The 50076-nt window shown below is 46.3% G+C and carries 31 protein-coding genes and 2 pseudogenes; 15 read left to right on the top strand and 18 right to left on the bottom strand.

The window, feature by feature from the left end; genetic code table 11:
* Positions 1–448: 448 nt before the first annotated feature.
* From NG833_RS05150 to NG833_RS05130, 5 genes are all read left to right on the top strand, one after another.
* Positions 449–1009: a hypothetical protein gene (locus NG833_RS05150; protein ID WP_254564235.1), complete on the top strand. Its 561-nt coding sequence runs from the start codon at positions 449–451 to the stop codon at positions 1007–1009.
* Between the two features lie 110 nt (positions 1010–1119).
* A complete protein-coding gene (locus tag NG833_RS05145) occupies positions 1120–3237 on the top strand; it encodes a hypothetical protein (RefSeq protein WP_254564234.1) in 2118 nt (705 codons plus the stop codon).
* A 25-nt stretch (positions 3238–3262) separates the two neighbouring features.
* Complete coding sequence (locus NG833_RS05140) at positions 3263–4474, top strand: DUF1822 family protein (protein ID WP_254564233.1); 1212 nt, start codon at positions 3263–3265, stop codon at positions 4472–4474.
* Between the two features lie 39 nt (positions 4475–4513).
* The gene (locus tag NG833_RS05135; RefSeq protein WP_254564232.1) at positions 4514–6838 is read left to right on the top strand and encodes a CHASE2 domain-containing protein; all 2325 of its coding nucleotides are present in this window, start codon (positions 4514–4516) and stop codon (positions 6836–6838) included.
* Positions 6839–6954: 116 nt separating this feature from the next.
* Positions 6955–7692, top strand: a complete 738-nt coding sequence (locus NG833_RS05130; RefSeq protein ID WP_254564231.1) for a DUF928 domain-containing protein — start codon at positions 6955–6957, stop codon at positions 7690–7692.
* 384 nt (positions 7693–8076) lie between these two features.
* Here NG833_RS05130 and NG833_RS05125 read toward each other — a convergent pair whose 3' ends face one another.
* Genes NG833_RS05125 through NG833_RS05115 form a run of 3 tightly spaced genes read right to left on the bottom strand, consistent with a single transcriptional unit; the run spans position 8077 to position 14849 of the window.
* Positions 8077–10257 carry a CHAT domain-containing protein gene (locus NG833_RS05125; RefSeq protein ID WP_254564230.1) on the bottom strand — a complete coding sequence of 727 codons (2181 nt, stop codon included), beginning with the start codon at positions 10255–10257 and terminating at the stop codon, positions 8077–8079.
* 36 nt (positions 10258–10293) lie between these two features.
* Positions 10294–10932 (bottom strand): hypothetical protein, encoded by a 639-nt coding sequence (locus tag NG833_RS05120; protein ID WP_254564229.1) that lies wholly within the window; start codon positions 10930–10932, stop codon positions 10294–10296.
* Complete coding sequence (locus tag NG833_RS05115; protein ID WP_254564228.1) at positions 10884–14849, bottom strand: ShlB/FhaC/HecB family hemolysin secretion/activation protein; 3966 nt, start codon at positions 14847–14849, stop codon at positions 10884–10886. The genes NG833_RS05120 and NG833_RS05115 overlap by 49 nt, the downstream gene beginning before the upstream one ends.
* A 197-nt stretch (positions 14850–15046) precedes the next feature.
* Between NG833_RS05115 and NG833_RS05110 the strand changes: the two genes are divergently transcribed.
* Positions 15047–15196 (top strand): hypothetical protein, encoded by a 150-nt coding sequence (locus NG833_RS05110; RefSeq protein WP_254564227.1) that lies wholly within the window; start codon positions 15047–15049, stop codon positions 15194–15196.
* A 66-nt stretch (positions 15197–15262) separates the two neighbouring features.
* On the opposite strand, the pseudogene NG833_RS05105 reads toward NG833_RS05110, so the two are convergent.
* From NG833_RS05105 to NG833_RS05085, 5 genes and pseudogenes are all read right to left on the bottom strand, one after another.
* Positions 15263–15733: pseudogene (locus NG833_RS05105) on the bottom strand (hypothetical protein); the annotation flags it as partial.
* A 102-nt stretch (positions 15734–15835) separates the two neighbouring features.
* Positions 15836–16408, bottom strand: coding sequence for a hypothetical protein (locus tag NG833_RS05100; RefSeq protein ID WP_254564226.1), 573 nt, complete (start codon positions 16406–16408; stop codon positions 15836–15838).
* On the bottom strand, positions 16405–17331 hold the full coding sequence (locus tag NG833_RS05095) for a hypothetical protein (RefSeq protein ID WP_254564225.1): 927 nt from the start codon (positions 17329–17331) through the stop codon (positions 16405–16407). Before NG833_RS05095 ends, NG833_RS05100 begins: the two co-directional genes overlap by 4 nt.
* Positions 17332–17413: 82 nt before the next feature.
* Positions 17414–18172 carry a peptidylprolyl isomerase gene (locus NG833_RS05090; protein ID WP_254564224.1) on the bottom strand — a complete coding sequence of 253 codons (759 nt, stop codon included), beginning with the start codon at positions 18170–18172 and terminating at the stop codon, positions 17414–17416.
* A gap of 300 nt (positions 18173–18472) precedes the next feature.
* Positions 18473–29848: an SBBP repeat-containing protein gene (locus tag NG833_RS05085; RefSeq protein WP_254564223.1), complete on the bottom strand. Its 11376-nt coding sequence runs from the start codon at positions 29846–29848 to the stop codon at positions 18473–18475.
* Positions 29849–30520: 672 nt separating this feature from the next.
* Here NG833_RS05085 and NG833_RS05080 point away from each other — a divergent pair.
* Together NG833_RS05080 and NG833_RS05075 are read left to right on the top strand one after the other, a co-directional pair.
* The gene (locus NG833_RS05080) at positions 30521–31885 is read left to right on the top strand and encodes a CAP domain-containing protein (RefSeq protein ID WP_254564222.1); all 1365 of its coding nucleotides are present in this window, start codon (positions 30521–30523) and stop codon (positions 31883–31885) included.
* A 441-nt stretch (positions 31886–32326) separates the two neighbouring features.
* Positions 32327–32488 (top strand): hypothetical protein, encoded by a 162-nt coding sequence (locus tag NG833_RS05075; protein ID WP_254564221.1) that lies wholly within the window; start codon positions 32327–32329, stop codon positions 32486–32488.
* Positions 32489–32517: 29 nt separating this feature from the next.
* On the opposite strand, the gene NG833_RS05070 is transcribed toward NG833_RS05075, so the two are convergent.
* From NG833_RS05070 to NG833_RS05055, 4 genes are all read right to left on the bottom strand, one after another.
* Positions 32518–34341 (bottom strand): CHAT domain-containing protein, encoded by a 1824-nt coding sequence (locus tag NG833_RS05070; RefSeq protein WP_254564220.1) that lies wholly within the window; start codon positions 34339–34341, stop codon positions 32518–32520.
* A gap of 28 nt (positions 34342–34369) precedes the next feature.
* Entirely contained in the window at positions 34370–35272 is a 903-nt protein-coding gene (locus NG833_RS05065) for a DUF1822 family protein (protein ID WP_254564219.1), read from the bottom strand.
* Positions 35273–35301: 29 nt separating this feature from the next.
* Positions 35302–35940, bottom strand: coding sequence for a hypothetical protein (locus tag NG833_RS05060; protein ID WP_254564218.1), 639 nt, complete (start codon positions 35938–35940; stop codon positions 35302–35304).
* 96 nt (positions 35941–36036) lie between these two features.
* Positions 36037–36222: a hypothetical protein gene (locus tag NG833_RS05055; protein WP_254564217.1), complete on the bottom strand. Its 186-nt coding sequence runs from the start codon at positions 36220–36222 to the stop codon at positions 36037–36039.
* A 469-nt stretch (positions 36223–36691) separates the two neighbouring features.
* Here NG833_RS05055 and NG833_RS05050 point away from each other — a divergent pair.
* A pseudogene (locus NG833_RS05050) lies at positions 36692–37373 on the top strand (IS1 family transposase).
* Between the two features lie 189 nt (positions 37374–37562).
* Here NG833_RS05050 and NG833_RS05045 read toward each other — a convergent pair.
* Both NG833_RS05045 and NG833_RS05040 read right to left on the bottom strand, forming a co-directional pair.
* Complete coding sequence (locus NG833_RS05045; protein ID WP_254564216.1) at positions 37563–37808, bottom strand: hypothetical protein; 246 nt, start codon at positions 37806–37808, stop codon at positions 37563–37565.
* 384 nt (positions 37809–38192) lie between these two features.
* Positions 38193–38510: a P-II family nitrogen regulator gene (locus tag NG833_RS05040; RefSeq protein ID WP_254564215.1), complete on the bottom strand. Its 318-nt coding sequence runs from the start codon at positions 38508–38510 to the stop codon at positions 38193–38195.
* A gap of 335 nt (positions 38511–38845) precedes the next feature.
* On the opposite strand from NG833_RS05040, the gene NG833_RS05035 reads away from it, so the two are divergent.
* From NG833_RS05035 to NG833_RS05025, 3 genes are all read left to right on the top strand, one after another.
* The gene (locus NG833_RS05035; protein WP_254564214.1) at positions 38846–39031 is read left to right on the top strand and encodes a hypothetical protein; all 186 of its coding nucleotides are present in this window, start codon (positions 38846–38848) and stop codon (positions 39029–39031) included.
* Between the two features lie 391 nt (positions 39032–39422).
* Positions 39423–39566 (top strand): hypothetical protein, encoded by a 144-nt coding sequence (locus tag NG833_RS05030; RefSeq protein ID WP_254564213.1) that lies wholly within the window; start codon positions 39423–39425, stop codon positions 39564–39566.
* Between the two features lie 98 nt (positions 39567–39664).
* A complete protein-coding gene (locus NG833_RS05025) occupies positions 39665–40834 on the top strand; it encodes a sodium-dependent bicarbonate transport family permease (protein WP_254564212.1) in 1170 nt (389 codons plus the stop codon).
* Positions 40835–41364: 530 nt separating this feature from the next.
* Here NG833_RS05025 and NG833_RS05020 read toward each other — a convergent pair.
* The 4 genes from NG833_RS05020 to NG833_RS05005 all read right to left on the bottom strand — a co-directional run bounded on the left by NG833_RS05020 (position 41365) and on the right by NG833_RS05005 (position 46923).
* On the bottom strand, positions 41365–42570 hold the full coding sequence (locus tag NG833_RS05020) for a site-specific DNA-methyltransferase (protein WP_254564211.1): 1206 nt from the start codon (positions 42568–42570) through the stop codon (positions 41365–41367).
* Positions 42567–43193: an ApaLI family restriction endonuclease gene (locus NG833_RS05015; RefSeq protein WP_254564210.1), complete on the bottom strand. Its 627-nt coding sequence runs from the start codon at positions 43191–43193 to the stop codon at positions 42567–42569. The genes NG833_RS05020 and NG833_RS05015 overlap by 4 nt, the downstream gene beginning before the upstream one ends.
* Positions 43194–43458: 265 nt before the next feature.
* Positions 43459–43989, bottom strand: coding sequence for a single-stranded DNA-binding protein (locus tag NG833_RS05010; protein ID WP_254564209.1), 531 nt, complete (start codon positions 43987–43989; stop codon positions 43459–43461).
* Positions 43990–44382: 393 nt separating this feature from the next.
* A complete protein-coding gene (locus NG833_RS05005; protein WP_254564208.1) occupies positions 44383–46923 on the bottom strand; it encodes a mannose-1-phosphate guanyltransferase in 2541 nt (846 codons plus the stop codon).
* A gap of 725 nt (positions 46924–47648) precedes the next feature.
* On the opposite strand from NG833_RS05005, the gene NG833_RS05000 reads away from it, so the two are divergent.
* The 3 genes from NG833_RS05000 (at position 47649) to NG833_RS04990 (ending at position 49577) form a co-directional block, all read left to right on the top strand.
* Positions 47649–47831, top strand: a complete 183-nt coding sequence (locus NG833_RS05000) for a hypothetical protein (RefSeq protein WP_254564207.1) — start codon at positions 47649–47651, stop codon at positions 47829–47831.
* A 64-nt stretch (positions 47832–47895) separates the two neighbouring features.
* Entirely contained in the window at positions 47896–48618 is a 723-nt protein-coding gene (locus tag NG833_RS04995) for a class I SAM-dependent methyltransferase (protein ID WP_254564206.1), read from the top strand.
* 125 nt (positions 48619–48743) lie between these two features.
* Positions 48744–49577: a cobalt-precorrin-6A reductase gene (locus NG833_RS04990; protein ID WP_254564205.1), complete on the top strand. Its 834-nt coding sequence runs from the start codon at positions 48744–48746 to the stop codon at positions 49575–49577.
* Positions 49578–50076 lie beyond the last annotated feature (499 nt).

Genomic DNA, 50076 nt, shown 5'->3' with positions numbered 1-50076 from the left:
CGCAATGCTTGCGCCCTCCGGAGGGCGCAAGCATTGCGCCCCTACAGATACCTTCCTTTCAGTTGAGCGTTTGAAGGATTTATATTTTGCAATCCCCTTATGCTCTTACACCTGTGAGAAAAGATTTGGGCGACTGATTGAGTGTCAGTTTTAGTAAAAAGTAGGTGGAATCTTTTGATAGAGACTCAACGCTCCTAAATTCGTTAGTACCTTATCTAACCTGCGGAATGTGTAATGTAGGTTGAATTTGAGCTGATTTCCGGAGTTTGATCTGCCTGCGGGACCTCTCTTTTGTGTGAGTTGCAGCTTGGCAATTTGACTATTCCTAGGGATTGAATTGCCCCAAATCTTTGACCGGCAAGGAGTTGGGACGAATCTCCCCAAGGCGTGCATAACTTTTTGATTTTTTTCCCACTACACAGATGTAGGCGATTTAGGAAAGAATCAGATGGGAACCACCCTGGCCCGGATAGAGGCGTACCTTGACGCCTGGAACTGGAACTACATAGTCGATCGGGCGAATTTGCGAATTATTACAGCGGTTCGTTCAGAAGTTGTCAATCCCTTGCAGATTGTGATCGAGTTAAAGGAACAAGGCAGATTTTGCCGAATTTATGTGCCGCGTCTCCTCCATTTTTACCGGCATCCTTATCGAGAGTTGGTATTGAGTACCCTGCTTTCCCTGTCCTGGGAAACGAAAATGCTCAGGTGGGAGTACGATGCTCTGGGGGGAGAAGTTCGCGCTGGCATTGAATTACCTCTAGAAGATGCAGAACTCGAATCAGGACAGTTTTACCGCTGCATGAGTGGTTTAGTCCAACTGATTCAAGATGCCTTGCCGCGACTCAAATCGGTGATGGCGACGGGAGTTGACCCGGTGCAATGTCAACGGGGAGAGCAAGTCTTGCTGATGCTACAAGAAAAAATGCCAACGGGATTTTTGAATGAATTAGAGCAAGCGATCGCTACCCATCATTCCCATCCAAAAATCAAACAATCGATGGGTTAACTCCAGTGGTTCCTCTCTCTCCTCTATTTCTATATCGCTCACTTGTGCATTATACTGTTCGTCAGGGTCTCTACTCAAATTAATTTATGAGTTCAGGGAAAATCAAGACGATGCCTATTCTACCTCACGTCCGCTGCCGCACTTCTCTCGACGAGAAACTAACCACTAGCCTAGAAATTGGCTTTTACCATAACAAGTATCAGCCCCAATGGGTAGTCAAGACTGATGCTCATCGTGCTTTGGAATACATCAAAAAAACCGATGATTCTATCCCAAATCTCTATAAACCCGAGGGTGAACCGGAAGATTGGAATGGATTTGTTATTTATTTAGCTCAACTCTGGCAGGCAGAGCAATTAGCTGGGGTTTATTCGGGACAGCCGAGGCAAAGGGCAAAGGGCTTGAGCAAAAAATATGAACTCTACCCCCTACTCTGTGCTTATCTCGATGAACCCGCTTACCGAGCCGTGGAAAAAACAGCTAAAAGCTGGAAGCGGCTGAAAAATTATACCTGGGAACACTGGTTTTTTCAAGTTCAAGATATTATCAACAACCCCCATGAAATTATTAAGATTGTTGAAAACTTTCTCCGTGCCGCCCAAGAAAACCAGGGAAAAGTTTCTATCGAATTCTATTTTAAACGGGCTTTTGAGTACAAGATTTTAGAGGTACTGGAACAGTTTGGCATTTCCCGAGCATCAGATTGGAGGCTGCTCTGTATGGCTAAAGAAAGCGAATTAAGACAATCTTTACAAACCCAAGGAATTTCCGATGTACTGATTGAACGATATATTTTTGCTTGGGATTATTTTAAGTCGGTTTATAAAGAGAACCGAGTCAACCATCCCCGTCGCAAAAAAGGCGATCGATGGCCGAATCCTCACCGGGAAGATTTTGCCGAAGTTTCGCGGTACTACAATCAAGAAAAAGAATTAACGGGAGTCCCTTTGGCAGTATTTCAAGATACCACCAGAAGCCCAGAACAGATCGCCCAGTGGATGCAGGAATCAGTCCAAGCCTTGCGAAACAGTGCTCTGCTTGATGAAGTCAATATTAACAATCCCGATGTATTAGATCACCTCAGTCTTCAAAAGTCAGTTGTTTCGCCGACTTCTTCCTCAAATCCCTCAGATTTATTGGGAAATGTTCAGGAGATTTTGACTAACAACTTGGAGCAACTCAACTCCAGGTTTACCCAGGCGATCGCTCAGGGAGAAAAACCCGATTATATCGTCAAACTTTTACCCCTGCGCTATGGCATGGGACTCAGCCAACAAGATGTAGGGCAAATTTTTGGAGTTCATCAAAGCCAAATTTCCCGCCGAGAGTCTGACTATATCGAGAGCCTACTTTCCTTATTCTGCCAGTGGTTATCCGATAAAAAAGGCATCAGTTTAGAACAAATCAATCATGATTTAGAGCAGTGGTTATCGGGAGGATATTCTCATCCAAAATTTTCAAACAAAATCCAGAAATTTCTGATAGAGACTCTGGCTAAATCGCTATCCAAGCCCGAACGCACTCTGTTAGAAAAGCACTATCAGAAGCAGAAAAACTTTTTTCAAATAGCCTCGGAACATAAGCTCAAAACTGGGGAAGTAGAGCAGGCCATAGACCTAGCAAAACATCCCTTACGAAGAGTGCTTTGTATCGCCTTGTGGTTGGAGAGATCCACCGACAAACTTATCAGACAATCTTATCAAGATTCCATTCATTCCCCTAACCTACTTTCTGATAAAATATTAGAAGGGGTTGCCACTTTAACCGAGCAACAGCAAAAAATCATCCGATATGTCTATGGCACCCAATTATCTCAGGAAGAGGTCACTCAAAAGTTAAACTGTACTGCAAATGAGCTGACTTGTCAGCTTACGGCATCCCTGAAAGAATTGCAGATAATTTTGCACCTCAAACTCACAGAATTGCTCACCACCACGGTCAAAACTTGGTTAAAATCTCATTATCAAACCCAAGTTCTGCCCCGATTTCCCACCCGGTATCCCGAGGAGTATCAACTTTTGATACTGTATTATCAACAAGGGTTGAAACCTCGAAAAATCGCCAGTCGCCTGAGTGTTGGCTATCACGTTACCGTTGAGGAGGTGGTCAACCAACTCTCTCAAGCGGAAGGGCTATTTTTAGAGGCTATCCAGTATTGGTGCCAACAACAGTTAGCAGTCTCCCTCACCGAGGGGGATTTAGAGAAAGTTCTGAAAAAATGGTTTTAATCTTTTCAAATAAGGAAAAACTGACATGAATGCCAATGTGACCCATCCTATTCCCCCCATTGCTCCCGATGAACTGTATTTTAATCTATCGTTGGAAATGCAGGATCAAGCATGGCAAAAATCTCGATGCCATTCTAACCCCCTTGCTCGAAATCAAGCCTATCTCGGACACTTATGCTTCCAGGGATTTATGAGTTGGTTTTCGGAACGATTTGAGCAGAATTTTCAGTTCGTGGAACCCTATGTCAAACACTTAGAAAGTCTTTGGGAATTTATAGAGGGAGTGCCCCTTGCCTTGGGAAACAATCGACTGGTGTTGATTCCCAGTCAAACCTTGAATCCCGATGATTTAATCGTGCCTCGGGAGTGGATTGATATTCCTGAATTGCGGGCAGATTATTATCTGTCAATTCAAGTCAATTTGGATGAAGACGAAGAAAACTGCTGGATTTGTGTGCGAGGGTTTGTGACGGATGTAGAGTTGGAAAACCGGGCAACCTATACCCGCAGTAGTCGCCTTTATGCTTTATCACCAGAGGATTGGCATCAAGATTTAACTCTCCTCTGGGAAACTCTGGGGATTCATCAAGCTAAACCCGTTTCTCCGTTGCCCCCGATGTCCTATACTACGGTTAAAGATGCAGTGAGAGGGTTGTCCCCAGCAGCATTGCGATCGCCACGACTGCGACTGCAACTTCCCTTTGCCCAATGGGGGGGAATCATGGCAAACGAAACCTGGCGCAAAGAACTGTATCAGCAGCGAGTCAAACCTCCTGCTTTAACCCAATGGTTCCAGGTACAAGGGAGTGCGATCGCCACGGAACTGATTGCGATCGGTTGGCAACTTTATCAAGAGGTTTTTGGCGGGTCCCAATTAGCGGGAACATTCCGACGTGCCCCTGTAGAACCGAAAGCGATGGTGAGTCGGGTGAAACAATTGGAGTTAGGTGAGGAGGCGATCGCCCTGGTGATTGATTTAATGGAGGATACGGAAGGCAACTTGTGGATTTCACCCCAACTGCGGCCCTTTAATCCGGGCGATCGGACCAAATGCTTATCACCCAATTTAAAACTTGCCTTATTAGACGACGAGGGCACCACTCAAGTTGAAGTGCGATCGGAAACCGAGACCAATATTCTCCAATTCCCCCAACCCTTTTGTAGCTCACCTGGGACCGAGTTTGTTCTCAGCATCAGTCTAGGCAACCAGACAATTCTCGAATATTTTACCATTTAAGCATCTAACCGTTGAGGAAACATTAAGAGGACTAGAAGGATGGCAAAATTAGTCAAACTGTCATTAGAGGGAGAAATTTCCTCCGGCTATAAAGTCGAGTTAATTGAGATTTCCGAAGAACAACGGGATGGCAAAGTCCTCATCGAAGGCCTTTGGGGAAAACTCCCTCCAGCCGCCGAGATTTACGAATGTTATCAAACCTGGCAGGATAATTACGAACAACTCGAACAGATTTATCGAGGGAGAGAATTTCGGTTTTTAGACATAGAGAATAATTCAAATGTCTCTTTAGCCAAATGTCAACAACTCTCCCAAAACCTAGAACAGGAAATCAACCAATGGCTAGATGCTCCAGGATTCAGAAAAATTGAAGATAGAATTCGCACTCATTTAAGCCCCGAAGAAAACATAAGATTTCTAATTAAAACCACTGATTATAAACTCTGGCAAATTCCTTGGTCTGCCTGGGATTTTTTTGACACTTATTCTAATGCAGAAGTAGTTTTTAGCTCCTTCGATGCCAAATATGGTGAAAAACCGATTAAAGTCACTCCCAGAACAAATGTCAGAATTTTATCAATTTTTGGCAGCGATGAGAATATTAATACCAAACCGGATCGAGAACAAATCGAGCGCTTAAAATCTGTTGGGGCTCAACCCACTCTGATCCACAAACCCAGTGTGGACAATCTCAGAAATTTGTTATGGGACAAATCCTGGGATATTTTCTTTTTTGCCGGACATGGAGACCGAGATAAAAACTCCCAAAAAGGTAAAATTTATCTGAACTCAAGCGAATACTTAACTCCCTCTGAGTTTAAAAATACTTTAAAAACAGCCATTGTTGATCAGGGCTTAAAAATTGCCTTTTTAAATTCCTGTGTGGGATTAGAAGTCGCTTATGAACTGGTAACCGACTTTAGTATTCCCGTTGTCATCGCTATGCGTGAACCCATTCCTGATGGGGCTGCCCAAAAATTTCTGGAATACTTTTTACTAGAATATGCTGATCATGGGCGTCCGATGTATGTCGCAGTTCGTCGAGCAAAAGAGCGGATTGCCGAAGAGTTGCAGACTGAATATCCTTCTTTAAATTGGTTGCCCGTCGTTTGTCAAAATCCAGCATATATTCCCCCAACATGGCGTGACTTACATAATAAAATTTCATTAAAACAAGCGAGTATAAGCAGTTTATTTTGTACATTTATTGTTGTTATAGCTCGGATTTTGGGCCTATTCCACTCCTCAGAAGTTGCAGTTTATGACTTATTCTTGAGACAAAGACCTCCAGAAATCGTAGATTCGCGCATTTCAATTATTACAATTAATGATGAGGATCTGGACTACCAATATTATGAAAAAGAATTTACTCCGCGATATTCTTTGTCCGAAGAAGCATTTCAAAAAATTCTAAATAAAATTATTCCTTATCAACCCCAGTTAATTGCTCTGGATATTTATCAAGAACATCGATTTCAAAACTTGGAATTATCACAAGCTGTAGAAAATTTAGTGAAGGAAAAAAAAATGATAGGAGTCTGTAGGCTGGGTGATTCTGAGGTTAATAATCGCTCGCTGAGAATCAATGATAGTTTTATTCAGCCCGACAGTGTGGGATTCTCCGATATGCCTTTTGACCCAGATATGCGAATTCGTCGGCAACTCCTCGGTGCTCAATCAACCGATCGATGTTCAACCGGGTTTTCTCTAAGTCTCCGGGTTGCATTACAGTATTTACAAAAAATTCTCAATCAAAGTTCTTTGCTCACGACTTTTCCTGATAAACAACGAGCAGTAAATGGAGTCTTATTCCCGAGAATCCGGTATAATGCTGGCGGATACCAATTACCGTTGAATTCCGCAGAAGGAGGATATCAAATTTTATTAAATTATAGAAATGCAGAATTTGAACAAATTTCCCTAAAAAATTTGTTAGAAGGATTAGAAGAAGAGAGGTTAGAGAATTTGATTAAAGATAGAATTGTTTTGATTGGGGCTATTCATACGGATAAGCATTCCACTCCTTTCATAAATCACCGCACCCAAAATATGTCAGGGGTAGAAATTCAAGCCCATAAAATTAGTCATATTATCAGTGCAGTTTTAGATGGCAGACCACTATTTTGGTGGTGGTCTGATTGGACAGAAAGTTTATGGATTGGGTCTTGGTCTTTAATGGGAGGTTTGTTAGTCTGGAAATTGCGACATCCGTTAACCCTAGGATTGGCAACGATGACGATGATATTCATTTTAGGTGGTGTTTGCTGGGTCCTATTTCTACAAGGAGGCTGGATTCCTTTAATTCCTTCTGTATTTGTGTTAATCTTAACCTCTGGAACATTAATCCTGTACAAATTATCTTGATGAACCGGATTTTATTGAAGTGATTCCAGACCCGCAAATCTACTCTTTTGTCTCAGTCCAGACTTAGATGCAGTAATTTTTTCATACATCCTTGGTAACCTATGCTTGGAAAAATCATGAATATTAAATTAATTTTTAGCCTTAAACAAGGAATTGCCCGCAGTACAATGATTGCCATACTTATCATGCTAATCATCCCGTTACAGGTTTTATCCCTTCAAAAAAATGATGACAATCAAAACTTTGAAGATGAACAAAGACTGAATGATGTTGTTGGAGGAGGAAGTCGAGGCGCTTGTGTCCTAGACTCTAATAGCCCCCGGAGGCTCACGGCATTAGTCCCCGCTAAAATCCGGGGTGGTACTCTCCAGGAACAACCGAGTTTATGGTTTTATTCTCCCTATACTCAGAGTGAAGAAACTCAACTTTTCGCTACGTTTAATATCTTGACAGATGAGCGCAGACAATTTGGAGAGTTCATGCCCATTAAGTTACCGAAAGAACCCGGGTTTTTTAAAGTTTTGATTGCACAAGAATATCCTCTTGAATCCCAAAATTGGTACAACTGGCATTTATCGATAGAATGTAATCCTCAAGATAAAAGTCAGAATATTTCGATTCAAGGATGGATTGCACGACTTGAAGAAGAGAACTATTCAGGAGACTCTGATTTGATTTGGTATGATCGGGTAGATCGCCTTGCCCAACAACTCTGTAACAACCCTTTAGCGGATGAAACTCTCAAAATTGAATGGGAAAATCTGTTAAATTCAGTTGCTAATGACCTACAGGATAATCGCCGTAAATTTTGGGATATACTGATTCCTGAACCCCTAAATTGTCCTCTTTACTAAGCACGGGGGCAAAAATCATTGCATCTTTTGGGACACTCTGGGCAAGGGTTTCAAGGACAAAACTTAGGCATAAACTTCATATCCTATAAGGTTGATTCGCGAATCAACCCTACAGTATATAGCGTTTCTCATGAATATACAGGACAGCCCTCACCCCAAACCGACGGCGGCCCAAAGGGGGAGAGGGGCTTTATAGAATATATAATGAGTTCACCGAACCGCTATATGAGATTTTATATTAAATAATGCGTAAGTCATGACGAAATCAAAATTTGCAATTTATTGAAGGTCTATTTCCCTTATTGTTCAAATCTATTTAAATACTTTAATAGGAGGAAATTTCAAAAATCAATCGAAAATGAAATCCGATTGGATTAACTGGTTCTATAAAGAGTGTTGTAACAAAATAAACGGTGACCAATAATAGGGATGATGATGACGACCCTTCCGATTTTCTTCTGTAATCATGATTTTTTGAGCTTCCTGAAGTGCCTGAGAAAGATTATAAGTTGATTCGGGTAAAGTCGTGGAAAGTTCTGTCAATTTTTGATAAAAATTATTCATCAGAATAGTAGTCGATTCATCACTAACAGACCAAAGAGATGCAATGGTGTTATTAATTCTGCTAGTGACAGTGACTCCGGCAATTCCTAATGCTGATTTACGATCTCCTTTGGCCGTTTGACAAGCACTTAAAACTAATAATTCAATAGGATTTTTACTGGAATCGGAATTAACTTTGAATAAACTATTAAAATCGGCTATGTCAATAATTCCCTGTCCAGCCAAGACAAATGTTAAATAGCGTTGAGAACTAAAATTTCCATGAGTTGCTAAATGTAAAATAGAAAAATTACTCGTTTGAATAGAATTTTTGAGATTAGATGGTGTAAAAGTGTTTGCAAAAAATTTTTGAGAACGAGAAAAATACTGATTGACTTTTGTTATTTCTTCTTCAACATGATCTAAGTTGCTAAAAGAGATATTTCTTTCTGTACGACCTTCGGAAATTCCTGCGGTTAGTACCTGTCTTAATAATTCTTTTTTACCTGAATTAGTTTTTAGTAATTGTAAGCTGCTCACGATTGAAACTGGATTAGTTTCAATTAAGTATTGATGGCTTTCCTTGTCGTATAATGCACCCATTGGGATGGTTTGGAAGGGAATATCCAGAATGAAAATTAATGACTTGTTATTCAATTTAGATTTATAGGGTTTAATCAACCATTGATACATTTCATAGGAAATATCTTCCATTTTTTCATACAAAGTTCTTTGGATTAGTTCAGATTTTAGACTTTTGATGATATTTTTTGAGGTTGATTCAAGCTGGGTAATTGAGTAATGAGTTAAGGGTTGTCCAGCCAAAGCTAATACCACCTCTAATTTTTGAGGCAAAATCATGGGGTAGATCAGGGCATAGTTTGGATCTTTTTGAAAAATTAATTCTAATTTTTCAGCAACCTTCTGTTTAGCTTCGGAAACGCTACGAGCCAACTGAACTTGGGGTTCGGGTTGCAAGTCACATTGCAGAAAATTCTGTAATTCAGCAACTTGCAGGAGTTCGATGACGCCTAAAGCTGTTTGAATGTGATCTTGAGGGGTGACTTCATTCCCTTGGGGGTTTAACAGTAACTCCACTAACTCCCGGTAGACGGGTTCGACCCGATCGCGAAAATCAAACTGGAGGTCCGCATTCATCTCACCCATGCCAGCGGCGATCGCCACTAAATTTTGACGCACCCTTTGCAGCAAATCCACCGCTTCCGTATAATGCCGAATCGCTTCCTCCGTTCTCCCCTCTTCCGTGAGAATTTGTCCTAACTGCCACTCCCACTGATACCTGATATCGATCGCATCCGGTGGCGTCATTGCCACTGCTTGTCGGGTCCACTGTTCCGCTTCAGTCCAGTTCCCTTGCTGTTGTTTCATCCATCCCAACTCGCCGATCGCATAAGCTTCTGCACGTTTATCTGCTAACTCCTGTGCTTCGGCAATGGCAGTTTCTAACTGGTTCTGACTCAATTCTTCTAGGTTCAGTCGGGTTAAACTGCGTGCTAAATGAATGCGATCGTACACCTTCTCCCGATTCAAGAAGGGCAGAATTTCAATCAGTTGAAGAACTTGAGGGGCTAATTCATTCGCCTGTCTCTGTAACTGACTGGTTTCTTCTTTTAATTCTTCGGTATCTTTTAAATCCAATATCAGGCTTAAGTGGTTCACCATCGCTTGAACTTGAGTCTCAGGTTTGGCTGCCGGTGAATTCCAGGATTGTTGATAAAAGTCCTGGGCTGTTTCGTAAAAATTCAAAGCACTAATTTTGGGAAGGTCTTTAAACGGAATTTCGCAAGGTTTTACCACTTGTTCTGTCGTGAAAATGGGTTCGGATGTCTTATCCTTGACTGAATCCAATTGGTCTTTGATCCGCTTGCCGATCGCCTGGGCGGTATTTCCCAATTCCAGGTCAATCTCCGGAATTTCCTTTCCCGCTTCTAAAACACAGTAGGACTGATCCAACACTCCAATCGCCCGATAAGTTTTCCCCAAACTGAGGATGCCACTCAATCGAATTTCTGGTTCAGAATCATTAAGAATTGTGTTTTATAAGTTCTTTAAAGTTTTCAATGCTTCCCGATACATTCCCAATTGCTGCATCGCTTGGGCTTGATTAATCTGGCTGGCAATGACCCATTCTTGTTGGTTAAGTTTCTCATAAATTGTAGTCGCTTCAGCGAACTGTTCTAAGGCATGAGCAGCTAATTCCGGTTGATTTCGCGCTAAATTAACCTGGGCCTCTGTAGTCAAAATTCGAGCATGAATGATTTGATTTCGCTCGGATGTTCCTGGTATCGTCACCTGATTTAGCAGTCTGAGACTTTCCTGAATCGATATTTCGGCTTCATCTAATTTGCTTTGACGCAATTGAGCTAAAGCCAGATAACTAAACCCTAATGCTTTTTCCTCTCCAGATAATAACCCGACTGATGCCCACCAAGCGGTTTCGGCTTCAGCAAACTGGAGATTTTCGTAGAAGCGACTCCCTTCTTCTAAGCGCATTTCCCCGTCAGAACTCGGAGTTTGAGCAACGGTTTCACCCCAGGGTTGATAGGCCAACACTGGTGAACCCCCTTGGAGATTTAAGATAGTAATAGTTGCGAAAATACTGATGAGAATAAATTTCCAACCCCGGGTTAGAAAGGATTGTACTTTACTGAAAAATGGATGCCATTTTCTTGCCATGTTCTGTTTCGCGAATTAATATCAACCAGGGGTTTACCAAAATCTAAACGAGCACTCAATTGATTGCCTAACTCTAACTGGAGTCCCACACCCAGAGAGACGAGAGAAGTTGTATCTGGATTGGGTTGTCCCCCGCTATTCCAGCCGGTACCCACATCCAGAAAAGGAGCCAATTGCACCAACCCATTCCCGCCAGCAAAGCGGAAAACCGGCAAGCGGAGTTCGACAGAACCCAACACCCCATTATCGGTTAATAGGGTATCCTGACGATAACCGCGCACGGAATCCAGTCCACCGAGACCGATTTGTTCAAAGGATACCAGATTGTCGGGGGACAGTTGGACATCCCCACGCACAAACAGCAGGGTATCTCGTCCGAAACTCCGCACCCACTGTCCTTGTCCCCGCCAAGCGAAGAAGCGACTATCCGGGGCATTATTATTTACGGTGGCATCAAAGGCATCTACTCCTAAACTAAAGGTCGATCGCAGGGCCAAAACTTGCTCCGGTTGGCGTTGGGTCCATTCTTGGAAGAAGCGTAAGGCTGAGACGCGCAGTTCCCCATTATTGTTGGCACCGGCAGAGAGGGGGAAGCGATCGCCCAATAAAGAGGTCTCACTTGCTTGCCGGGAAGCGGTCAACCCCAGGGCAAATTCGCGGGTGTAGTTGTTGGTTGCTCTTTGGAAGGGTTGACGCAATGTGAGTTCATATAAACGGGAGTTGGCCTCGATATCCAGACGATCGAAGGGAGATTCGACAATTTGGCTGTTGCCGTTGCTATAGCGGAATCCGAGGGTGGTATTACGGGGAGTGATAGGAACTATATAACTGCCTTCCCAGGTATTGCTACCCTCAGTGCGGGCATAACTGAGGAAGAGGCGATCGCCCAGTCCCAGTAGGTTATTATAGTTACCCTGGACTTGCTGCCGAAAGGTACTCACTCCAGGCGATCGGCGGTTATCCAAAACCAATTGGGTCTCGGAAAAGGGGGACGCTTCAATGATGTTCACTTCTAGTATATTTTGTCCCGGGATAGGGACAGCGCGGAGTTCCCCTTGCACATCTTGGATTAATGGATCGAGTCTGAGTAAGCGTAACGCTTCCACAATTCGGTTCACATTCACGGGTTCATTCCCGATCGCAACCCAGAGGCGATCGCGCACATAATTATTCAGACGATTTGAATTCACCTCAATATCTTGTAACATCCCCGGAACCACGGCAATTTCCACCGTATTCTCCCGCACCGTTTGGGGTGGCAGATAGGCACCCGTCGTAATATATCCCGCTTCCACATAGAGATTGGTAATCGCCGAACGAGCCTCTCGCAGGTCCGCAAACGAGAGCGATCGATTCGTATAAGGCGCTAAAACTTGACTAACTTCCGCCTCAGAAAACACCGAATTGCCAACCACATTAAATCGCGCCACCGTAATCGATTCCGGGATACCCGATGCCTCAGTCCCCACATTTTTCAAACCGGGAGAAAGCGCCTCTCCATCACAACCAATCCCCGGTAAATCTGGTGAACTCTTCTCAACAGCAGCAATCAGAACCACCTCACCCTGCTCATTCAATTGCCAATTCGAGGCTTCTGAAATGCGTTGAACTAGGACAGATTCCCCAAGCGAAAAATTTCCGAAATTCTCCCCAGAACCCTCAGAATTTCGCCCAGGAAGCGGGTCTAAATTATCAATAAAATTACCACCCGAACGAGGTTCCCGAGGCGATGGCGGTAATCCTCCCCATCCCGAAACAATAAATCGACTGCTATTGTCACCACTCCCCACATCACATCCTCGGGGAACCAGCGCAACGGGATTAATCCGGTCCTCTTCCAATTCAACCAATGCAGCAGCCGGGTCAACTTCCGGGCGATTAATGGCCACCACCCCATCAATTCCCCGTTGAGAACTGGCATCAATATCACTATCAAAAGACCGAATATCCGCTGTAGTATTCAGTTGAATATTCCCTCCTCGTCCATCTTCTGCCTGAGCGGTAATATTACTATTTTCTCCCATAACTAGGGTTTGGGTATCAATGGTAATATTCCCCCCTGTGGCAAAATTCGACGCATTAGTTGTAATACTACCACCTCTGCGTAATTGTAAATTATTCGTGGTGATGGTAATATTAGCATCCTCTCCTGCTGCGGTTGTAGCTCGGATACTGCCTTGATTTTCTAAAAAAATATCAGCCGCATTAATTCTAATATTTCCTGCTTGACCTGGTTGGATTTGGCGAACATTTTCAAGGTCCAATACTTCTAAAATCAACCCTAAAATTTCAGCGGGTAGCTCGTCAAAACTCTCTATTTCAAAAAACTGTAATATTTCTCCAAGAGTATCTCCCCTGGCGGATACCCTTGCACCATCTCGGATAACCAGTTCGTTGGTTTCTATCGTTAAATTTCCGGCTTGACCCAAACCCATCGATGAAGCAAAAATTCCACTCGGGTCGCCCTCAGTTCCTGTTCCCGCCAATTTGATAGATTCTGATACCCGAATTATTAAATTTCCACCGGGACCCAATCCAACTGTTCCAACTGCAATTTGTCCTCCTTTATCTACAATGAGAGTTGGGGTTTCTAAAACAACATTGCCTCCACTCCCAGTTCCTAATGGATTATTTTGATTTGAAGAAATACTGCTCGCACGCGGATTTCCTCCTAGATCTTCTCCTTCTCCACTAACTGTAATTGATTCAGAGGCTCTAATATTAATGTCACCGGCTTGTCCTTCTTCAAAAAAGCTAGAGGCAGAAATTTGTCCCCCTTCTTCGAGAATTAACTCACGCACCTCGATATTCAAGGCATTTCCCGGTTGTCCTTCATTCACCCCCGTGGATATCGTTGCGCCATTTCCAACCCGTAACTGTCCCGCATTAATTGTTAAATCAGCCCCGATACCAAAACCATAAGTTTCAGCAAGAATCGCAGAAAATTCACTTAAATTGAGAGAATCAGCAGCATTGATTTCGACAGTTTTTCCAATTTCTTCTCCCTCTGTTATAGATAAAATAACCGATGAATTATTGAGGTTAATATTTTGTCCATGAACGCGGAGTTCTCCCCCACCGGGACCACTAGCATCAATTGAGGCTGCTTCCGTGAGTTGAATATCTTGAAATCCGGTGACATTTTGATAATCGAAGGAGAGATTTTGTGCCGTTGAGGTTAAACCGACAGTGCTACCTGCGCTCACACTTCCCACCTCAATGCGTCCAGATTCTGCAATTAAGTTGCCGCCATTGAGGGTAACCGATGACCCCAGAATTGCCAGGGTATTACCGGGATTCACTTGGAGTCCATCGGACCGATCGCTGCGATCGACTGCACCGAATTCATCGACTTCTAAATTATGACCGATTCCTAATACATTAATGGGTCCGGATGTGGTGCCAAATTGCAATCCAACCGGCGCATTTACGGTGAGGAGGGGTAGGGTTTGGGGATTGGTGGCGCTAAAGAATGAACCATCAGCAAAGACAAACCGATCGCCTGTTGTTGCCAGAAAAGACCCCCCGAGTTGTAGTCGCGCATTGGGACCAAAAACAATGCCGTTGGGGTTGAGGAAAAACAGGTTAGCGTTGCCCTTTGCTCTTAAAATCCCATCAATATTAGAGATAGAACCACCCGTGATCCGGGTGAGAATTTGGTTGATTTGATCCGTGTTGTTGAATAATGCTTCGGTATTTGTGGGGACAGAAAATTCTTCAAAACTGTGGAAGAGAGTCCCGCCGGTGGTGGAGGTCCCGCCTTCAATAATAAAGGTGTTGCCGTCTGGGGTGACGCGGGAATTTTCCGGTAACGTGCGATCGGGGACAATTTGCGCTGAAGTTCGAGTGGGTGCTATGGCAAACCAGCAGAGGGTTAAGCTGACGGAGAGGACGACGGGGAAAAGGTGTGGTTTCATCAATAGCGTCATGTAAACATCGGGTACTGATGTTATGGGAGAAAAATCGAAAAGTTATGCAGACTGAGAAAAGGCCCGGATCCGGATAGAAAGCAGACACCCAGGCGATCGCCTGATATCTAAGGGAAGATTAATCCTTTGATGCCACTTTTGCAACCCCTGCTCAACTCTAGTTTGGCGTACAGGACCCTGGCATCTTGAACCAGCAACCGGGTTGTGGCATTGATATCAAGGGAATTCACCGAAAAGTCACCGGAAAAAACCAGGTTCGGTGCATCGGTGATAATGTAATGGTTTCTGGATATTGGGGACCTCGTAGCAGCCAAAGGGCGATCGCGCTGGGTTGAGAGTCAAAAAAAGCGATCGCCTTGTAAAAAAGAGGGCGATCGCTTTTAAAATCCCTAACCTAATTCTCAATTATTGCGGAATCTAGTTAAAATTTCATCCCGCGACAATTGCATAATTAACTGAGTCCGTTCCAGAGGCGGCAGTTCAATTAATCCGTCAATAATTCTGGCTAATTCAGCATCAACTTCCCCAAACTTCACCTGAAGCATACTTTCTACCATCAACCGTTGTCCCTGTTGATTCCCCTGTTGGATCCCCCGTTGAGTAGCATCTTCCAGACGTTGCAAATACAGTGGCGATAGTTCCATAATTAACTCCTGGTCATCCGGTTCTAAGTCTTGGCGAACTTCTAAAATTGTCCGCAGATTATACAGTAATTCTAGCGCAGCTAACTTCCAAGGATTATCATCCGGTAACCCTTGGAGTTCGTTAACCGCTTGTTGTTGCACTCTTCCCTTTCCTAATAGTCTCAAAGACAGGGTTTCTGGGGTTACCGGCAGTTGGTGGATGGCAATTAGGCCCATTTTTAACCCCCTAGGGCGTCGGTACAGTAAAGGTTAGAAACCCGGTTTCTGTCCTAATCTGTTGCTAATCATCTACATTTTGGGTAAGAAACCGGGTTTCTTGTCCTCGCCTATTTAATACTGTACCGACGCCCTAGCCAAAGAATAAACTCCCTTGACTCCGATTATCGGGTCTTCTGTTGCACCAAAATAGTCTAAAAGGCTGGTGGAAGCGGTTGGCGTTAAAATCCACCCGGTGATGACTTCTTCTTCTGGTAGCGGGTTATTCTCTCGGTTGGCTTTGCGTTCTTCATTGGACTGAATGGCATAGAGTTTAGCGAGACAACTCCGGATTTGTTTGGGTTGAACTGCATTGCGAAAGGGTTCAAATATCGATTGGTTGCCTGCGATTTGTCCCAGGAGTCCTAGGGAACTCCGGTCTCGGTTTGATTCAGGGTTGGCGATAAACAAGACATCGACTTCTTGGACTTCGGCGGCAATGGTTTTGCCGGTTTCTACGGTTCCAAATGGACTGAGTAGTTCTTCTAAATATTGTTTGGCGAATTGGTCATGAATAAATCGGGTCATGGATTGAATGGCGGTTTGGACTGGCTTTATTTTACCAGAATTTTGCAGAGAATTAAAACAAGCGATCGCCCTCTTATTTCGAGAGGCGATCGCTTTTAAAATCCCTAACCTAATTCTCAATTATTTGCAAATCGAGCTAAAATTTCGTCCCGAGACAATTGCATAATTAACTGAGTCCGTTCCAAAGCAGGTAGTTCAATTAACCCATCAATAATTTGGGCTAATTCAGCATCAACTTCCCCAAACTTCACTTGAAGCATACTTTCTATCATCAACCGTTGTCCCTGCTGATTTCCCTGTTGCACTCCCTGTTCAAGGCCCTGTTGGATCCCTCGTTGAGTGGCATCTTCCAGACGTTGCAAATACAGTGGCGATAGTTCCATAATTAACTCCTGGTCATCCGGTTCTAAGTCTTGGCGGACTTCTAAAATTGTCCGCAGATTATACAGTAATTCTAGCGCAGCTAACTTCCAAGGATTATCATCCGGTAACCCTTGAATTTCGTTAACCGCTTGTTGTTGCACTCTTCCCTTTCCTAATAGTCTCAAAGACAGGGTTTCTGGGTTTACAGGCAGTTGGTGAATGGCAATCAGGCCCATTTTGAATCCCCTCGGGAAAGAATAAACTCCCTTGACTCCGATTATCGGGTCTTCAGTTGCGCCAAAATAGTCTAAGAGACTGGTGGAAGCGGTGGGAGTTAAAATCCACCCGGTGATGACTTCTTCTTCCGGTAACGGGGTATTCTCTCGGTTGGCTTTGCGTTCTTCATTGGATTGAATGGCATAGAGTTTAGCGAGACAACTGCGGATTTGTTTGGGTTGAACTGCATTGCGAAAGGGTTCAAATATCGATTGGTTGCCTGCGATTTGTCCCAGGAGTCCTAGGGAACTCCGGTCTCGGTTTGATTCCGGGTTGGCGATGAACAAGACATCGACTTCTTGGACTTCTGCGGCAATGGTTTTGCCGGTTTCTACGGTTCCAAATGGACTGAGTAGTTCTTCTAAATATTGTTTAGCGAATTGGTCATGAATAAATCTTGTCATTGATGATTGTGGAAATACACAAGATTTATTTTATCATTAAATATCAAAAAAACATAGGGTGGGCAATGCCCACCCTCGTTGATTATTCTAAGCGAAGAGTCGTTTCTTTAAGTCGTTTTTGCAACCATTCTTGAAACAATACTTCGCGAAGTTCTCGCTGGATGATGGGGTCATCTATAGAGGCAGGCAAGCGATCGCGTACCCAACACAAGCAATATCGTCCGTCTAAATCCACGGGTCCGATAATTTCGTCGGTTTTGGCATCTTTGAGCGCTTCTCGCAGGGGTACTGGCAGTTGACCGATTCGTACCGTACCCACCATACCGCCAACGGCTTTATCTTCATCGAGAAGGGTTTTTTCTTTGGCGATCGCCTCAAATTGACTACGATCGCTCTCCAATTGCGCTTTGAGTTCAATCGCGGTTTCTTTGTCTTTAACGAGGATTCGAGAAAGCACCACGCGATCGCATAATTCTTGCCGTTCCTCAAACCGTTTTTCGAGTTCCGGCTTGGCGATCGCTATTTTCAGCTTTTCCACCTTAATCCCAAAGGCCAGTTGCTCGCAAAACTCATCATAAGTTAGATGATTTTTCGATAGCCATTCGTTAAACTTGCTGGGATTTAAGAGATTGGCTTGTCGGGTAAAATTGGAAATTGCCTCATTAATTTGAAATTTAGTCGCCTTGATGTCAGAACGATTTTCCAGTTCTTGGGTGAGAACGTAGTGCTGCTTGAAGTCGCCAAGCATTCGTTGCAAGCCGCCAGACACTTTCAGCATTTGGCAGACTTGTTTAAAGGAGAAAGATTCGTCAGCGATCGTCACAAATGAATTAGAATCCATAACTATTTTTGGGGGTAAAAAACAAAGGTTTTCAACGGTCTTAAAACCCGGACACCCTGGAAGGGTGCGGCTATACGGACAAAGCCTGCCTCCGCAGGCTAGTTCTATAACAGACTTCTTATACCAAATCCGGTTGTTAAAAGTCGGTTTTCTGGATTAGCCCGCGCAGGCGGGCTTCGTCCTGTGAGCCTCCACCCTTCAGGGTGTGGGTTTTTATAGACCTTTAACAACCGAATTCCGTATTAGTTGCCGGATTTAGTATGATGTAGGGGCACGGCATTGCCGTGCCCTTTGCCGGTTCTACGACAACTTCATCATCCAGGCATCTTCTTCGCCGAGATTAGAACCCTCTAAATCGCCGGTGGTGTCACCCGCAAGATAGATGCCGGTGATATCCAAAATCATGTCATTGACAACATCATCGCTGTCGCTGCCAAATTGTTGTTTCCACTGCAACGCGCCATCGACGTTGTATTTAGCCAGGAAGATATCATCAGCGCCAAATTGAGTGGTGCCGAGTTTACCTTCGGTGGTTCCAGTGAGGTAAACATTACCCAAACTATCGGCAACGACGGTACTGCCACTATCGGCATTTGTAGTGCCTAACAGTCGCTTCCAATTGACGCTGCCAGTGGTGCTATCTAACTGGGCAACCCAGGCATCGCCGTTGCCGTAGTAAGTGCCGCCTAAACCGGACTTGTCGCCGTGAATTGCCTTCCACCAAGCATCGCGATCGCCTACCCAGTCATCTGGATCGCCGGGATAGGTTTCGCCTAACCACCCAAAGGTTTGACCCCCCAAATAAACGTGACCGTTATTATCCACAGCAACGCTACGGGCAATATCCACCGCAGTGGTTCCTAACTGGGTTTGCCATTGCAAATTGCCACTGCTGTCTAACTGGGCAACCCAGGCATCCCCATCGCCTTCGCGGGTTCCAGCTAAAGATCCTTTCGTTTCGCCAGTGATGTAAACGTTGCCATTATTGTCTACCGCAATTCCCAGGGCTTCATCTTCATCGGTAGTACCCAACTGTTTCACCCAGGTTTGAATACCTTCACTGTCGTATTTGGCAACCCAAGTATCCGTTGCACCTTGGTTAGTGCCGTCGATGTCGCCAGTGGTACGCCCCGTCACGTACAAACTGCCGTCATTGCCAAGGGTTAAAGCACCATTGGTAATGTCATAACCCGCACTACCCAGGGGTTTTTGCCACTGTTGAGTGCCGTTGCTGTCGTATTTGGCAATCCAGCTATTTGACGGGTCCCCACTCCATCCGAGAACGTATAAATTATCGGCACTATCCACCGCAATTTGTTTCGCTTCATCATCGCCAGCAGTTCCCAATTGAATCTCCCACAATTCGCTACCACTGCTGTCGCGTTTGACGATAAACGCATCCTTGCCACCCCCTTGAGTTTGGCTTGAACTGCTAGAGCTTTCCGATGCCTGCATAACTGAGGATTCGTCATCGCCAGGGCTTCCAGCTTCACTGTGCCACACATCGCTACTGCTGTTGTTGATGATGATGGAAATAGTGTTGCCACCAGCATTGGTTCCGCCTAAGTTGCCCGAAGTGTGACCGACGGTGTAAGTGTTGCCCGCACTATCCACAGCGATGCTATTGGCAACATCATCCGCTGAAGTGCCGAACTGTTGCTGCGACTGTAGGGATTGAGTTTCATTGTCAAGAATCTTCAACTGTGCGTAATACGTGCCCCGCATCGCATAGTTGGGATTGCTCTTTAAGTAGATATCGACAATTTCATCTTCTTCGAGTTCACTGTCATCAATGGGATTGATGTCAATGGTTATGGAAGATTCACCCGCCGGAATGGTGATGCTTTCTGGGATAGATTCATAATCGATGCCGTTTTTGGCTTTATGCCACCACCCGGTAGAAATCCAGTAATCCACTGTTAACGGATTGCTGGTGTCGCCGGTGCGGCTAATGGTGAATTGACCCGGATCGCCATATTCAGAGGCTTGATTATCGCTGACGGTAATCTCGACGGTGGGTTTGTCGTCATTATCCACAAGCGTCAGGGGAATCCGATCCCAAATCCGACCTTGATAGTTCATAAATGTATAGGTTAGATCTGGGGTGAGGGTCAATTCTACCGTCTCGTCCCCTTCCACTTCACTATCATCAATGGGGATGAACGTGAAAGAGACACTATGTTGACCGGCAGGAATGATAATGCTTCCGGGGAGTTCTTCGTAGTCTTCCCCATTGGTTGCGGTTCCCGGTAGGGAGTAATAGACCGTTAAATCTTCTTCCACACTGCCGATTCGACGCAACAGAAAATGTTCGTCATTTCGAGATTCCGAGGCATAGGATTCTTGATGGAAATTCGTCGGTTGACCGGAATACCATTCTGCCATCAGCCGTAATTCCGGGATTTCATTGTCCCAAATGACCACCGTATCCAGGTGTTCGCTGCTGTTGATTTCGTAGCCATTACCTTCTGCAAGTTGCAGCCTCACAGTTTCCGGCCATTCTGTTTCTGTGTCTTCCAGAGAGGTAATGGTCAAGGTGATGGAAGATTCACCCTCCGGAATGATAATGCTGGTGGGAATTGTGGCGTAGTCGGTGCCATTCTTCGCTTGGGGACGAGACCAATGGATAGACGGTTCAATGGTGAAATTCACCGTCATCGGAGTGGTGGTATCTCCCGTGCGAGTAAAGGTGAATTCGCCGGGGTCGCTGCCTTCTGTGGCATCGGGGTCGGTTGCTTCGATGCTGACGGTGACGGGATTCACATCAATGCTGACGGTGACTGGGGTTGCCACTGTGACTTTACCATCGGTGAGGGTGGCGGTGAATGCCGATTGCGCGTTGCCGACGGTGGTGGGAGTCCACACGATCGCCTCACCTGCCGATAAGGTTGTCACACCTGCTTCTACGGGTTCACCGTTTTTGGTGGGAATGTCGGATCCGACGGTTTGGATGCGGAATGTGAGAGCGTCGCCATCGATATCAGTGGCACCCGTCGCCGCCACCAAGTCGGCGTGAGTGACGGTAAATCCGGCGTTTTCTGTGGCACCTGTGAGGGTGAGATTGGAGGTGGTGACGGTGGGTGCATTGTTCTCTGATGCCGGTGGATTGGAGAATGTCCAGTTGAGGATATCGTGATTTTCCCATGCTCCGGCTGTGGCTGCGGCAAACCCAACCCAAGCTTTACCGCTATCTAAATCTAAGGTTGTCCCTAAGTCCACTGGCACCGTTAAAACCGGGGTAGATAGGTCATCCATGAAAATTTGCAGAGTGCCGGGGATGTATTTCACTGTAACCGTGTGGACTTCCCCTTCGGACAGGTTGGGAATATCGTTCGTGACACCCAGAGGCGGGAGAGAGGTGCTGTTTCGTCCTGTGCCGCCAGTGTGAACGCTCAGATGATTGTCACTGGGGTCATCGGTGCCGGGTTCGTTGTTATCATAGGTATCGAATTCCAGCGCGAGGCTATTGTAGATGCCGCTATAGCCCAGGGTTCCTCCCCCACCACCGATCGCATCGGCACTGCTATTTTGAATAACAAAAGCAAAGCCATCTCCACCGGAGCCTCCCAAATCGTTAATCTGGAATTGGAAAGTGGTCTCAAAACCGTCTTCCACCGATCGCGGCGTCGCGTGCCACACCGCTCCAGCTTGACCGCCAGCGCCACTTATACTCACCTTCGGGGTCAGGCGGAGTGTGTCGCCCAGTTGTGCCGCGCTACCGATGAGGTTGAGTCCTTCTATCGAGCTAAAGTCTTCATAGTTTAACTCGGTGACGGGGACAACCCGCACGTCATCAATGACAAACCCGGTTGCACCATTGGCAGCATCTCCCTGGAATGACAGGATGGTGTTGTTGCTGTCGGCAGTAAAAGTGGAAGTGTATTTGACAAACTGGAGATTGTTTAGAGTTGATGGAATATCGTGGGTCAGAGTAGTTGAGAGTAGAGAATCGTTACCCGTAACGTCGATATATCCTGTGGATGACTCATTTTCCCAATCTGGGTTATGCGCGTACCAGAAACTTAACTCGTAAGTCTGACCGACTTCTGTGGTAAACGTTTGCGACAGAGTTGCATTGCTGTCAATATCTAAGCTTTGGTCAATACCATCTGGGTTGCTGGTTCCCGATACGCCACTCCACAACAGGTCTATCAGTTCTACCTGGGAATTGGAAAGTGACCAACCAAATCCGTCGGGTAGAGTTGCATCATTGTATGTTTGCCAGAGGCCACTAATATCAACAGCTTCAAAGTCGCCATTTTGGATGAGGTTTGTGGGTTCCTCGCTAATAATAGGCCCGATGTTGACAAAGGTGTTTTTGGACACCCAGGCGTCATAATTGCCAGCGTTGGTGTTGGCTACGGAACCCGTACTGTTGCCAGTGGTGTAAATGTTGCCACTGCGATCGCTGGTAATATCTTGAACGATATCGTCGTTGGCGGTGGCGATGATGCGGCTATTGATAAAGTTGCCGTCGCTATCCAATGTGGTGACAAAGGTATCGTTACTGCCAAAATGCGGTTGACCGTTGAGAGACCCTTGGGTGGTGCCAGTCCAATAGACCATGCCATTGCGATCGACGGTGACACCCCAACCTCGGTCATTCCCTGCGGTTCCTACTTGTTCCGTCCACAGTTGAGTGCCGTTGGGGTCGTATTTCACCAAGAAGGCATCTTGACGTCCGGCATTGGTGTTGCCGTTGAGGTCGCCTTCGGTAGTGCCGGAGAGGTAAATATTACCCTCGCTGTCAATGCCTAATTGAACGTTGCGGCGATATTCTCCGCCGACATTGGGGATGTAAATGTAACCCTCTGCGGCAGGGGTTCCCAGTTGTTTCGTCCAGAGTTTGGCACCAGAAGCGTCATATTTGGTCAGGAAGATATCCGTGCTGCCAGCATTGGTATTACCATCCAGGTTCCCTGTAGTGACGCCAGCAACGTAAACGTTTCCAGCAGCATCTGTCACCACAGAACGCGCCATATCTTCACCTTCAGACCCTAGCATTTGCTGCCAAATCAGATTGCCATTGCTGTCGAATTTGGCAAGTAAGGCATCGGAAATACCGGCTTGAGAATAACCAGCAATATACACATTACTCGCACTATCGACGGTAATGCCACTGGCCCAATCATGGGCAGCATTACCAATAAATTGACTCCACAGGCGATCTCCGTCGCTATCCCATTTTGTTAGGGTGATATCGCCAGTGCCATTGTGACCGGGGCCATCATCGTAGCCAACTGTATAGAGATTGCCTGATGAGTCGTTGGCGATGCCGTTGTAGTAGTCGAATCCTGTAGAACCGGGTTGGCGCGTCCAGAGTTTATTGCCTTCGGCATCGTATTTAGTGAGGAACGGATCGGCAAAGTTGGCATTAATTCCGCTGGCGTTGGTGTTGCCATCTAGGGAACCATTGGTAGCACCAGCAATGTAGACGTTTCCATCGCTATCCACCACAACGCCACGGGATTGGTCGGAGTTGACTGTGCCTAATTGACGAATCCAGGAGCGATCGGCAATGGGTCCAGGAATTTCCACGATGCCTTGCCGAATCCAATTCTGTTGACTCGGCATATCATTCCAAGTGCCAACACCATAGAAATTCGTTTCGGTGAAGTCTTCACCTTCGGGAGTATGAAGTGTGTTATCCGGTGTGTTGCGCCAGTTTATAAATGGGGCTGAATCTCCACTTACCCACTGATAATTACCCTCGGTATTGCCATAAATCGGGCTATCATTTAACCCAATCCATTTTGGACCATTGCCCAAAGTATCAAACAGCCATTGATTCTCATCAGCATCGTCAATGGTGACGAGGTTGCCGCCTAGTGCCTGCGCTTGTTCTTGTGCGCCTAGCCAAGTGTCGGGTGTGGTGAGGAAATAGCGATTTCCCGTCACTGGATTGGTGTAAACGTAACTTGTGGTATCGATAAGGTCTGCACCTTCTATCTGTTGACGCACTTGGGACAGGGTGGCACCTATTTCTAATTGATTTCGCCAGTAAGCAATCTCTGTGGTTTCCGCTTCTCGTCCTAACAGTTCTTGATAAAATTCGGCGATTTTCAGTTCGGCATCGTTGTTCCCTTCATCAGTTGCCGCTTGAATAATTTCCGGACGCAATTGCTCTAAAGTTTCCCCGTTTTGCCAGCGTTCCATCCAGTATGCAAGTAAGGAAACGTCGCGTCCGATCGCTTCGTTGGCAATCCGATTAATCGGATTTTGGTCGGTGAGGATGATGTGACCGCTGGAGTGGGTGCCGTTTTCATAGTCGCCCTCTGCTAAGTTAACCACCAGGGTTTCGTTGCCTTCGATTTCATCATCGGCAAGGGGAATTATCGGCAGGGTTACTAAGGTTTCACCGGCTGGAATGATGATGTTGCCGCTTAAGGTTTGAAGGTCGCTGCCATTCGTCGCATTACCACCCAAGCTGTAATTCACGCTCAAGCTTTGGTCTAAGTTGCCGATGCGCTGAATCACGATTTGTCCGGCATTACCATCTTCTCCCGCTAGGGAATCCGTGACCATGATATTGACAATTGGCTGGTCAAGTTCTGCCGGGTCAATTTCGATGATGCCGGGTTGGGAAGACCAATTATAAGTTAAATCATTCCAGCGACCATCTCCTTCACGATTCATTTCGCCAAAATGTTCTGTGCCGATTGACCAAACAGAATTAGATGGATTTCCGGGCATCCAATTTGTATAGTTAGAGGGTTCTCCATTCACCCATTGATAATCACCCGTTTCTTGACCATACATTTCGCTATCTGTCAACCCAATCCAGAAGGGTTGAATGTTTCCAAAGGTATCTACAATCCACTGCTGTTCGTCAGCAGTGTTAATAGAAACCAGATTTCCACCGACTGCTTCTGCTTGCTCTTGTGCGCTTAACCAGGTGCCGGGTTCGCTTAACAGATACAGATGGCCGTTGGCAGGATTGACGTAAACGAAGGAACCGTAACGGTCTATTGTCGTGCTGTTCCCAATCGTAACCGTATCGCTAATCTCGGTTCCCAAACTGTACCCAATGCCATCGACTAAGGTAATATCAACAGTTTCATTTCCTTCTAATTCGTAATCGTGGAAAGGAACGACTCCCATTGTCACTTTGGTCTGACCGGGTTCAAAAATTACCGTTCCAGTTAATTCTTGATAATCTGTGCCATTGGTGGCAGTTCCAGCAATAGCATACTGCGCCATTAATGCTTTACTGATATCTCCTCCGTCGCGGGTAAATACCAGTTGTCCGGCGTTGCCGTCTTCTGTGGCATCGGTATCGGTGGCGGTGACGCTGACGGTGGCAGCATCATTTTCAGTTCCGTAAAAGTTCAGTTTCCACCCGTTCCAAGTACCGACATCACCACCCATTAAATCGCGCACTTGTAGTTTCCATTCCCCCAGGGAGGATTCGCCCCAATGTCGCGAGGAAGTAAACACCCATTTGTCATAGCTTGTCCCGTCATCAAAGCGCGGTTGCGCGAGGACAGATTCAGTGCCATCGGGGGAAATTAACACGATTTCTAAGTCGCCGCGATACAACCCATCGGCATCGAAAACAAGCTCAATTTTCTCGATCGCAATATCTTCGTAAATCGTTATGGCGTCCGTTATTCCAGTGGTGTCAAGGTCGGGAATTTCTACGCCGGTTGTGTCGTTTTTGGGCAAGCGATCGCCAATCTGGTGGCGGATATTCCCCTCACCATCCCAACCTAAAATATCGATCGCCCCCGAAGTAATCGACACCTCGGGTTCCACAATCTGCCAATCCATCGCCGCCTCTACCGCAAGGGTGGCATCCACTGCGCCAAATCCATACTTATGATTCACCCAACGACCCGCACCATTTTGCACCCAATCGCTATCGGGGTTATCATTTTGCTCGGCAGTATCGACTAAAATATGCTGCACGTCGCGCCACGTTAAATTCGGATTCGTTTCTAACATCAACGCCACGATTCCTGACACTAATGGCGCAGATGAAGAAGTCCCGCCAAAGCGATCGGTATAGTTTCCCTCGTCATATCCTTCCCCATTCACCAAGTCAGTGGTGGTAATCCCCACACTACTGCCATCCTGATACGCCGAACTCGAATACGCCGACACTAATAACGATGCCCCCGGTTCGCTATACCAGGATTGTTTCCCTTGATAATCGATCGCTGCCACTGGAATAACATAGCGCGAATTGGCAAACGGATTGTAATTCACATCGCCGCCATCCCATCCATCATTTCCAGCAGCAAAAATGTTAATATTTCCCAATCCATCTCGCCCTTGCAAAGCGTTATTTTCCAACGCCGCCAAACTCAACCCAGGCGATACAAATGAATCCGCCGGTTTCCAACTATTGTTATAGATATCAATCCCATCATGGGCGTGAGATACTGCTTTGGCAATTTTCTCATCGGTGACTTTTTCTGCAGTCAGTTGAATCTCTGCTAAATCCGCTTCTGGGGCACCTCCACTCACCCCTTCACCATTTCCACCCACTGCTGCCGCAACCCCAGCAACCGCAGTTCCATGCATTCCCGGTGGATGATAGGGCGGAATATCCTCTTCTTCCGACCAGCGAATCCGATTCGATAACCCGAATAACTGTTTCCAACTCCACGATTCATTCAGGGTTTTCGACCAATCAATATCGGTGACCACTGCGCCAAGTTCCTGCCAAGAAACCAGCGTTTCATCTTGCGACCAAATTAGCGTATTCTCTCCCCCATACCACTGCTGCCACAGTTCGGCGCGTTCTCCCGGTTCTGCCGCTAATATTTCATGCAAATTACCGACCAATTCCGTCCAATCCACTGTAGCATCATCCGACCAGCGAATTCGATTCGACAGTCCGAACACTTCTTCTAAAAACAATCCCGGTTCTTCCGACCAGCGAATCCGATTCGACAGTCCAAACAGTTCGTTCCAGTCCCAACTTAATTCGGATTCTTCCATCCAACGCACTCGGTTGGACATTCCAAATAAGGTATCCCAGAACAGTACCGGATCTTCTGACCAGCGAATCCGATTCGACAGGCCAAATAAATGATTCCAAAATAGTTCCGGTTCTTGCGACCAGCGGATGCGATTGGATAGGCCAAATAGTTCATCCCAGGAAATCGGCGTACCATCTTCCCATTCTATGGCATTGCCTTCACCAAACAATGCTTTTAAAAATGCTTCCGGGTCGTCGGAACTGTCGATGTTTTGAGCTTCTTGGAAAATTTCCTCCCAATTCAGATTTGCTTCTTGCGACCAGCGAATCCGATTGGACAATCCAAACAAATCTTCTAAAAGCAGTTGCGGATCTTCTGACCAGCGAATCCGGTTGGAGAGTCCGAACAGTTCTTCGACAGTGACTTCAGTGACTTCGCTACCATCTGACCAGCGAATTCGGTTAGAGAGTCCGAATAATTCTTCGAGGAACTGTTCGGTGTTTTCCGACCAGCGAATCCGGTTGGAGAGTCCGAAGAGTTCTTCTAAGGAAACTTCGGTTTGGGCGTTTTCGCCTTTCCAGATTAAGGTGCGATCGCCTAAACCGGCCAAATCGCTTTGCAGCAATTCGGGATTTTCCGCCCATCGCAACCGATTCGACAGTCCAAACAATTCTTCTAAGGACATCTCGCTACCATTGGCCCAGCGAATTCGATTAGAAAGTCCAAATAATTCTTCTAAAAACTGTTCGGAATCCTCTGACCAACGAATCCGATTGGAGAGTCCAAACAACTCATCCCAGGACATTTCCATATCCGACCAGCGAATCCGATTCGACATTCCAAACAATTCGTCCCAGGAAATCTCTTCATTCATCCAGCGGATGCGATTGGACAGTCCAAACAAGTCTTCAATGGATTCTACTGGCCCATCAGACCAGCGAATCCGGTTGGACATTCCAAAGGTAGTTTCCACATCGGAAAATACGGGTTCGCCGCCGGTTTCCTCAATGTCGTTTAAATCCAGGTTTAAGCCATTTTCCGCAGCATATTTAAAGCGATCGACTAAATCGGGATGGTCTTGCTGAACGCCATCATCGACAATGCCAATCACCACGCCTTTTCCGGTTGCCCAATTCCAGGCATTAATGGCATTTGCCCCTTGACTGGGATTGCCATTCACTTCGTCGGTATCTTCTAAATGCCACTGGTCATTCAGTCCGGGGTCGGTGGGGATAAATTGCGGTTTTTTCAGTTCGATGGGAATCAGAGGATAGGCAAAATCACCACCGACTAAATCTTGCAATCGCTGTTGCACTTCTGCGGCGGTAATAGCTTCCGGAAATTTCCAGACGTAGGTGTTATCAATATGTCCGGTTTGGCGAAGCACTTCTGCCCCTAAAAGATTGGCAACTTGGGAAGCATCGATATAGTCATTCGGCGCAAACCAGACGGCCCATTCGGTATTTTCTACTAATTCTTCTTGTTCATAATTGTCTAAATTTCCGGCGCGATCGACGGCATTTCTGACCGGATCCGATAAGTCAGGGGTGAGGGGTTCTTCGAGGAAATCGTTTGCTGCGGCGACGGCAAATTCTGCATAATTGACCAAATCTTGGCCGATTTCAGTAGTGCGCCAATCCTTTTTGAAGATGCCTTCTTCTAGGAGGCGATCGAGATGTAACGCTTGAGCAGTAGCCCCACGCACTTGAAAGACAAAATCATTATAATCTTGGTCGGAATTAGTATTAACAATTCGGATATCTTCTAGGGCAAAGGTATGACCATCTCCGAGAACATCCGCCAGTTGAAACACATTCATGTCCACAACTTGGCTGAATTGTTCAATGTTATTGGGATGTTCCAAACTCATGGAAAATATCGGCTTTTTCGCTCCCCCCAGTTGCGGATTTTCCCACAGTTCGGCAACGGAACCATTGGGGACTAACATTACGCCAAAGGTATCTCCCGGGCGCATTTGAAATGACTTAACCCCTAAATATTCCCCTTTGTTATAATCGGGTTCTCCTAATTCTCCATGAAATCTTGCTCCTTCTTGGCTATCAGAAATGACCACATAACCCTCTTCAGAATTGCTCAAGGCGCGACGGGCTGCTTCTTGGACTAATTCACTCCAACTCAGTTGATTGGGTTCCAGTCCTGCCAGACTAAAGAAGGCCAATTCCCCGTGACTATAGCCACCGCCATCAAATAAATGGTCAACGGTGACTAGGCCGCTGGGGTCAGTAATTGTAAAGAATCCTGATTGATAATTTAGGCTTTCCTCAACCGTATAACTGCTAGACTGGGTGGGATTTTCGCTGGGTTGAGAGGTTGCTAATAAGGGGCTTTCTTCTCGTTCGGTTGTCTGTTCACCCCCCGTTAAACTATCATATTCACCTGTGCTTACTTCGCTCCGTAATAGGGTGTCTGGGTCTGTAATTACAGGGTCTACTTTAGTTTCATGAGGTTCCAAAAACTGTAGAGAAGTGTCTGAGTCAGAACCGAGGATAAAATTGGTTTCGGAGGTAATCTTGTCAACGGCTTCTTTTAACTGAGCATCCGTTTTCTCCTGGTTATAATTAAGAAATGGGTCATTTACTTCTAATGGTTCGTTGTGGATTAAAGGTGCGATCGCCTCATACTTTTGGTCTTTCCCCTCTAGGTTCGTGAAAGTATTATTCTGATTTTCTTCCGATAAAAAACCATAAAAACTTCCTGACTCATTCCAAAGTAAATTGTCCGACATCATTGTTCTCCTATGCACCCTTGGTTTCTGTTCACCCGCTCAACGGTTTCCTGACGATTCACAATTGGGCGTTTTATTTATAGAGCCTCGATTCCATCCTCCTCTGGCCTAGCTTTACCAATTCTTTACAAAAATCTCGATTAGATGAAGATTCTGTAAAGCAAACATCCGCCCCGTTGAACCGATCGCCATCTGAACCTTGACAGGAACCGACTGTCATTCATCTGAACACAGCCCGGTTTTGACCCATCGTCTAGCTCTATTCCTTTCTCTAGGAAGATGGGGGGTGTTTTATGCGAATCCCCGCCATCTTTACCAAAACTTTATATAACTCTCGGAAAATTCGTCAGACAAAAACCTGAGCTACAGGAAGTAAGACCGCCTACAATAGCAGGATTGAAGGCTTTATGCCCCGACCGAAACAGCGCAATCAACAAGGATTAATGGGGCCGCCATCTTTACTAAAACTTTACATTTAACCCCAAAAAAGCGAGGCGCGATCACACCATAAGCCGCCTATTGGGTCCAATTTAGGAGATTCTCTCCTCGAAATCTCATCCTCAACATCACTGTGCATAATTTCCGAGGAATTCACCTAATAATCATTTAGAAGGCAATCAGGGTGCCCTAGTCCAGGCCATTTACATCATTCATCATTGTTTTGAGGTTCCGATTATGTCCACTTTCACTCCCACCGAAGCACCTTACCTTTCCTCTTTAGAAAAAGGCATCATTGATGAAGTCAACCGCGCCCGAACGAACCCCAGTGCCTATGCTGCCTATTTGGAACAAGTCCGCAACTCTCTAACCACGATAGAAGGGCCGAGTGCGATCGCCGAAACCATTCAATTCCTGCGATCGCAAGCGCCGTTAGCGCCGTTGGAATTGTCTCAAGGGATGACAATGGCAGCGCGCGATCAGGTGAATGATACAGGTCCTCAAGGATTAATGGGACATCAAGGCACCGATGGCAGCACCATGAGCGATCGCCTGAATCGGTATGGCACTTGGCAAACTGCTGCCGCAGAAAATATCAGTTACGGCAAAAAAACCGCCCGCGATGTCGTCTTACAACTGCTGATTGATGACAATGTTCCCAGTCGCGGACACCGGATTAACGTTTTTAACCCCCAACATCGGTTTATCGGCATTGATAGCGGACCTCACGGCCAATGGGGAACCATGTCCGTGATGACCTTAGCGGGAAATTATACAGATGCCAGTTCTCTGCCAACCCTCCCCGCAGCAGTCCCCGATGCTCAGATTGCCTTTAATCCCAGTCGAGGAACTCCAGAAATCGGTACTGCCTCCGGCGTAACGGATTTTACGAATCTCGGCGAGTTTTTTAGCCTCTCTGATGGCAGCGATCGCATTAATTTAGCAGACTGGCCCGATGCAATGGGAACATCCGTCTTGGCCTTAAATGGCAATGATACAGTCATCGGAACCACTGGCAATGATGAGATCAATGGCAACCGGGGAAATGATGATATCCAAGGGGGAAGTGCGAACGATTACATCCGAGGGGGTAAGGATTTTGATGTAATTTGGGGTGAGGATGCCAATGATATCCTCAATGGGAATAATAATGACGATACTGTATATGGCGGTGCAGGGGATGACATTGTAAGAGGGGGAAAAAATAATGATATTCTCTTCGGTGAAGCGGGGAATGATTTCCTGGTGGGGGATTTTGGACAAGATAGTTTAATTGGCGGTCCGGGAAGTGATATTTTTGTGCTGCGGTCCGACAATCAGGATGGATTCAGCAATACATCCCGGTTTGTGACGGAAGTGGATATGATTGCAGATTTTAATCCCAATCAAGGCGATCGCATTGGCTTAAATAATGGCTTATCCCTGTCAGATTTAACCTTTGAAGAACTGGATATCGCCGTCAATGGAGCATCTCAACAAGCGATCGCCCTCCGCATCTGGGCCACTGGGGACTATTTGGGACTGGTACTCAATGTCAACTCCAGCGAACTCCAGGTTCCGGATAACTTTGTCACCGCCGATCAACGGTTAATGTTGGGGTGACCTGAAATTTGGCAGCGGTGGCAACACCCGACGGGGGATCGATCCCCGACCTCATAGCTCAAGAAGTCTAAAGACGAATAAAAGTTTTATCCCATACTGTTTTTAGTCAATTTTCAACCCATGTAGGGGCGCTTCGCGAAGCGCCTCTACATGGGTTTTATCCACCACTGGGTGTTATTTTTTTAGGTTAAAAATGAGAAATATTTAGTGAATTCGTGCATAATTTTTCCCATTCTTCCCACTGATATCAATAGAGCAGGAAACCGACTTTGGAACTCAAGTTATTCCATGAGTTGTTAGCGGCCTGTGATTTTATAAAACGCAAACTTTGCGACTTTGAACAAAGCCCTTAAGCAGTCTTCGTTCAAATCTATTGTGGGTAAGAACAGAACAATGAACGATTCAATATTTCTCAACTCTCTTTTCTTAGGTTTAATCGTAATGGGTCAACCCTCTTCAACCTTAGAGTTTGCCTCTGCTGCTTTAGGCTCCAATATGGGGCTAATTGCAACGGAAATTAGCACAGCAGAAAATTCTTCGGAAATTTGCGTTGATGACAAAGGAAATAAATATCATTGTCCTTCATTTCATGAAACCACCTAGTTTTTCTAGGAGGGATAGAGAGCAATCAGCTAATTCTGGGGAGGGGAAATTTCCAATAACCGTTTTTTTGCCATGCCTAACCATAAATATTCCTCCGGTTTCTGGGGGTTAGCAAGGGTTTGGCACTCTTCCCAGAGGGCGATCGCCTCGGGAAACTGCCCTAAATTATCACGCACTTGTGCCAACAAACAATAAGGAGATGCATAATTCTGGTGTAAATTTAGGGCCATTTCCAGAGAGTTTCCTGCTTCCACCTCTCGCCTTAATTTCAGTTGAACCCACCCTAGGTTTTTGTACAGGGCAAATTTGTCCCGATCCTGGGTCGCCAATTCTAATCCACGGGTGAAAAAATGAAGGGCGGTGTGATAATCTGTATCCACATTCATGGAGATAGAACCGAGTTGATTATAAGCGGCAGCAGACCCTAATCTGGCAGATTTTTGATAGTTGACTCGCGCACAGTCGTAATCCAGCACCTCTTCACAGGACCAAGCTTGATTGTAATACACCTTGGGATTATAGGGGTCAACAACCCAAGCTAAATCTAACTTTTTCCAGTAGTCCGATAAATCTCCTATTCCATAACTATCCATCCCACTATTATTCAACCGAGTTGCTAGGGTTGGTGCAATTTGTTGCCAACTAATAATCCCCAGACTCGCCAGGATAATTCCAGTCACAAACCTGACCGAATAACTTGCCCTAAAATGCCATTGCTTTTCGGGCATTTTAAGTGCTGGCGACAACGGAGATACCCGTTCCTGTTCCTTAGATTTTCCCCGTAAATCCGCCCAACTCGGTGGCATCATCGTGGGATTTTGACAAATCACCGGCAACCAACTCGCACAGGGAAATTCCCCTTCTAATCCCTCCAATCTTTCCCGCGCTTCTCGCATCGCTAAATAGAACGATTCCCCTCGGGAAAAAGCCGCTAGAAAATACTGTAAAAAGCGTTGAGCTACAGAGTCAGGAACGGGTTCCCGCATGACCACGGTTTGGGGAATATTTAACTCAGCAAATTCCCGCGCTAATCCTAATCCATCACAGGAGTTAAAGATAGCAATTTGCAATCCTCGGGCAACGGCTTTAGTTAAGCCATATTTTAACTCTTCTAGGGTTAAACTGTCTTGCGGGTTAATATAAATTCGGCCACTCTCCCCTTGGGTTTCACTATGTCCAGCAAAAAAGAGAATATCCCAAGATTCTTCCCAAAGGCGATCGCTCAGTTCTTCCGGCGTCGGTTCCACCAGAAAAGTCACTGCCGCATCGGGTAAATTTTCCAGAACCAGGCGGTCAATTTCAATATCAATCCCTTCTTTATGTCCCAAAATAGCCAGAATTTTTACCGCATTTTGAGCCCCTTTACAACAATCTACTCGTTTCGCACTGGGAGAAATGAGAGCCAGTTCCGTATTAGGATAGCGTTCAAAAAAGTCCCATAAATGCCAAGGCAATTTATGTACTAAAGACTGATTGCTGCGAATCAACACCCGCACAATTTCAGTCCGATTTAACTCTTCACGTAGAGTTTTATCCAGGGGTAAAAAGTCTTTGGACTCAATCCAATCTTGGAAGCAATCGCTCAAAATTTTGGCAGCATCTCGACATTCTTGAACCCGTTGAACCATCGAGCCATTATAAATAATTTGTTTGGGTTTGAGTCCTCGGATGGTATCAAGATTCCGATATTTCGCTTCCCACTGCTGCAAGCGAATCGGCAGATCCGGTGCTGGGGGTAATTTTCCCGGGAGTTCTATGGAAGGGCGATCGCCTTCTGTCCCAATTTCTAACGTCACCCCAAACCCCTGGCGATGGAAATCCCCCTCTAGCTTAATCACCACTAATTTAGCCATATTAGTCCCCCCAGATTTGACCTGTAATTCAGATGATAAACGCTTCCGTAACGCTGACATCCCCCAACTCTAGTTTAATACTAAACTGGTCTCCCGGTTCACCACTAAAATTAAGTTGAATATTTTTCGTACTGCGCGCTTGTGCCTGCATCACAGACACTTGGGAACTATCCAAAACCATCACCTGCAAATCCCGGGGTAAATGGGTTTTTTCGCCAATGGGATAGACTTCCACCCAAATATCCATTTCCGGGGGATTCGTGGGTTTGATTCCCACCAATAAAGCCACCGAATCGCCGGTTGAATTCAAATCAAGTAACTTTCCGCCCTTCACCGCAGTTTGAGTGGTTCTAAACTGTAACGCAAGTTCTAATTGAGAAACCTCTAACAATTCTTCCACCCGTTTCCATCCCGCATCCCAACAGTGATGCAACCATTGAGACAGATGAATCTGTTGAGTTGAGGGCATAGAATGAAGGCTATCAATAAAGCATTCTAACCCCTTAAACTGGGATAAGGGACAAGGATTATTGGAGATGATTTCAGCAAATCCCAGTAATCTTGCTTGGGTCAGGGATGGATTTATTTCCACGGCAATATAGCCGATTCTCTCTGATAAAACCTCTGAGCTAACTTCCACGAATTCAGTATCAACCTGAACCGGGAGGCATTCGATTTTTCCCCTATTCGCCAACTGTAGATCCGCAATATCCAGTAAATTTTGCATGACAGGATTCCAGCTATCACCAGAGGTTAACTGGGTGGAGATACCTAAACATTGACAATAATAATCAACCGCCAGCACTGCCAAGGTATTCTGATATACCTGGGCAGATTTCACCGCAGTGACCTGCTGCCGACCAAACTGTTGAGCCATTTGGTGATATTTTTGGATCAACGATGTCGTAAAAGTGAGCTGCTTGATGTTCATTTCCATAGGTTCACTTAACTTGAGCCGGTTTATTCATCAATAAAGAGCATTTGAAGCGGGGCCGACAGTTGTTTTAAAGAGCGTTGATAAAAAGAACTGAGAGTGGAAACTGTAACGTTTAAATCAACCGAGATAGTTTTCCATTTGATTCCTGCCAATCGAGCTAAAGCAATCTGTTTAAAGTTGACATCGGGTCGATTTTTTAAATGGGTGCTTTGAAAGAGTCCTTCCCGATCCTCTTCAATATATTGTTGAAGAACCTGGGATGGAGACGGTTGGGGTTCCGGTTGGGGGATTAACTCGACTTCCGCAGTGGAGAGCAGGCGATCGCCCTTTTTGCCCACAACGGTTTTAATCCCTTCAATGATAAATCGCTTATCCAGCAGATAATTGACCCAAGTCATCACCGAACCCCGTCCCGAATCATAGCGATCGATATTCTCGCAAACAAACAACCACAATAGAGAGAGGGCCTCAGCATAAATTTCCTCATACACCGCGATAAATTCACCTTGACGGGGACGGGATAGTTTCCCAGAACCGGCGATCGCCTCCACTAGCTTTGTCAAAGCAAGCTGCCGTTCCCGACTCTGGGGAGGATGCCTCTGTGCTAACTCAGCATAGTGCTGCATTTCCTCATCTTGTCTATTTCTATCTCGCTCAGGCATTACAGGTCCCTACTCTTGCCTCCTCATCCGCTTCTAATTTCTCTCTCTGCCTGTCCCCTTGACTTTTACGGGTTAACCCACATTTTGTTACAAAACTTAATGTTTCAGCTTGCCATCCAGTCCTCTACCGTACAGAACCCCAGTTTCTGTACCGAAATCATCCGTCTTAATTCGGATTAACCTTGCCAAATTATGGGAAGTGCTGGATTTTGTTGGGAAAACTTTACAGGAGGCGGGGGCGATCGGTAAAACGTCTCCCCAGTTACGGACAGAGCTGTCCATAACTGAGGCTTAAACCAGTGAACCCCAAATGCCTACTAACAGTTGAAAGGGGCTTGAAAAGCAGCTTTTAAACCCTCCTACAACAGGGCTATTTCATTTTAAATAACTCCTTGGTCGTCATATAGCCTTTCTCATATTGATAAGGTAAAGCGATGGCGGCCCCAAACCCCTCTCCATCCCCCCTACCCCCCTTTGAAAGGGGGGGGGAGAGGGGCTTTGAAAAGTACCTCATCAATCCGGGAACCGCTATAAATTATAAATATGTAATAATGCTGCTGGACTACTAATAGAAATGTCCTTGGTCTATAAAAAAAAGCCAAAACTATTGTAGTTTAATAAACAAAATTTCTAAAAAGTTTTAAAAATTAAAATATTTCTCTGGAATGGAAACCGTTAAATCATGATACTGAATTTTAGATAAATTAACCCCTGAAAAAATCGATAAATTCTCAATCTATCCAGAAGTCTAATGATTTTGAATACTCTTAACCAGTCTGTCCTAGATTTGGATTTCATAACATCCGTTCATAATGGTCATATTCATCATGGTAAGCAAAATCATCAATGTCAGGACTGTGGCCGCCAGTTTGTTGGAAATAACCGTAAAAAATATATTTCCAACTCTCTTAAAAAATGGATTGATAATCTATTACTTGAAAAAAAATCTTGGTCTGGTATAGGTAGAGTCTTGAGGTTTCAGGAACTTAGCTTTAGAAATACGTTAATGCCAAGTATGCCAAGGTTTCCAGGGAACTTGAAGTCTCAGCTAAACCTCCAGGAAACACCAGTAATATGACGAACTTTGGTCTGATGTTCAAAACAAACAAAACCCACAGTGTGTGGGGTTCGCTTTAGATTTATAAACCCAAGAAGTTGTCGGATTTTACGAAGGGAGATAGAAGTCAAAAATTAGCCTAAAAATTATGGGAATCTTTACCTCTTGTTTATCGGCAATGTGCAGTGTGCTATACCGATTTTTGGCAAGCCTATCAATGTTTTTCCAACCACCAGACATAAGCCGTTCATCAAAAATAGCGGGGAAACCAGCCATATTGAACGGTTTAATAATACCTGAAGGCAACGAGTTTCTAGACTCGGCGAGAAAAACGTTATCGGTTTCTAAAACATTAGATAATCATGTTGGGGCCTGATTGTATTTTATTCATGATTATAATGAATCATTACATATTTAAAATTCCCCATATTTAGGACTACCCCTGCTCCATTCTACCTGTCCAGTCGAACCGGCCAGCGTCTGGTTTTTTTCACCAGAGGACGGTATGAGGGAGGCCAAATCGGGAACAGGAGTTGCGTGGGCACTACTATTCTAGCAATGTGAGCTAATCAATCCACATTTCGGGGGGAGTTGTTGCTGGCACATAAGTCGTGGACGGACTGTAACTGGCCAGGTTAAACCACCCGACTGCCAGTAGGAGACCCAACCCACAGCCCAATAAAAAAGTCCAGGCGTGAGACGAGTCGAGCACGCAGAGTAGGCGGCGATCGCCGCTATATACCTGCACTAGCCAGCCTTCGCTGGTGTTGTCAAATTTGCTCCGCAGTTTAGTTGAATCAAAATTGTTCATGATGTCCGCTCCATGCTGTTTGAATGTGTGTGGCCGTGGCGGGCAAGTGCCCGCCGCTACTGAAACACCTGTTGTCAAATTCACCTGTGAATGGAGAGTGTCTCAAAAAGAGAGACTGGGTCGCTCAAACCTGACATTAGATGTCGAACAGAAGACAGACATCTATGCTTTCGCCTTGAACGATATTCTTAAGTTTAAGTTACAGGACTTACGCAATCTGTAACCTTAACCCCGAACTGTAGAGGCAATTCGTTTCCTCTGCTCTACATTTTTAGGGTAGATTCTCCAACTCTGCGTAAGTCCTGTCTCAGATGTCATTACAATACCAAGATTCCCAGTGCTTGAACAGCTTCTGGCCAAAATGAGAATTACTGGGGTTTTGACTCAGAATGTGTGCGCGTGCAGTACCTCCATCACGTCACAGATATAGGCGATGCCCGAATAATCGTCGAAAAACTGCGCTGCGACTTCATCCGAAATCTTCACGGCCATATCCCGATTGGGGGTGAGTACCTCGAACTTTACATTCGTGAAGACATCGCCAACGGTGGGTTGTCCCGACGATCGCACGCCGCGACTGCCTTTACCGCCCGCAGCCACCACCGTATAGCCGGTAGCACCGGCTTCCTCGATGATCGCGGCGACCTTTTTCAGTAGCACCTTTTCCGTGACGATGACGAGCTTGCTAGCGTTCTGGGCCATTATGGGTTACCTCTTGATGCTTTGTGTTAGGACAATTCAAGGCAAGACTCTATGGTTGTGCCTTGAACCATATTTTTAAGTTTATGCCAAAGAGCAGCGAATACACTACCCTCTGTTGAGAAAGATTAACTCAGATTAGCGGAAGCATTTTATAAAAAACACTTATCCTTTTCTTTTGGCGCTATGACAACCAGATGACCTGGGTAAAAGTAGAGAAGGGCCTTAAATCTTGCCACTCCAAGCGCTCTAGGATCTAATGTTTCCGGCTGGCTGTTCAAGGCGTCGGCAGCCGCACAGTCTTTTGTCCCCGTGAGCAACAGCAACTAATCAACAGTGTGAGCCGTTTCTGCTGGCAACTCTGTGGGGTCTTCACACCATTCGTTCAAGGTCTTTCTTTCTTTATAGAGGCATCGGGAACAGCAGCCGACTCTGGAGACAAATTAATGACGCCCAGGCCGACTGGGATTGGCAGCGCCATCCAACGCTATTTGGGAAGTGCAGTCATAGAAGGCCCTTCTTAACAAGAACAAGGTATAGAGAAAATTCTATGCTTCCCATTTGCATTAACCATAGATATAGGGGCTTCCTGAAACCAAAAGAAAAGCTTATGATTTGAATTTGAAATTACTTGGCAGATCCATGTAAATCGATCGCAAATTTGTGGAGATTTAAGGATAGACTTAAGCACATAGAGATTCGGGTCTTAATAGATGTTGATCTATGGGAGTTGCTGCAAAACAGCGACACCTTTGAGACCCGTTCAGAGAGCAGCCACCTCTGAACACCCTATCGACAGGTATTTGCTTAACACCTGTGCGGCAGGGATGAAATGCTTCATCCCTACTTGCTTCAACTTAACGCTTACTTATCAGAATCATCACTCCTCGTTAGAGGAAGCGCAAGGAGGTATTCATGGCAAATTTCTCTCCCATGACTCGTCGGAACTTTCTGTACACCGCAGAGGCTTTGTACGAACCCATTGCGGGTGAACTATGGCCGCAACCCGCCATTGCCCATGAATCACTACTGATTAGCCCGATCATTTGCGATCGCTAGATCGCAACCCGATCTTCCAGCACAAGACCCACCGGGATGCAGATGCATTTGCCTGCGGTCCTAACCCCTAAATATCTGAATCAAGGAGGAATTACAACATGGAATTTTTGTTCGAGTTTTTTACGAAATTCGGGGCGCAGTTGCAGTCCCCGACGCTCGGCTTTCTGATCGGTGGTATAGTCATTGCCGCCCTCGGTAGCAAACTGGAAATTCCAGATGCGATCTATAAGTTCATCGTCTTCATGCTGCTCATCAAAGTCGGCTTGAGCGGCGGCATTGCAATCCGCAATTCCAATATAACGGAGATGCTGTTGCCCGCGCTGTTCGCCGTGGTAACGGGGATACTTATTGTGTTCATCGCAAGCTACACGTTAGCCAAGCTGCCGAGCATCAGAACCGTGGATGCCCTTGCGACCGGGGGCTTGTTTGGTGCCGTGAGTGGCTCTACCCTCGCCGCTGGCATAACGGTAATGGAAGCGCAAGGCCTGGAATACGAGCCCTGGGCCGCCGCACTCTATCCCTTCATGGACATCCCAGCGCTCGTGACTGCGATCGTCCTGGCCAGCATTTATACCAGCAAGAAGCGCGCTACCGCAGACGAGAATCTCAGCAAGCAGGAGTATCTCAGCAAGCAGGAATATCTCAGCAAGCAGTCCGTTGCCGCAGGTGAGTATCCCAGCAAGCCGGAGTATCCCACTACCAGGCAGGAGTATCGCAGCCAGCAGCGCATTACCGCAAGCGGGTATCCCAGCAAACAGCGCGATCGGGTCAAAATATGGCCCATCGTCAAGGAAAGCCTTGAGGGTTCTGCCCTATCGGCACTGCTGCTCGGCCTCGCTCTCGGCATCCTCACCCGACCGGAAAGTGTCTATGAAAGCTTCTACAACCCCCTCTTCCGGGGCCTGCTTTCGATACTGATGCTGGTCATGGGTATGGAGGCTTGGTCAAGGATTAACGAGCTGCGGAAGGTGGCCCAGTGGTACGCCGTCTATGCCTTCTTCGCACCGTTGCTGCATGGGTTTATCGCCTTCGGTCTCGGCATGATTGCCCACTACGTCACGGGGTTCACCCCTGGCGGCGTCGCTCTACTGGCCATCATCGCCGCCTCCAGTTCAGATATCTCGGGGCCGCCTACTTTACGAGCCGGTATCCCTTCGGCCAATCCCTCGGCCTACATTGGCGCGTCCACAGCCGTCGGCACGCCGGTTGCGATCGCCTTGGGAATACCGCTCTTCATCGGACTCGCCCAGGCGATGATGGGCGGCTGATTCCAGACGGGTCGCGGTCAGCCGGTGTTCCCCTACTCCGGCGACCAACCCGGCAGCTTTGTCAAGGTCATAAATATAATAATAAAGGTCACCAGCTATCAAGGCTTTTATTCGCCCAAAAGTTAGCCAGAGTGGAGCCCTCAACTGTTCACTCATTATCTGGCTCCTAGGGTTCCTGGATTGGATCGGGCGATCGCCCTCTCGTGGAGAACTGGGAGCCAATCAACTGGAACGTTATACACAAATCAAGGCAATGGGGACTGAAAATCTCTGTATTTTCAATCAGACGATAATTCCTGACACCCCGGGGGTAAGCGAAGCTATGCCGCAGGCCGATCGCATCATAAGTCAAGCAATCGTCTAGTCCTACAGTGCAAGCTTTAAAGCACTTTTTCTCGCTCAAGGGTTTCTCTTCTTGAACCCTGGCCTAAATCGGTTGGCGCTATTTTGTCGTGCGGAATGTGGGCCGTAAGCCATGCCTGCTTGCTTTGCATCTTGCGCGCTAGGAACATCCAGTTTAAATGCTTCTTTTAGCTTACTACATTATCCTTCCCTGTATCATGCAAAATTTGTTGAATTTGAACCAGGGGAGCATTGACAATTTTGATAGAAGCGGGAATCATTTCTTCACAAATAAATTCACTCGGTTCTGTCTGAACTAAGATAGAAAGTTGAGAAGATTTGGTTTGAGCGGCTGCTGACAGGAGGCGGACCGACTCTAGGAGAGATTCTCCAGGTTTTTGGACTCGGATTAAAATGGGTTTATTTTGGAATGTTTGTTTGAGTATGGCATCAATTCCCTTGTTGCGATGAACTGGAATAGCATTTAATCCTTGCAATAAAGCTAAGGCTTCTTTGTCTGCTGTTAAGTAAGATTTTCGGCCTTTTTGTAGCAAGGTTGAAGCAGTTTTGATTGGAATGAGAAGCCGTTTTTGGGTCAATTCAATAGCATCCTCGGAAATATCTATTCCGATTCCGTGACGGCCCAAAAGTTTTGCGGCGACTAACGTTGTGCCGCTGCCGCAAAAGGGGTCAAGGATTAAGTCTCCCGGATTGGTGGCAATTTCGATGATTCGTTCCAGCAGGAGAATTGGTTTTTGGGTGGGATAACCGACCCGTTCTTTTGCTTTAGGATTGAGGTAGGGAATATCCCAGACATCGGATAAGGGAACGCCTTTTTTGCTGTCATTGAGAATGACTTTCCCCTGTTCATCCCGAGCGTACACGGCTTTACCCTGTGGATTGCGCGATCGCCTCTGCAAGATTTGGTCTACATTGGTCGATTCAGAATAATCGGTATAGCGGGTATTAAAGGTAAATGAATCGGATTTTGAATAAAAATAAATGGTTTGATGGGCGGGTAATAATCCTTTTTGAGAATTAGACCAGCGTTTGTAATACCAAATAATCTCAGACCGAAACTGGTCCGGTCCAAATATTTCATTTAACAGGGAACGAATTATGTAATTGGCGTTGGCATCACAATGGAAAAAAAGACTCCCGGAGGACTTGAGAACGCGATGCAAGGGAACTAATCGCTGATAGAGGAATTCAGCATATTTTTTATGGCAACCCCACAAATCATCAAAGGAAAACTCTTTGCTGCCATCTCGGGTTTTGAGTTTATGGGTTTTTTCCGTGAAAAATGGCGGGTCCAGATAAATGGCATCAACGGATTCATCGGGAATTTGCTCTAAAAGTTTTAGGCAATCGCCGGTTAAGACTTTCATCTTCATGCTTGTTCAGTATTTTTTTTAGCAATTTTTTGGAGTATTTCTAGCATATCAATATTGGTGCGATTTTTTACATACTGCCATGCGGCATCACCATAATGATATTCCCCGCCGATTCCTTGATAAAGTGTTTCGAGGGTTTGTTGGATTCTTTTAGCTTGGGTTCTATTAGGATAATAAAACATAACGCGAATTGGCTTGTATCCCGCTTCCGCTATAACGCTAATTCGGGTATGTTCTTTGGTAATGTGGTCGCCATCGGTGGTAGCATCCCGCCACTTAATTTCAATGGCATTATTACCCTCTAAGCAGTCAACTTCAAAAGTCTTTGGACGAGTACCTTTTGTATTCGGAATTCTAATAGACCCAGATTGAGGAAAGCTGTAAAGAAAACAGAGTTTTGTGGCGTTTTCTAAAAAAGAACCTGCATATTTATATAAAAAACGACCTTTGTTTTGATAAATATCAATCATCCGACCTTCCGTATCAGTTACTCCCAGAACCTGGTAAATTAAAAAATGGGATAAATCGTCCTGCTCCATTTCAGAAATTCTGGCTTGAATTTGCTTGTCCAATGCGGCGGCATATTTAGCAGCTAAAATTTGAATGTCTTTTTCAATAGTCATTGTTTTATATGGTAATCTTACTAATTGCTGTTTAAATATCAGCCGTTTTATAAGTGGGGATTTTTAGAGTTGTTGAAAAAAAATTATATGTTTCACAATGAAGGCATGAATGATAGATATCATAAAAATGGTAAAATAGGTGAATGAATATCAAGAATTACCCTGGGTTAGTTATTTTTGCTGTTTTATCCTACCTCAGCATCAAGCGGTGTTAATGAGATTTGCGCTTGATGCTGAGGTAGGATAAGTCTACTCACCCTTTTATCTAAAACGGAATTTCATCATCTGGATCATCAACGGGTGGTTGTTGATAAGAGGTTCTTGCTGGGGGTGGAGAGACCCTGGATGCGGGGGTGGGTTCCGAGGGGATGGGGGTATGTGCGGCAGGCGATCGCCCTTTATCCGTTGCCGCAGGGGCGGTGGTTCTGCGCGATTCTAAGGCTACCACATTGGTTGCGGGAGTTGCCTTTTCTGGGGATGATGCACCCTCGGTTTGTTCCCCTAAACTGTGGATGCGTTGTGCGACTAATTCAGCCCGTTTTTCCTTAAATCCTTCGGGACGTTCCACAGTATTCATGCTCAATCGCCCTTGAATCACCACCCGATCGCCCACGCGATAGTTACTGTGAAGTTCTTGAGCAAAATTTCCCCATCCAATCACCTTTAAATGAGCCGGTGGATCACTCTCCCGATAACTGGGAAACTCCACTAACATTTCCGCGATCGCTAAATTGTCACTGGTATAGCGCAATTGCGGTTCTTCAATGATTTGTGCCATTAAAATGCAGTTATTCATAATCTCTGTTGTGTTAACTAGAACTTAATCCGACGAAACATCTATAGCGTTTCCTATAGTAGGGTGGGCACTGCCCACCGTAATTCAGGTGGGCAGTGCCCACCCTACAATTAGGGTGTTCCAACAAATAAATCATCCAAGTCCCGATGGTTAAGCACCTAACAAGACTGTATTAGCCCGCGCAGGCGGGCTTTGTCCGTGTAGCCCCAGGCTTCAGCCTGCGGGTTTTTTGGAGATTTTATATTTTGGAGTTCCCTTATTCCATTATATCGGTCTTTGGAGTGCCTGTCCTACCCACCTTGGGGATTCTCCCGAGGGCAACAGGTGAGGCGATCGCCAGAAAAAGACGCCCTGATGGGCGTCTCTTAAAATACCATGAAATCAGTCGCCGTCTTAATTATCCGCGCTCATACTCATATCCCCGCCTTCCTGTTCCTGAACAAAATCCTGAACATACTTGCGGTACTGCATCAACGAGGAATCCACCCACTCGCGATCGCTACTGTTGGCGAAAATATGGACCATCGGTTCACCGGCATCCGGCAGAATCAACACCCAACTATCATCATGAGGGCGCTCAAAAATCTTCACCCCATCGATTAACTCCAAATTATCCGCCGGGTGCGTTTCCACCAGATGACGCATCAATGCCCCCTTCACCGTCCAAGGACAGCGTACCGTCAGAGTTTTATGACAAACTCGGGGAACCTCAGAACGAACCTGTCCCAGAGATTGCTCCTGTACCGTCAGCATCTCAATCGACTTGGCAATACAGAACATCGCATCAAATCCCGGATGCAGTTCAGGGAAAATAAAGCCCATATCTCCACTGCCCCCTAACACCACATTCGGATTAGTATGACAAGCTTCCATTAACGCCGTGGGATTCGCCTTGGTGCGAATCACCTTGCCATCATGACGACGGGCAATATGCTCCACTGCAGAGGACGCATGAACCGGCACAACCACCGTACTGCGGGGGTTCGTGGTCAAAATCATTTGCACCATCACCGCCGTTAACAACTCCCCTCGGATGGAACTGCCGCTTTCATCCACCAAAATCAACAATTCCCCGTTTGCCGAGACTTGTGCGCCAAAATTAGCATGGAGGGCCTCCACCACCTGGCCGAGTTGCACGAGCAAATTCTCCCGTTCTTCGTTGACGGGTGCCATCTGACTCAAACTGGCATTCAGAACCACCGCATCGGAGCCAAATTTGGCTAAAAGCTGGGGTAAAACCGCCCCGGATACGGCGTAAGCGTAATCGATGACCACTTTGGAGTTACTATATCGAATCGCTTCTACATTCAGATGTTTTTCAAACCCGGTACTGTACAAATCCAGCACTTGACTCGGGTAGGCCATATTGCCAATTTCTTGAATCTGGGCGCGGCGAAAATCTTCCTTAAAATACGCCCCTTCGATTTTCTTCTCCCGCGCCTTGGAGATATTGATGCCTTTGTTGTCAAAGAACTCAATCAGCAATGAATCCGGGCGTTCCGGGTGCAAACGGACATGAAGTCCGCCCTCCACCGAAAGGGTCGGGACGATATAGCGGGCGACGGGTATCGCCGTTGCTTCCAAGTTTTGGACATTGGTGCCGACGGACATCAATCCGGCAATTAAGGACCGGGAAACCATGCGGGAGATGCTGCGTTGGTCTCGGGATACGGTAATGCTGGCACCGGGTTGGAGGGTGGACCCGTAAGCGGCCCCTAATTTCACGGCAAATTCCGGGGTGATATCAATATTGGCCAGTCCGGAGACCCCGCGCTGGGCGAAGAGATTCCGCTGGGCGGCTTGTCCCCAAATTAAATTAATGTTGAGGGTAGCACCGGATTCGATTTTTTTGCTCGGCCAGACGCGCACTCCGGGACTGATTTGGGCTTCTTCTCCGACGGTGGAGAGGGACCCAACGACGGCCCCTTCCAGGACATGAGCACGGCGGTCTACTCGGACGCCACGACCGGCGACACAGGCTCGTAAATGGGCTTCATCGCCGATGATTGCGCCGTTCCAGACGATGGGTCGTTTGAGGTCAGCATCGGACCCGATGGTGACGTTATCGCCCAAGACGGTGCCGGATTCGAGTTTGGCCCTGGCCCCGATGCGGCAGTTATCGCCAATGACGACGGGGGTTTCGATTTTGGCGCTGGGGTCGATAAAGGTGTTTTGACCGATCCATAATCCGGGCGATCGCAATTCGTAGGCAAAGTCTAGCTTGACTTTTTCCAAGAGGCCATCATATTGTGATTCTCGGTAGGCGTCTAAGTGACCGACATCACACCAGTACCCTTCGGCGATATAGCCATACATGGGGTCGCCTTTTTCCAGCAATAGGGGAAATAAATCTTTGGAAAAGTCGCTTTCTTGATTGGCGGGTAAATAATCTAGGACCTCGGGTTCTAGGATATAGATGCCGGTGTTGACCGTATCGGAAAAAATTTCACTGGTTGAGGGTTTTTCTAAAAATCGCTGAATTCGCAGTTGCTCATCGGTAATGACGACCCCAAATTCTACGGGGTTGGGAACTCGGGTCAATACTAAGGTGGCTTTTGATCCTTTTTCTTTATGGAATTTAATCGCTGCGGTGAGGTCAAAGTCGGTGATGCTGTCGCCGCTAATCACCAAGAAGGTCTCATCTAGAAGTTCGGCAATATTTTTGACGCATCCAGCGGTTCCCAGGGGTTGATCCTCTTCCACGGCATAGGTCATTTGAACGCCAAATTCGTTGCCGTCTTGGAAGTAATCTCGCATGACGTCCGGCAGGTAATGCAGGGTGGCAATAATTTCGGTAATGTGATGCCGTCTGAGGAGATTGACGATGTGTTCGGCGATGGGTCGATTTAAAATGGGGACCATCGGTTTGGGTAAGTCGCAGGTTAGGGGTCTGAGCCTAGTTCCCGAACCGCCTGCCATGAGCACTGCTCGCATAATTCCTCCTTGATCATTTTTATTTTATGGGGCAGTTGCATCATTACTGTTCATAATGTGCAACCATTTGTCGTACTCTAGTATCCTATGCCACTCGCACAGCTTGCGGTACAGATTTAATCGTTGTGCAAAGGGTACTGCCCTGTCTCCATCCTCTAGATAGATGTTGGGGTCCCATCGAATGAATCCGGGGCGATCGCCGTTTCTATCCCAAACCAGAGATTCCTCCTCATTCCTTCCGATGGCGGATCCTCGCCTGGGTCTTTTTTTCTCCCTATTCCCTTCCCTATTCCCTTGCGATGCCTCCTGGGTAGGGGATTCATCTCAATGCTTCTTTCCATGACTCGACAAGCGCTATTGTTAACGGCAGATGGATAGTTGAGGGAGCCAGCAAAAATCTTCTCTTCTCCCTAAATTGCGATCGCTCCTCTTGATACTCTTTCTCACCGATACCACAAAACGCGCTCTAACTCTGCCACTGAGATCACAAACCGCCCGAAATTAACCCGATTTTACTCCCACTCTCTCGCAACTGCCTCTCAACTCGGGTCACACTCATTTCATGCCACCGCTCGGAGTAGCATCATAAGAGTGCGATCGATTAACCTTATAAATAGCAGCGGTTCATCTCGCCGCTCTTGAAAATTTCTCTCCAGGTAACCGAGAGGTCTAGGGGCCTTTTGGGGGCCTGGAATCCAACATTGACGCTTAGAGGACTAAAGACGATGATGCAGTTAGTGGGTTTTGCCTTCCTGGTTCTGTATGCTGCCGGAGGTTGGAAGTTCTGGAAGGGTTTTAGACGGACCAATTTTACCGAGGGTCGTCTGTATTTAACCCTCCTGTGGCCCGTTTTGGTGGTCAATAAGTCTTATCGTAAGAATTTTACTAAGGCCCTCAAGGGTCGCTAATCTCGCACCGACTCCCGATTTGAGCGGGTAAAATAATTCAGGCCAATCCTAGGGATAAGGGTTCATGTCTAAAGCTTCAAATAGTAGTCCACCAGATGCCGATTTCTTAGGGTCCGACCCTTGGCAAAGTCGGCTTTCTCCTGTAGCATCTCGCTTTAATCAGGAGTATCGGGGGGACCCGATTGAACTCCCGCCCGAGGTGGAGTCGATGCCGATTTTTCAAGATCGCGTTTCGGGTTCGTTACAAGCGTCTCAAGTTTCTCCATTCTGGGAGATTGCTAAACCTAAAAAAAATCAGCGCTGTCTGGATATTGGCTGTGGGGTCAGTTTCTTGGTCTATCCTTGGCGAGATTGGGGGGCTTATTTTTACGGGCAGGAGATCAGTACCGTGGCGCGAGATGCCCTCAATTCTCGGGGTCCGCAATTGAATTCTAAGTTGTTTAAAGGGGTCTGTTTAGGACCCGCCCATCGTCTAAGTTATGGGGAAGATGCTTTCGATCTGGCGATCGCCACGGGGTTTAGTTGCTATTATCCCTTAGCTTATTGGACCGATGTTTTCGCTGAAGTGAAGCGGGTTTTAAAACCCGACGGGGCTTTTGTTTTTGATGTGGTCAACCCTGAAGCAACTCTTGCGGAAAATTGGGGAATTTTAGAAATGTATCTCGGCACTGAGGTGTTTTTAGAACCCCTCACGGAATGGGAAAAACTGATTAAAGCATCCGGCTGCAAAGTCGTGAAGCGCTCAGAAGGAAAGCTCTTTTCTATGTATAAGGTTAAATTTGAATAGCCGAAACTCACACCCGGTCCGGTGCAGATACAAAGCTTGCCCCATCGGGCTACCCTGCAAAATCAGATGTTACGATCCCGTCTGATTTTCATCGGCTCCCTCTATACTTTTTCCGGCCCCGATTTATGACGGTAACTCCCTCGATTTGGCTAATTGGCGGGACCAGTGAAAGCCGGGAATTAGCTCAAATTCTGGCTTTAAATCACCTCCCCTGTACGATTTCGGTCACCACGGAATCGGCGCGATCGCTCTATCCATCTACTCCCCTATTGCAGGTATGGGTCGGTCAGCTAGAGGGCGATCGTCTTCAAGTTTTTATCACATCACACAATATCATTGCCATCCTAGATGCATCCCACCCTTATGCTATAAACATCTCACGTTTGGCGATAGAAGCCGCCCGAAAGTATAGCTTACCCTATTTACGCTATGAGCGAGAGTTAACAAACAATTCACAGGATACAAATAATAAACCCATTAAAAATGACACAATTTTGAGCTTGCCCAGCTTTGAAACCTTAATCGAGGCAGAATATTTAGCCGGAGAGCGAGTATTACTGACCACAGGTTATCGCACATTACATTTGTTTCAACCCTGGCAGGAGCGATCGCTGATGTATGCGCGGGTCCTTCCATCCGTCACCTCCCTAGAAGCGGCCCTCGCTGCCGGATTCACCCCCGATCGCCTCATCGGGATCCGCCCCCCCATTTCCCTAGAATTAGAACGAGCACTCTGGCAGCATTGGCAAATTACCCTAGTCGTCAGCAAAGCATCAGGGACCCCCGGGGGAGAACCCATCAAACGCCAACTAGCAACAGAACTAGGGGTCAAACTCATCCTCATCGATCGCCCCCCAGTCGCCTATCCCCACCAAACCAATGACTTATCCGCTGCTGTCGCCTTTTGTCGCACCCACTTGTGCGATCGTCTGGGTAATCCCTCTCTACCTCCCAACTAAACTCGTCTCCTCCTGTTCGTAGTAACGCCTTCAGGCGTTCTCTTCAGTTCGTAGTAACGACTTCAGTCGTTTCCGGGTCCCAAAAACTCAGCAAGAATCCCCGTTCGTAGTAACGACTTCAGTCGTTTCCGGGTCCCAAAAACTCAGCAAAAATCCCCGTTCGTAGTAACGACTTCAGTCGTTTCCGGGTCCCAAAAACTCAGCAAAAATCCCCGTTCGTAGTAACGACTTCAGTCGTTTCCGGGTCCAAAAATTCAGAAAAAATCCCCGTTCGTAGTAACGACTTCAGTCGTTTCCGGGTCCAAAACCCGCAGGGTTGTCCCCATGAACCCAGAAAACTGGGCGATCGCGCAACTTTGGAACGACTGAAGTCGTTACTACGAACACCGGAGAACGACTGAAGTCGTTACTACGAACACCGGAGAACGACTGAAGTCGTTACTACGAACACCGGAGAACGACTGAAGTCGTTACTACGAACACCGGAGAACGACTGAAG

It is taken from the genome of Oscillatoria sp. HE19RPO, from assembly GCF_024220515.1.
Classification (GTDB): Bacteria; Cyanobacteriota; Cyanobacteriia; order Cyanobacteriales; family Laspinemataceae; genus Laspinema.
The sequence above is the reverse complement of the archived record's forward strand: the minus strand, read 5'-3'. Positions and strand labels throughout refer to the sequence as shown.

Bases quoted from the DNA above. Each gene is read 5' to 3' on its own strand.
- NG833_RS05150 (WP_254564235.1), top strand. From the start codon at position 449: ATGGGAACCACCCTGGCCCGGATAGAGGCGTACCTTGACGCCTGGAAC.
- NG833_RS05145 (WP_254564234.1), top strand. From the start codon at position 1,120: ATGCCTATTCTACCTCACGTCCGCTGCCGCACTTCTCTCGACGAGAAA.
- NG833_RS05140 (WP_254564233.1), top strand. From the start codon at position 3,263: ATGAATGCCAATGTGACCCATCCTATTCCCCCCATTGCTCCCGATGAA.
- NG833_RS05135 (WP_254564232.1), top strand. From the start codon at position 4,514: ATGGCAAAATTAGTCAAACTGTCATTAGAGGGAGAAATTTCCTCCGGC.
- NG833_RS05130 (WP_254564231.1), top strand. From the start codon at position 6,955: ATGAATATTAAATTAATTTTTAGCCTTAAACAAGGAATTGCCCGCAGT.
- NG833_RS05120 (WP_254564229.1), bottom strand. From the start codon at position 10,932: ATGGCAAGAAAATGGCATCCATTTTTCAGTAAAGTACAATCCTTTCTA.
- NG833_RS05115 (WP_254564228.1), bottom strand. From the start codon at position 14,849: ATGAAACCACACCTTTTCCCCGTCGTCCTCTCCGTCAGCTTAACCCTC.
- NG833_RS05095 (WP_254564225.1), bottom strand. From the start codon at position 17,331: ATGACAAGATTTATTCATGACCAATTCGCTAAACAATATTTAGAAGAA.
- NG833_RS05090 (WP_254564224.1), bottom strand. From the start codon at position 18,172: ATGGATTCTAATTCATTTGTGACGATCGCTGACGAATCTTTCTCCTTT.
- NG833_RS05085 (WP_254564223.1), bottom strand. From the start codon at position 29,848: ATGATGTCGGACAATTTACTTTGGAATGAGTCAGGAAGTTTTTATGGT.
- NG833_RS05080 (WP_254564222.1), top strand. From the start codon at position 30,521: ATGTCCACTTTCACTCCCACCGAAGCACCTTACCTTTCCTCTTTAGAA.
- NG833_RS05075 (WP_254564221.1), top strand. From the start codon at position 32,327: ATGGGTCAACCCTCTTCAACCTTAGAGTTTGCCTCTGCTGCTTTAGGC.
- NG833_RS05070 (WP_254564220.1), bottom strand. From the start codon at position 34,341: ATGGCTAAATTAGTGGTGATTAAGCTAGAGGGGGATTTCCATCGCCAG.
- NG833_RS05065 (WP_254564219.1), bottom strand. From the start codon at position 35,272: ATGAACATCAAGCAGCTCACTTTTACGACATCGTTGATCCAAAAATAT.
- NG833_RS05060 (WP_254564218.1), bottom strand. From the start codon at position 35,940: ATGCCTGAGCGAGATAGAAATAGACAAGATGAGGAAATGCAGCACTAT.
- NG833_RS05055 (WP_254564217.1), bottom strand. From the start codon at position 36,222: ATGGACAGCTCTGTCCGTAACTGGGGAGACGTTTTACCGATCGCCCCC.
- NG833_RS05045 (WP_254564216.1), bottom strand. From the start codon at position 37,808: ATGAACAATTTTGATTCAACTAAACTGCGGAGCAAATTTGACAACACC.
- NG833_RS05040 (WP_254564215.1), bottom strand. From the start codon at position 38,510: ATGGCCCAGAACGCTAGCAAGCTCGTCATCGTCACGGAAAAGGTGCTA.
- NG833_RS05030 (WP_254564213.1), top strand. From the start codon at position 39,423: ATGGCAAATTTCTCTCCCATGACTCGTCGGAACTTTCTGTACACCGCA.
- NG833_RS05025 (WP_254564212.1), top strand. From the start codon at position 39,665: ATGGAATTTTTGTTCGAGTTTTTTACGAAATTCGGGGCGCAGTTGCAG.
- NG833_RS05020 (WP_254564211.1), bottom strand. From the start codon at position 42,570: ATGAAGATGAAAGTCTTAACCGGCGATTGCCTAAAACTTTTAGAGCAA.
- NG833_RS05015 (WP_254564210.1), bottom strand. From the start codon at position 43,193: ATGACTATTGAAAAAGACATTCAAATTTTAGCTGCTAAATATGCCGCC.
- NG833_RS05010 (WP_254564209.1), bottom strand. From the start codon at position 43,989: ATGAATAACTGCATTTTAATGGCACAAATCATTGAAGAACCGCAATTG.
- NG833_RS05005 (WP_254564208.1), bottom strand. From the start codon at position 46,923: ATGCGAGCAGTGCTCATGGCAGGCGGTTCGGGAACTAGGCTCAGACCC.
- NG833_RS05000 (WP_254564207.1), top strand. From the start codon at position 47,649: ATGATGCAGTTAGTGGGTTTTGCCTTCCTGGTTCTGTATGCTGCCGGA.
- NG833_RS04995 (WP_254564206.1), top strand. From the start codon at position 47,896: ATGTCTAAAGCTTCAAATAGTAGTCCACCAGATGCCGATTTCTTAGGG.
- NG833_RS04990 (WP_254564205.1), top strand. From the start codon at position 48,744: ATGACGGTAACTCCCTCGATTTGGCTAATTGGCGGGACCAGTGAAAGC.